The sequence below is a fragment of the Rhodanobacter sp. FW510-R10 genome (assembly GCF_058781105.1).
This window is the reverse complement of record NZ_JBYSWL010000001.1, coordinates 1,150,998-1,208,668: the sequence shown is the minus strand read 5'-3', so window position 1 is coordinate 1,208,668 and position 57,671 is coordinate 1,150,998. Positions and strand designations below refer to the sequence as shown.

General features: G+C 62.8%; 45 protein-coding genes and 3 pseudogenes (2 of these 48 cut by a window edge). 22 read left to right on the top strand and 26 right to left on the bottom strand.

Annotated elements, in window-relative coordinates:
• The 7 genes from AC3WJB_RS05050 to AC3WJB_RS05020 all read left to right on the top strand — a co-directional run.
• Positions 1-734 carry the 3' end of a hypothetical protein gene (locus AC3WJB_RS05050; protein WP_492679330.1) on the top strand. The gene continues 1,573 nt to the left of window position 1, outside the view, so only the last 734 of its 2,307 coding nucleotides appear in the window; its start codon lies beyond the left edge, outside the window; it ends in the stop codon at positions 732-734.
• A gap of 457 nt (positions 735-1,191) precedes the next feature.
• The gene (locus AC3WJB_RS05045) at positions 1,192-2,292 is read left to right on the top strand and encodes a DegT/DnrJ/EryC1/StrS family aminotransferase (protein WP_492679328.1); all 1,101 of its coding nucleotides are present in this window, start codon (positions 1,192-1,194) and stop codon (positions 2,290-2,292) included.
• The gene (locus AC3WJB_RS05040; protein ID WP_492679326.1) at positions 2,277-3,260 is read left to right on the top strand and encodes a glycosyltransferase family 2 protein; all 984 of its coding nucleotides are present in this window, start codon (positions 2,277-2,279) and stop codon (positions 3,258-3,260) included. Before AC3WJB_RS05045 ends, AC3WJB_RS05040 begins: the two co-directional genes overlap by 16 nt.
• Positions 3,241-4,062, top strand: coding sequence for a WxcM-like domain-containing protein (locus AC3WJB_RS05035; protein ID WP_492679324.1), 822 nt, complete (start codon positions 3,241-3,243; stop codon positions 4,060-4,062). Before AC3WJB_RS05040 ends, AC3WJB_RS05035 begins: the two co-directional genes overlap by 20 nt.
• The gene (locus AC3WJB_RS05030; protein WP_492679322.1) at positions 4,059-5,039 is read left to right on the top strand and encodes a hypothetical protein; all 981 of its coding nucleotides are present in this window, start codon (positions 4,059-4,061) and stop codon (positions 5,037-5,039) included. Before AC3WJB_RS05035 ends, AC3WJB_RS05030 begins: the two co-directional genes overlap by 4 nt.
• Positions 5,040-5,051: 12 nt before the next feature.
• A complete protein-coding gene (locus AC3WJB_RS05025; protein WP_492679320.1) occupies positions 5,052-5,732 on the top strand; it encodes a MaoC/PaaZ C-terminal domain-containing protein in 681 nt (226 codons plus the stop codon).
• Positions 5,733-5,736: 4 nt separating this feature from the next.
• Entirely contained in the window at positions 5,737-6,147 is a 411-nt protein-coding gene (locus AC3WJB_RS05020; protein WP_492679318.1) for a GtrA family protein, read from the top strand.
• A 133-nt stretch (positions 6,148-6,280) separates the two neighbouring features.
• Here the strand turns inward: AC3WJB_RS05020 and AC3WJB_RS05015 are convergent, their stop codons facing one another.
• Positions 6,281-9,019, bottom strand: coding sequence for a YfhO family protein (locus AC3WJB_RS05015; RefSeq protein WP_492679316.1), 2,739 nt, complete (start codon positions 9,017-9,019; stop codon positions 6,281-6,283).
• 534 nt (positions 9,020-9,553) lie between these two features.
• Between AC3WJB_RS05015 and AC3WJB_RS05010 the strand changes: the two genes are divergently transcribed.
• The 3 genes and pseudogenes from AC3WJB_RS05010 to AC3WJB_RS05000 form a co-directional block, all read left to right on the top strand.
• A protein-coding gene (locus tag AC3WJB_RS05010) for an IS3 family transposase (RefSeq protein ID WP_492679314.1) occupies positions 9,554-10,641 on the top strand; the annotation gives its coding sequence in 2 pieces (ribosomal slippage) (positions 9,554-9,806 and positions 9,806-10,641; 1,089 coding nt in all).
• A gap of 150 nt (positions 10,642-10,791) precedes the next feature.
• Positions 10,792-10,932 (top strand): hypothetical protein, encoded by a 141-nt coding sequence (locus tag AC3WJB_RS05005; RefSeq protein WP_492679312.1) that lies wholly within the window; start codon positions 10,792-10,794, stop codon positions 10,930-10,932.
• Positions 10,933-11,263: 331 nt separating this feature from the next.
• Positions 11,264-11,392: pseudogene (locus AC3WJB_RS05000) on the top strand (IS3 family transposase); the annotation flags it as partial.
• A gap of 352 nt (positions 11,393-11,744) precedes the next feature.
• Here the strand turns inward: AC3WJB_RS05000 and AC3WJB_RS04995 are convergent.
• A pseudogene (locus tag AC3WJB_RS04995) lies at positions 11,745-12,347 on the bottom strand (class I SAM-dependent methyltransferase); the annotation flags it as partial.
• 902 nt (positions 12,348-13,249) lie between these two features.
• On the opposite strand from AC3WJB_RS04995, the gene AC3WJB_RS04990 reads away from it, so the two are divergent.
• Positions 13,250-13,843, top strand: a complete 594-nt coding sequence (locus AC3WJB_RS04990; RefSeq protein WP_492679310.1) for a glycosyltransferase — start codon at positions 13,250-13,252, stop codon at positions 13,841-13,843.
• A 119-nt stretch (positions 13,844-13,962) separates the two neighbouring features.
• Here AC3WJB_RS04990 and AC3WJB_RS04985 read toward each other — a convergent pair whose 3' ends face one another.
• The 10 genes from AC3WJB_RS04985 to AC3WJB_RS04940 form a co-directional block, all read right to left on the bottom strand.
• Entirely contained in the window at positions 13,963-15,306 is a 1,344-nt protein-coding gene (locus AC3WJB_RS04985; RefSeq protein ID WP_492679308.1) for a phosphohexomutase domain-containing protein, read from the bottom strand.
• 134 nt (positions 15,307-15,440) lie between these two features.
• Positions 15,441-17,819: a glycosyltransferase family 4 protein gene (locus AC3WJB_RS04980; protein WP_492679306.1), complete on the bottom strand. Its 2,379-nt coding sequence runs from the start codon at positions 17,817-17,819 to the stop codon at positions 15,441-15,443.
• Between the two features lie 16 nt (positions 17,820-17,835).
• A complete protein-coding gene (locus tag AC3WJB_RS04975; protein WP_492679304.1) occupies positions 17,836-18,855 on the bottom strand; it encodes a glycosyltransferase family 4 protein in 1,020 nt (339 codons plus the stop codon).
• Complete coding sequence (gmd, locus tag AC3WJB_RS04970) at positions 18,852-19,829, bottom strand: GDP-mannose 4,6-dehydratase (RefSeq protein ID WP_492679302.1); 978 nt, start codon at positions 19,827-19,829, stop codon at positions 18,852-18,854. The genes AC3WJB_RS04975 and gmd overlap by 4 nt, the downstream gene beginning before the upstream one ends.
• Positions 19,826-20,740, bottom strand: a complete 915-nt coding sequence (locus AC3WJB_RS04965) for a GDP-mannose 4,6-dehydratase (RefSeq protein WP_492679300.1) — start codon at positions 20,738-20,740, stop codon at positions 19,826-19,828. Before AC3WJB_RS04965 ends, gmd begins: the two co-directional genes overlap by 4 nt.
• Before the next feature lie 4 nt (positions 20,741-20,744).
• Complete coding sequence (locus AC3WJB_RS04960; RefSeq protein WP_492679298.1) at positions 20,745-22,706, bottom strand: class I SAM-dependent methyltransferase; 1,962 nt, start codon at positions 22,704-22,706, stop codon at positions 20,745-20,747.
• A 375-nt stretch (positions 22,707-23,081) separates the two neighbouring features.
• Positions 23,082-24,380 (bottom strand): ABC transporter ATP-binding protein, encoded by a 1,299-nt coding sequence (locus tag AC3WJB_RS04955; protein WP_492683074.1) that lies wholly within the window; start codon positions 24,378-24,380, stop codon positions 23,082-23,084.
• The gene (locus tag AC3WJB_RS04950; RefSeq protein WP_492679296.1) at positions 24,377-25,171 is read right to left on the bottom strand and encodes an ABC transporter permease; all 795 of its coding nucleotides are present in this window, start codon (positions 25,169-25,171) and stop codon (positions 24,377-24,379) included. Before AC3WJB_RS04950 ends, AC3WJB_RS04955 begins: the two co-directional genes overlap by 4 nt.
• The gene (locus AC3WJB_RS04945; RefSeq protein WP_492679294.1) at positions 25,168-26,574 is read right to left on the bottom strand and encodes a glycosyltransferase family 4 protein; all 1,407 of its coding nucleotides are present in this window, start codon (positions 26,572-26,574) and stop codon (positions 25,168-25,170) included. Before AC3WJB_RS04945 ends, AC3WJB_RS04950 begins: the two co-directional genes overlap by 4 nt.
• A 76-nt stretch (positions 26,575-26,650) precedes the next feature.
• Positions 26,651-27,835 (bottom strand): trans-sulfuration enzyme family protein, encoded by a 1,185-nt coding sequence (locus tag AC3WJB_RS04940; RefSeq protein ID WP_492679292.1) that lies wholly within the window; start codon positions 27,833-27,835, stop codon positions 26,651-26,653.
• Between the two features lie 213 nt (positions 27,836-28,048).
• Between AC3WJB_RS04940 and rfbB the strand changes: the two genes are divergently transcribed.
• The 5 genes from rfbB to AC3WJB_RS04915 all read left to right on the top strand — a co-directional run bounded on the left by rfbB (position 28,049) and on the right by AC3WJB_RS04915 (position 33,795).
• Positions 28,049-29,119 (top strand): dTDP-glucose 4,6-dehydratase, encoded by a 1,071-nt coding sequence (rfbB, locus tag AC3WJB_RS04935; protein WP_492679290.1) that lies wholly within the window; start codon positions 28,049-28,051, stop codon positions 29,117-29,119.
• Positions 29,116-30,006, top strand: coding sequence for a glucose-1-phosphate thymidylyltransferase RfbA (rfbA, locus tag AC3WJB_RS04930; protein WP_492679288.1), 891 nt, complete (start codon positions 29,116-29,118; stop codon positions 30,004-30,006). Before rfbB ends, rfbA begins: the two co-directional genes overlap by 4 nt.
• The gene (gene rfbC, locus AC3WJB_RS04925) at positions 30,003-30,563 is read left to right on the top strand and encodes a dTDP-4-dehydrorhamnose 3,5-epimerase (RefSeq protein WP_492679286.1); all 561 of its coding nucleotides are present in this window, start codon (positions 30,003-30,005) and stop codon (positions 30,561-30,563) included. The genes rfbA and rfbC overlap by 4 nt, the downstream gene beginning before the upstream one ends.
• A 582-nt stretch (positions 30,564-31,145) precedes the next feature.
• Positions 31,146-32,087, top strand: a complete 942-nt coding sequence (rfbD, locus tag AC3WJB_RS04920) for a dTDP-4-dehydrorhamnose reductase (RefSeq protein ID WP_492679284.1) — start codon at positions 31,146-31,148, stop codon at positions 32,085-32,087.
• A gap of 295 nt (positions 32,088-32,382) precedes the next feature.
• Positions 32,383-33,795, top strand: a complete 1,413-nt coding sequence (locus AC3WJB_RS04915) for a mannose-1-phosphate guanylyltransferase/mannose-6-phosphate isomerase (RefSeq protein ID WP_492679282.1) — start codon at positions 32,383-32,385, stop codon at positions 33,793-33,795.
• A gap of 63 nt (positions 33,796-33,858) precedes the next feature.
• On the opposite strand, the pseudogene AC3WJB_RS04910 reads toward AC3WJB_RS04915, so the two are convergent.
• From AC3WJB_RS04910 to AC3WJB_RS04890, 5 genes and pseudogenes are all read right to left on the bottom strand, one after another.
• Positions 33,859-34,005: pseudogene (locus AC3WJB_RS04910) on the bottom strand (pirin-like C-terminal cupin domain-containing protein); the annotation flags it as partial.
• Positions 34,006-34,177: 172 nt separating this feature from the next.
• A complete protein-coding gene (locus AC3WJB_RS04905) occupies positions 34,178-35,422 on the bottom strand; it encodes a lanthionine synthetase LanC family protein (protein WP_492679280.1) in 1,245 nt (414 codons plus the stop codon).
• A complete protein-coding gene (locus AC3WJB_RS04900; RefSeq protein ID WP_492679278.1) occupies positions 35,419-36,318 on the bottom strand; it encodes a T3SS effector HopA1 family protein in 900 nt (299 codons plus the stop codon). The genes AC3WJB_RS04905 and AC3WJB_RS04900 overlap by 4 nt, the downstream gene beginning before the upstream one ends.
• Complete coding sequence (locus AC3WJB_RS04895) at positions 36,306-37,337, bottom strand: phosphotransferase family protein (protein ID WP_492679276.1); 1,032 nt, start codon at positions 37,335-37,337, stop codon at positions 36,306-36,308. Before AC3WJB_RS04895 ends, AC3WJB_RS04900 begins: the two co-directional genes overlap by 13 nt.
• Positions 37,334-38,728, bottom strand: a complete 1,395-nt coding sequence (locus AC3WJB_RS04890) for a chymotrypsin family serine protease (RefSeq protein ID WP_492679274.1) — start codon at positions 38,726-38,728, stop codon at positions 37,334-37,336. Before AC3WJB_RS04890 ends, AC3WJB_RS04895 begins: the two co-directional genes overlap by 4 nt.
• A gap of 433 nt (positions 38,729-39,161) precedes the next feature.
• On the opposite strand from AC3WJB_RS04890, the gene AC3WJB_RS04885 reads away from it, so the two are divergent.
• Positions 39,162-40,391 carry a winged helix-turn-helix domain-containing protein gene (locus AC3WJB_RS04885; RefSeq protein ID WP_492679272.1) on the top strand — a complete coding sequence of 410 codons (1,230 nt, stop codon included), beginning with the start codon at positions 39,162-39,164 and terminating at the stop codon, positions 40,389-40,391.
• On the opposite strand, the gene AC3WJB_RS04880 is transcribed toward AC3WJB_RS04885, so the two are convergent.
• From AC3WJB_RS04880 to AC3WJB_RS04865, 4 genes are all read right to left on the bottom strand, one after another.
• On the bottom strand, positions 40,285-41,619 hold the full coding sequence (locus AC3WJB_RS04880; protein WP_492679270.1) for an arsenic transporter: 1,335 nt from the start codon (positions 41,617-41,619) through the stop codon (positions 40,285-40,287). The two genes, AC3WJB_RS04885 and AC3WJB_RS04880, sit on opposite strands and share 107 nt — an antisense overlap.
• Positions 41,620-42,049: 430 nt before the next feature.
• Entirely contained in the window at positions 42,050-44,440 is a 2,391-nt protein-coding gene (locus AC3WJB_RS04875; RefSeq protein ID WP_492679268.1) for a TonB-dependent receptor, read from the bottom strand.
• 293 nt (positions 44,441-44,733) lie between these two features.
• Positions 44,734-45,495, bottom strand: coding sequence for an SDR family NAD(P)-dependent oxidoreductase (locus tag AC3WJB_RS04870; protein WP_492679266.1), 762 nt, complete (start codon positions 45,493-45,495; stop codon positions 44,734-44,736).
• Positions 45,496-45,500: 5 nt separating this feature from the next.
• A complete protein-coding gene (locus AC3WJB_RS04865; protein WP_492679264.1) occupies positions 45,501-46,406 on the bottom strand; it encodes an SMP-30/gluconolactonase/LRE family protein in 906 nt (301 codons plus the stop codon).
• 128 nt (positions 46,407-46,534) lie between these two features.
• On the opposite strand from AC3WJB_RS04865, the gene AC3WJB_RS04860 reads away from it, so the two are divergent.
• Both AC3WJB_RS04860 and AC3WJB_RS04855 read left to right on the top strand, forming a co-directional pair.
• Entirely contained in the window at positions 46,535-48,271 is a 1,737-nt protein-coding gene (locus AC3WJB_RS04860; protein WP_492679262.1) for an IlvD/Edd family dehydratase, read from the top strand.
• An 11-nt stretch (positions 48,272-48,282) separates the two neighbouring features.
• Positions 48,283-49,056 (top strand): HpcH/HpaI aldolase family protein, encoded by a 774-nt coding sequence (locus AC3WJB_RS04855; protein ID WP_492679260.1) that lies wholly within the window; start codon positions 48,283-48,285, stop codon positions 49,054-49,056.
• A 28-nt stretch (positions 49,057-49,084) separates the two neighbouring features.
• On the opposite strand, the gene glpK is transcribed toward AC3WJB_RS04855, so the two are convergent.
• Genes glpK through AC3WJB_RS04830 form a run of 5 tightly spaced genes read right to left on the bottom strand, consistent with a single transcriptional unit; the run spans position 49,085 to position 54,014 of the window.
• The gene (glpK, locus tag AC3WJB_RS04850) at positions 49,085-50,557 is read right to left on the bottom strand and encodes a glycerol kinase GlpK (protein ID WP_492679258.1); all 1,473 of its coding nucleotides are present in this window, start codon (positions 50,555-50,557) and stop codon (positions 49,085-49,087) included.
• Between the two features lie 4 nt (positions 50,558-50,561).
• Positions 50,562-51,485, bottom strand: a complete 924-nt coding sequence (locus AC3WJB_RS04845; protein WP_492679256.1) for a hydroxyacid dehydrogenase — start codon at positions 51,483-51,485, stop codon at positions 50,562-50,564.
• An 11-nt stretch (positions 51,486-51,496) separates the two neighbouring features.
• Complete coding sequence (locus tag AC3WJB_RS04840) at positions 51,497-52,555, bottom strand: Ldh family oxidoreductase (protein ID WP_492679254.1); 1,059 nt, start codon at positions 52,553-52,555, stop codon at positions 51,497-51,499.
• A complete protein-coding gene (locus AC3WJB_RS04835) occupies positions 52,548-53,714 on the bottom strand; it encodes a UxaA family hydrolase (RefSeq protein ID WP_492679252.1) in 1,167 nt (388 codons plus the stop codon). Before AC3WJB_RS04835 ends, AC3WJB_RS04840 begins: the two co-directional genes overlap by 8 nt.
• Before the next feature lie 12 nt (positions 53,715-53,726).
• Positions 53,727-54,014, bottom strand: a complete 288-nt coding sequence (locus tag AC3WJB_RS04830) for a flagellar biosynthesis protein FlgA (protein ID WP_492679250.1) — start codon at positions 54,012-54,014, stop codon at positions 53,727-53,729.
• Positions 54,015-54,305: 291 nt separating this feature from the next.
• Between AC3WJB_RS04830 and AC3WJB_RS04825 the strand changes: the two genes are divergently transcribed.
• From AC3WJB_RS04825 to AC3WJB_RS04815, 3 genes are all read left to right on the top strand, one after another.
• Positions 54,306-55,031 carry a GntR family transcriptional regulator gene (locus tag AC3WJB_RS04825; RefSeq protein WP_492679248.1) on the top strand — a complete coding sequence of 242 codons (726 nt, stop codon included), beginning with the start codon at positions 54,306-54,308 and terminating at the stop codon, positions 55,029-55,031.
• Between the two features lie 83 nt (positions 55,032-55,114).
• Complete coding sequence (locus AC3WJB_RS04820; RefSeq protein WP_492679246.1) at positions 55,115-56,563, top strand: NAD-dependent succinate-semialdehyde dehydrogenase; 1,449 nt, start codon at positions 55,115-55,117, stop codon at positions 56,561-56,563.
• Between the two features lie 11 nt (positions 56,564-56,574).
• Positions 56,575-57,671, top strand: the 5' portion of a protein-coding gene (locus AC3WJB_RS04815) for a TIM-barrel domain-containing protein (RefSeq protein ID WP_492679244.1). 1,006 nt of this gene lie beyond the right edge of the window; 1,097 of the gene's 2,103 nt are visible here — the first part of the coding sequence; it begins with the start codon at positions 56,575-56,577; the stop codon falls past the right edge of the window.

Below are 57,671 nucleotides of genomic sequence, written 5' to 3'. Positions count from 1 at the left end.
TGCCGCGCTACGTGCTGCTTGGCGGACTGCTCCTGTTCTGGACCGCGCTCACCGGGGTGACGGCCTATGCCTGGAGCAGCCCGCTGCTGCTGGCCGAGGACCTGGCCCAGCGCGCACCCGACTCGCCACGCGCGCAGTACGAGCTTGGCCGCACCTACATCATCTACTCGCACTACGACCCGGCTTCGCCGTTCACGCGCCTGGCCTACGCGCCGCTCGAACGCTCCGCCAGGCTGCCGGACTCCTCGATCCTTCCCGAGCAGGCGCTGATCTTCATGAACGCGCGCATGCACCTGCCGCTCAAGGACGCCTGGTGGGACAGCATGATTGCCAAGCTCAAGGCGCACCCGCCGGGCGTGCAGGACGAAAGCTCGCTCAGTGCACTCACCCAGTGCGCGCGCGACGGCGGCTGCGACCTGCCCAAGGCGCGCATGATGTATGCCTTCATGGCCGCGCTCTCGCATCCGCACCCCGGGGCGCGACTGCTGGCGACCTATGGCGACTACGCCTGGAACGTGCTGGATGACCACGCGCTGGGCCTGCGCATGACCGAGGACGCCGTCAAGACCAGTCCCGACGAGCCGGCTTATCAAATCACCTTGATCCGCATGCTGGTGGTGGAAGGACAGATCGAGGACGCGCGCCAGGCCCTGCAACGCCTCACCACGCTGAACATCGGCGGCCGCCTCAACGGCAGCCTGGATGAGCTGCGCAAGCTGATCGAGCAGCGGTAAACCTTGCGGTGAGTGAAAGCCCCGACCAAACAGCAACTGGCGCATCCTGGGCGCGACCGGAAGTGTTGCGTCCAATGCTGCGCGTACATCTCGACGAAGTTGCGTTCGAGACCGAGAACGGCCAAGTCGACGACATCCTCGCTCATAGCATGGGGCGGATATCAATGCAGGCGCTCGCATCCGCCGGTACCAATTGGACAACAGCGTCGACACATGGGGGCAGACGCCAAAGTTGGCGCCTTAGAATTGCCTATTCGCCAAGTGCAGTCACTGACTACGGCATCCGACGCAGCAATGCAGGCAATACGGGGACGACGACGGACTAGAATACGCGTCGACATGACAACCCAAGCGTCATCGGGTGCATGGCGAAAGGTCCGCGATTAAGACTGCGGTCAGGCCCTGATTCGCCGTCCGCGGAGGCAAGAATCCACGCCCACCTATTTCAGGGAAGTCCATGCAAGTCATCCCCGTCAACGCGCTCAGCCGCCACATTGGGCCCCTCGCCGAAGAGCTGAATCGCGCCAGCGCCACAATCATCGCCAGCGGCTACTACGTGCTTGGCCCCAGCGTGAAAGCATTCGAAAAGGAATTCGCCGCGTACTGCGACGTTTCTGACTGCGTAGGGGTGGCCAACGGCACCGAGGCGCTGGAGTTGGGCCTACGCAGCATTGGCATCACCCAAGGCAAACGCGTTGCCTTGGTCGCCAATGCCGCCATGTATGGCACCACCGCCGTGCTCGCCTGTGGCGCCGACCCCGTCTTCGTGGATATCGATCCGGCGACCCACACACTCTCCCCTGCCTCCCTCGAGGCCTCGATCGCCGCCGGCCCCATCGATGCCGTCATCGTCACCCACCTCTACGGCAGGCTGGCCGACATGGATGCGATCCTGGCACTGGCCGACAAGCACGGCATCGCTGTGTTCGAGGATTGCGCACAAGCCCATGGCGCGCGTGACAACTCCGGCCGGCGTGCGGGCAGTTTCGGCAAGGCCGCCAGCTTCAGCTTCTATCCGACGAAGAACCTTGGCGCCATCGGCGATGGCGGCGCCGTCGTCACCAGCGATCCGCAGGTCGCCGACACCATGCGCAAGCTGCGCCAATATGGATGGACGGCCAAATACCGCAACGAATTGCCGGGCGGGCGCAACAGCCGTCTGGACGAACTGCAAGCGGCGTTCCTGCGCATCATGCTGCCGCACCTGGACAACTGGAACGCACGCCGGCGGGACATCGCCAACCGTTACTCACGGGAAATCCGCAACGATCGTATTCGGGTTCCTCCACACAGCGGCGAGGAATACGTTGCCCACCTCTACGTTATCGAAGCTTCGGATCGAGCCGCTCTCCAACACCACCTGACAGGTGCAGGCGTGGGTAGCGATGTGCATTATCCCGTAGGCGACCATCATCAACCACTTTTTGACAACCGGTATGCTGCAGCCTCTCTGCCGGCTACCGAAGCAGCATGCGAAAGCGTCTTAACGCTGCCATGCTTCCCCGAGTTGACTGACGACGAGGTAACCCGAGTGATCCAGGCATGCAACAGCTTTTGAATCCGCGCTACTCCCTCGTCATTCCCGTGTACCGCAACGCGGAATCGATCGACGCATTACTTGCAGCGGTACGTCATCTTCAAGATCAGCTCGACCATCGCCTCGAAACCTTGTTCGTGGTCGACGGCAGCCCAGACGACTGCCACTGGCAGCTGCAAACCAAGTTGCCAGCCAGTGGCTTGCGGGCGAAGTTGATCCTGTTATCACGTAATTTCGGCGCGTTTTCCGCCATCCGAGAAGGCCTCCTGCACGCGCGTGGAAGCTATGCAGCTGTGATGGCCGCCGATTTGCAGGAACCACCGGAACTCATACTCGAATTCTTCCGACGACTGGATCAGGGCGAAGGCGACATCGCATTTGGAGTACGCGAAGCCAGGCATGACCCATGGTTGTCACGATTGATGGCCGGCGCTTTTTGGCGGATCTACCGGCGCTTTGTGCAGCGGGACGTACCGGTGGGCGGCGTGGATGTGTTCGCTGTCAACCGCCAGTTCCTCGACCGCGTGGCTGCATTCAGCGAAGCGAACGGTAGCCTCCTTGGCCTGCTGTTCTGGATGGGGGGCCGCAGGGTTTTTGTGCCATACACGCGTCGAGAGCGTGCCCACGGCAAGAGTGCCTGGACCTTCCGCAAAAAGCTCAACTACCTGCTCGACAGCGTGTTCGCCTTCACCGACGCACCTATCCGGCTGCTACTTGCCTGTGGCATCGCCGGCATTAGCCTTTCTGTCATTTTGGGCATGGCAGTTCTTGTCGGTCGCCTACTTGGCTTGGTGCTGGTACCCGGCTACGCAGGCACCATGCTTGCCGTGTTGTTCTTCGGCGGGTTGAACGCGCTTGGACTTGGCCTGGTCGGCAACTATGCTTGGCGGGCCTACGAGAACACCAAGCACAGGCCCCTCAGCATCCCTATGCTCATCGAAGAATTCGAACCTCATTCGGCACCTTCTAGTGAAACAACCAAAGCCTGACCCCGCGGCGCGCGCCTGGATCTCTCCGCTGGCCGTGCTCGGCACAAATATCGAAATCAGCGCCGGTGCGGTCATCAATGGCAACTGCAAGATAGGCGACAACTGCATCATCGGCCCCGGCGCCGTCCTTGACCCTGGCGCCGACGGTGTACAGATCGTCATCGAAGCGGGCGCACGCATCATGGCTTCTGCAACCATCGCAGGACCCGTGCATATCGCGCGCGGTGCCTTGGTGCAAGCCGGCGCGGTGGTCATGCGGGACGTGCCACCTCATGCCGTGGTATCCGGAAATCCGGCACAGATCACCGGCTACACGACAACCGGCGTTGACTCGGCACACATCCCTGGTGCGCAGCGCCCGGAAGTCCCTGGCACTGCAACCACGTTGGTTCGAGGTGTAACCCTTCATCGTTTGCCCAAGGTGCTCGATCTTCGAGGAAACCTCACCGTCGGCGAATTCGGGCGCACGCTGCCCTTTGAGGCAAAGCGCTACTTCATGGTGTTCGATGTTCCCAATGCGGAGGTACGCGGCGAGCACGCTCACCGCACCTGTCAACAATTCCTGATTTGCGTGCACGGCAGTTGCAGCGTCGTTGCTGATGACGGCCACGTCAGGAGCGAATTCGAACTGGACGATCCCTCAATAGGCCTGTACCTGCCTCCCCTTACGTGGGGTGTCCAATACAAGTATTCGCACGATGCTGTCCTTCTGGTATTCGCCTCCGAGTTCTACGATGCCGCCGAATACATTCGAAGCTACGGCGAATTTGTGGACCTGATCTTCCAAGGGGCGGCTCCATGAGTACTAAAGCCGTCACGCCACTTCTGCAAAGCCACTCTGAACGTGACCTGCGCACCGGGATTACGGGCGCTGGCATTACAGCGCCACATGCATTCATCCGCGGGCTCAACGCCAAATACGATCATGAGATCATGCTCGATCAATGGCTGCGCACTCTGGACGAATCCGACGATCTTCGCCTCTCTTTCACACATGACGACGGCACCGAGCATTGGGTGTTGATGGAACGTCTGCCATGGGATTCCGAGTTCTTCGGCCGAGGGATGGCACGTCTCAACGCCGTTATCCGACCTGGTACGCACACGCCTTTGCGCTCGGATATGAGCCACGATATCGAGGCCGTTCATACAGCGTTGAAACATGCGCGGACTCGAGGGATCGACTATGTCTTTTGTCCCGTCAGCCCCAGCGACCTGCCGACCATACGGACCCTGAGCACCTGCGGTTTCGACCTGATCGAGACTCGCTGTTATTACCATCGGCCTCTCGTAGCCGCCCCGCAGCAGCGCTATTCCACCCGCCTTGCTGGATCTGCCGACATCCCATCGCTGGCGCGGGCTGCAAAGATCATGGTAAATCCCTTCGACCGGTTCCACGCGGACCCGGCCATATCGGAGGAAGGCGCCGACCGGTTAATGGAGCGTTGGGTGGAAGCTTCCATCGTGGGCGGTTTCGCGGATGCCACGATTGTTCCCGACGTCGATGCTCCCGAAGCGTTCTGCACTGCGAAATACCACCGCAAATACTGGGAAGGATGGGGACTCAAGCTCGCGCAGCCGGTGCTTAGCGCGGTAGCGCCTCGTCACAAGGGCTGGTACGTGAAGATCATTTCCGAGCTGGACGAACATTTGCGCAGCATTGGTGCCGAGCATTCCTTCCTTGTCACGCAGATCACCAACAACGCCGTTCTCCGCAGTTGGGAGAAGTTGGGATATGGATTCGGCAAGGGTGAACACATATTCCGCAAGCTGCTTTGACCAGGAACCGACATGGGTGCCGGCAATAAACTCCTCACCGCAAGCTGGAATCTCAGTCAAGGCACATCGCGGGAGCTGCTTTCGACCATCCTGTCGGAACGGCTCGACGAGGTATTGGTCGAAGCCGACGACATCGAGCAACTTCGGCAGGTTGAGCGACTTGGCTTTCCACTGGAGCCGGCCGACGCCGGATGCTGCGGCGACAGCACCACGGCCACTGCCGGGCACGATTCGCTGCAAGCCGTCGCGTCGACCCACATCCTCCATCGATGCCTGTTGCTCCCTCACCTGTCCGCTTCGAAGCTCCCGGTTCAACATCACGATTTCTCGGTAAGCACCGAAGACGTGCAGCGCTACGGTGAACAGAGCGGCGATCTCAATCCGCTGCACTTCGATGACGAGTTCGCACGCAAGCATGGATTCACCGGCCGCATATCCCACGGGATGCTGTTCAACGGGTGGTTCACGCGCCTGCTCGGTACCGAGTTCCCAGGCGCCGGCACGATCTATCTGCGCAGCACCTGCGTCTATCTAGCACCGATGTATCCTGACAAGCCGTACACGGTGAGGGTTTCGACGCCGCGCCACGACCCGGCACGCGGTACCTACCGCATCCTGGCGCAGCTCTTTTCCGCCGCGGGAACCCACGCCAGCATCGCCTATGCCGATGTCTTGAAACGTGCTCCCCATTAGGCACGTGTCGCTCGCACGCGTCCTGTCGCACAGGCACATTTCCGCCGAAGCGCTGCGGTTCCTGATCGGCGGCGGCTTCAACACCCTGCTGTCGTATGCCATCTACTGGCTGCTGCTGCCATGGCTCAGCTATCCCTTCGCCTACACTGTCAGCTACGCCGCAGCCATCCTGACCGGATTCACCATCAACACGCGGTTCGTCTTTCGCGCCACCTGGTCATGGCGCAAGCTGGCTGCGTTTCCACTCGTGCAGTTGCTCAATTACCTCATGGGTCTGGGTACCGTCGCCTTCTGTATCCGCTACCTGGGTATTGATGCGCGCATAGCACCGGTGCTGGCCACGGTGGTCGTCCTTCCCGCCAACTTCTTGCTGACACGCGGCTTGATGCGGTACAGGCACAAGCCGCAGACGTAGAGCTCGCTGCCCTTCCGCATGTACCCAAGAGTGGTCGGGGGGCACAACCCCCCTCAACTTCGCGCAACGACGGTAATTGTTCAGACCTTCCTTGGCCACCCATCGACGCGGAGCTACCGACACACCTTAGAAATCAATGCCTCTTAACCATCCTTCGAACCACTCCGCGTTCATACCAAACCACATATCCCACCATACCAAGCAACGCCAATAAGCAGAGCCACAACCCGAGACGTAAGCCTCGAGGATGGAACTGAACGACAACATCGCTTACCCCTGGCCCGACCGCTACGCCAAGTACCGCCCCATCTGCCGCTATAACCTTGACAGGCATCCCGTTCACGTGGGCCGTCCAGCCAGGATCGTAATGCTGGCTAAAGACCAAGACTGAATAACCATCTCCACTCGCCCGAACACGAATTTTTCCAGGCTGTTTGGCCAGCACCTTGACAGACGGAGGTTGACGGCAAGTAGGCCTAATCGAGAAGGCAGGGTCCCCTATGAGCACCTCCGCAAATGGATCAAACCTGCTACCACCACCTATATCACCGCTTCGAACCGCCTTGAGAAGTGCATCATTATCAACAACCTTCAACCCGCAAACACCCCATACCAGACCCCTGTAATTCGGTCGTTCGGCAATCCGAACACCATCAAGCACCTTTCCGGAGTCCACCAATAACTTGTTATATCTCCCAAAATATTCAAGACGAAGAGGCAGCGTTTGACCAGACTCCGTCAGCACGTCAATACCCAGGACATTCAGGGGTGGCCCGCCATCTGACATTTCCAAGTCCACCATTCGGGCATCCGCTCCGTTACTCACCGGCCATTCTGAAATAAACCACAGTCCATCCCTATTTCCAGGTGAAAAGCCGAAAGTGGAAAATACCTTCGCTCGACTGTGGCGGATATTCGCTGAGATTTTCGGCTTATCATATGACCACTCTGCGGTATCCTTTCCGAGCAAGACATCGAATCGTTGAATTGGCCGAAGAGATGGATCTAACGTACCCAATCTCGCCACCACGGTGCCTGACGATAAATCTACAGAACAGGATGTACTCGAGATCAGCCTCACGGCGCGAACACGTACCCCTTTAGGTACGCTGGCCCGAATATCTCTTATCTTGCCAATTTCCCCACAACCATTCGCTAGTACATGAACTGCAAGTCGGTCGTTTTCGTACGCGATCCAGCGGACGCCCAAGATGTCCAGGCTGGGGGAGTTCAGTCCATAAAATGACATCGCCCCATAGTTCTGCGCCTCGAAAAGCGCGCCTAAGTCTTTCGGCATGGTGGAAACATAACCAACGACCAGTGGCAGGCCATAGATCATATTCACATTCGGGCGCAATGGCCCTTCGGGGACGGCCGGAGAGTCAATCGGGAAGATGCGGCCACCCTGCTTCATAAACGCTGTACGCTCGTTGGCATCAGCATCAGGGTGCGCTGCTGCGGTACCCACACCAGCGTAACGCCACTCATAAAACCAACCGAAGCTTCCAAGATCAATAATAATCAAAGCGATAAAGGAAAGACATATCAATTTGGCATTTGTAAACGAAACAAGCCACTGAACCAGGAGAAACGTAACAGCGGCGATTATGATCGGATATAGGACTCCTCGGAAACTCGCGTCTGGGAATTTAATGCCGGTGTTCGCGACAGCAAGGGTGATTGCCACACCGAACGTTACCAAAAAGATAGTTACGGCGATCGTGAGCCTTTTCCGGGATATCTCAGATTCCTCGATAGCTCTAATAGCGGTTGCACTAATTATTGCAAAGCATATTGCGGTTATAATTCCGAAGCGTGCCTGTGCGCGAAACTTTCCCAAGCCTGGCAAGTGATACACGAAATCGCCAAACGGCGTACTTGTACCTAATACATACACCACGCTAAGCACCAGGCAGGCCAACCAGAAGGCAATAAGCTTGAACCTGCGAAGGGGCAGCGATAGTAAAAGTATCCAGGGTAGCAGACCGACATAGATGGCGATCTCCGTAAGATTCCCAGGGCCGGAGTACACCCCGTACGGGCCACCAGCGGCAGCACCATATAGGTCCGGCGCGAATAACAAGATTAAAGTTTTGAAGGAATGGGAGAAACTCGCGAAATCAGCAATCGACCAATCCGCTCTTGCACCATCTCCAACGGACAAAGCAAAAGGCAACCAAGATGGAGCTGAAAGTGCAAGCGCGAGGGCAAACATTATTGCTGTTTTGCCAATAACTACCGCTCCGCTACGCAAATTATGATGATATGCCGTGAATGTCGCCAGATATGCGGCGAAGAGTCCAGCGACGAGATATCCATAGACCGCAATCTGCGGGTGCCCTGCCATTATAGATAACGCAGCGAACAAAGCGCCGAGACATATCCATCTAACGGAACGTTGGGAGGGTAATTTGTATACAGCCAAGAGAAGCCAAGGTATCCATGCTGCAGAATGGATGATTGTAAGATGTCCAAGATGGGCAATCATGAACCCACTTGATGACACGAGAAAACCCGCAAATACACCACCGATTATCGAACCCGAAATGGTACGGGCCAGATAATACGAACCTAGGGCTGAAATTACAAAGGAGCTTATAACAAGCACGTTGTATGTTGGGCTCAGAAGACGTGGCAGATAGAACAATTGTGCTTGAATCTCGCCGGCTAGTGAGTAGCCCCCGAGGAGAAGGTCCGTCCATAATCTGTTATCACCCGCAGTAAAGAAAGGAAGGTACGACAGCCTTCCATCACCCGGAGCAAGCAATAGGTTATTCAGTAAGGATGGTGAAAAATAAATGATGAAATATGCGGTATAAAGTAGCAGAACTGAGATAAATTCAAGTCTGACATTATTACGACTTAATTGCATTACACGTGCCCCGTAGTTGTCAGTTTTCGTATTATTCTTTTGAGTAGTAAATCTTGTGTTTATTTGATCTAAGTCACTGAGGTAAGGCAACTCAAGTATAATTAAAGGACCGGGATGACATGTCGCTGACCTTAAGGCACTGATGAATGATCGGCCCAAGCAAGTCTGCTCATGACCCGTCACGATATGCTCAACTCAAAGTGAGCCTGAATCTCTTAACGTACAGGATGTAAGGTTACCCGGTTCATCTATCAACGTCGATGCCGCTTTTGTAAAATAACGGGGCATCGCGCGATGAGTTGCGACTAAATTGAACCGCCGTGACGAGCACGGTGTAATGACCCAGCACTTCCTGCACAGGTTAGGCCGTGGGTTTCTATCCTGATTCCGTGGACACTTCCAAGTAAGCTCATCAGAGCAGGAGGAGTGTCATGGTGCAACGTCGGAAGTTCAGTGCGGAGGTCAGGTAATCCCCCCGCCGACTAGTTGACGCCAGAAGTGGAATTTTCTCGTAGTCTGACCCGAGGAGGTTCCATGAAGAAGTCCCGTTTCACCGACAGCCAGATCATCGCCGTGCTCAAGCAGGCCGAGACCGGCACGCCCGTGCCGGAACTGTGCCGCGAGCACGGCATCAGCTCGGCGACGTTCTACAAGTGGCGCAGCAAGTTCGGCGGCATGGAGGTGTCCATGGTCGCGCGGATGAAGGAGCTGGAGGATGAGAATCGGCGGTTGAAAAAGATGTACGCCGATGCCCAGCTCAGCGCCGACCTATTGAAGGAGGCGCTCGCAAAAAAATGGTGAGGCCATCTCAGCGCCGGGAGATGGCCAGGCAGGCGGTAGCAGGCGATCGCACAAGCATCCGGCATGCCTGCCGGACGTTCGATATCAGCGAGACGTGTTTTCGGTACCAGGCCAAGGGGAGCGAAGAGAATGCACGGATTGCCGATTGGCTGGTCCGACTCACAACGGCCTATCGTGACTGGGGGTTTGGCCTGTGTTTCCTGCACCTGCGCAACGTCAAAGGCTTTGGCTGGAACCACAAGCGTGTCTACCGTATCTACCGGGAGCTGGAGTTGAACCTGCGGATCAAGCCGAGGAAGCGCCTGGTGCGCGAGCGTCCCGAGCCCCTGGCCGTGCCGGCGGCAATCAACCAGGTCTGGTCCATGGACTTCATGCACGATCAACTCAGTGACGGTCGCAGCTTCCGCTTGTTCAACGTGCTGGATGACTTCAATCGCGAGGGGCTGGGGATCGAGGTTGACCTTTCGCTCCCCGCAGGTCGGGTGATCCGGGCGCTGGAGCAGATCATCGAATGGCGAGGGAAGCCACAAGCGATCCGCTGCGACAACGGCCCGGAGTACATCAGTGGTGAGCTGCTGGCCTGGGCTGAGCGCCACGGCATCCGGATCGACCACATCCAACCAGGCAAGCCGCAGCAGAACGCATACGTGGAGCGCTACAACCGAACTGTGCGCTACGCCTGGCTAGCCCGCATCCTCTTCGACTCGATCGAACAGGTGCAGGACCATGCCACTCGCTGGCTCTGGACGTACAACCACGAGCGCCCCAACATGGCGCTCGGTGGTATCACGCCGATGCAGAAGTTGGCGCTTGCCGCTTAGCCCCACTTTTGGCGTCTGCTAAAAATGGGGGGATTACCGTCAAGCGCGAGGCAGTCGATCTGACGCGGCGGCCGCAGGCATCGGTAGCCAAGTGGCGCAGGAGTGGGGCGTCAACGCCAACGTTCTGAGCCGCTGGCGGCGTGAGCGGGCATGCCTGGCAAGGCCTTCACGGGGTCTGGTGTACCGCGTGACGAGGAGCTGGCAGCGCTACGGCGCGAGTTGAGCCGGGTGAAGAAGGAAGGGGATTTTTTGCGCGATGCGGGGGCGTTCTTTGCCAAGGAATTGCCGTGAGGTACGCGGCGATCCGGCGACACCGCGACGAGTACCCGATCCAGCTGATGCGCCGGTGTTTGTGGGTGTCGCGTAGCGGCTACCACGCGTGGGCAGGCCGCGCACCCAGCGCTCGCATACATGACAACCAGCGCCTGCTGGAGCGCATACGTCAGATCCACACCAAAGGTGACGGCGTGATCGGCATGCCGTGCATGCACGAACGAACGGCTGGCGTTCGAGGGCGAACGGGCCAGCCACAACCGGGGAGCCCGGTTGATGGCGTCGGCTGGCCTGTACGGGGTGCCCCAGCGCCGCCGCTGGCAGCGCAAGCGGACCGGCGCGCGGCCGCAGCATGAGTGCAGTCGCCCACTGTGGCGACAACGCGGCGGCCGAGGGCTTCTTCGGATTGCTCAAACGCGAACACGTGAACCGCCGGCGCTACCGCACAGTCGGTGAAGCCAGGAGCGATGTGTTCGAGGTTTCTCAAGCACCCATGTCATACCTATGGTGGTGAGATCTTCGTTACTGTAACGTTCCAACAAACGTCGATACTCACGGGACTCGCCAGCTCCTGGAATGGTGAATCCACGTCTAACTCCGCGAAACTGTACGGTTAAGCCTGACGCATTCATTGCGTCGAAGTAGTACGACGGCTTATGCCCATTCAGGCTCGCCAAAATGTTATCTACTTCGTTGGGTACACCGCCAGCAGTAAGGATAGCCTGCTTGATTTCGTCAGGCGTCATTACCAATTGGGCCCATGGCCGGTTGAAACCCAGCGTCGAAGGCAGGTGCGAGCCGCAGTCGGAGTAGTAGAGCGGCTCATACTGGAGCAGCGCCCTCCCTCCCGCCCGGAGTACGCGAGAGATCTCCTTGAACGCTCGATCCGGATTCGGAACGTGCTCCATGACATTCAGTGAATAGACGAAGTCAAAGCTTTCGTCCGGGAAGGCCATTTCCTCAGCGCTCATGGTGAGGTGGGAAGTTCTTTCCATCACGCCTTTCAGACCCGTCGTGGTGGCCATGGATTCAAGTCGGGGGACGCCTCTCAATAGCGGCTTCTGCACCTCGAATTCACGCGTGAGGCGCTCACGCACAGTCGGAAATCCGGACTTTTCATACTCGATGATGTCGATACCCGTCACCGACACGCCTGAAAAGGCACTCATCAGGCACGCGAGATGGCCCTCACCCGAACCGACTTCAAGCAACCGGCTCCCTTCAGGGAAATGTTGCCTTGAAAGTGTTTCATAGAACTTTCCGCCACTTGAAGAGAACAGAGCTAGTTTCTCTCGAAGCGCAGCCCGACCTGGGAACTCGTCCTTCTCAACATCGATCAGTTTGATCTCATAGACGCAGACGCCGGCGTCATCGCGATACTCGTTGTCGACTAGTACGCGTAGTCGCACGTCGATGTCGTGGCCTGCCCTCATAGCCCTAGCAAGAGCCGGCAAGGGGAAATAATAGGTCCCGTAGGAGGGGATAGTCTGCGGTTCTAGCTCGATACCATCGAGCGATACTGCCAATCTCGTTCTTCCCTGATTCGGGAGCACCCGAACCAGCAGGTACGGGTCAATCGCTTCCACGCGCGACCTGTAGCGGCATGACGCCGTGCCAGTAATGCGGCGAAAGCGATCTGGCAAGTAGAGGGCTTCAAATCCCGATGCGGCAGGGGAACCGTCCACCCAGCATAAACCGTCCCCAAACAAGTCTCCTTCCAGAGACAACTGTCTCGCTGCCTTTCCCATGTCCATCATTTGTTCTCCCCTATTAAACAACGTGAAGCATCATTTGACTTCACATCCTTTAAGGATCATATCCTAGCGGTAGCCAGTCTCGCTCAATTCAGGATTACCCTCCACTTCATTGAGAAATCGGACGATCTGCTCCCCGCTAGACTTCACTCTCTTCACACAGAGCTCCTTCGGCGGGGGAACTCTACTTCCGACAGGATCGAGTCAACGAGGATACTTCGAGAGAGGCGACACAACGACGTGGCGCCAAGTTTCATTCGCGACGCCTGTTCAAAGCAAGGGACGATGTCAACGTCATTCCATTCAATGCTTCCTCAGCTTCCGGACAAGTCAACGCATTACACTTGACCGGTGCGAGCTCAGACTATCCTCGTCGTGCCGTGTGCCAGGCCCTACCGCTGAGCGGCGTCCACCGTTACGCAATATCGGCAAGGCACCGTCGGAACTGGCCGCGGCACGATTCAATAGCTACCTGGGCAAAGTCGACATCGTACGGCTTGCGAATGTCTAGGACCGCTCCTGATGTAACGCTGCACCAGCCACCAAACTTCATCCCAGTCACCATCGAACGAGGCTCCATCATGCACGCACATCGGATTCCCCTGACCTGTCTGGCCATCAGCATGGCGCTGATGCTGGCGGCCTGCGGTTCCGGCCAGGACCAGGCCGCATCCACGCAACCCGCAGCGAGCGACGCGACGACAGCAGCGCCCGCAGCGCCCGCGGCACCGGCAGATGCGCTGACTGCCGACCAGGTCAACGTACAGATGACTCTGCAAGGTGCGCCGACGCTCTCTGCCGATGGGCAGTCCATCGACGTCGCGGTGACCTTGGCCAATCACGGCAAGGTCGCACTCAGCTCGACCGGTCCTGACCCCGTCAACCTCGGCGCACACAGTGCGGACACCGCAGGCACGGTCATCGACAACGACCTCGCTCGTGCCAGCCTGCCCGAACTTGCCCCCGGCGGCCAGGCAACGGTGACCATCCACCTGCCCGTCGACAAGACGCTCGGCAAGAGTGCGCAAATCCTGCCGGTCCAGGAAAACGTCGCCTGGTTCGACACCTGGGGGACCAAGCCGTTGGTCGTGGGTCCCTTCAACAGCTGTGCCAGTGCCGAGGCGGGCAAGGTTTGCGGGGCTGACGGCAAGCCCTTGGCTTCATCGGTACAGTGAGAGTGCCCTGATCAAGCCTTTGTCGGTCATGCCTGCTCTTGCCGGGATGACGGCTTGTTCAGGCCCTCCCGGATACGGCAAGCCCCGCGGGATGGCGGCCATCGCCATCCCGTAGGATCTCAGGCCGTAATCAGTTCGCGAAGCTCGGCCGTCCTCGCGGCAAGCAATTGCGTATCGGCACGCGTTTCGACATTGAGCCGCAGCAGTGGCTCCGTGTTCGACGAACGCACATTGAACCGCCACGTAGCGAACTCAAGGCTCAACCCGTCCGTGTGATCCTCTCCGAGGGCGTCACCCGCGTAATGGTCACGCAGCCTCTGCACGACCGCTACCGCGTCCGCCACCTTGAAGTTGATCTCGCCGCTGCAGGGATAGGCAGCGATGCACTGCTCCACCATCTTCGCCAGCGGGATGCCTGTGGCGCTGATGCGCTCGGCGACCAACAACCACGGAACCATGCCGGTATCGCAGTAGGCGAAGTCGCGGAAATAATGGTGTGCACTCATCTCGCCGCCATAGATCGCATCCTCGACCCGCATCCGTTCCTTGATGAAGGCATGGCCGGTCTTGCTCATTACAGGCACACCGCCGGCGGCCGTCACCATGTCGACGGTGTTCCAGTACAGGCGCGGATCATGAACGATCTTGCCGCCGGGATGCTTTTCCAGCAGTTGCGCGGCGAGCAAGCCGACGAGGTAATAGCCCTCGATGAAACGACCATCGGCATCGAAGAAAAAGCAGCGGTCGAAATCGCCGTCCCACGCGAGGCCGAAGTCTGCTCCGCTGGTGCGCACGGCATCGGACGTGGCCGCCCGGTTCTCCGGCAGCAACGGGTTGGGGATGCCGTGCGGGAAACGGCCGTCGGGTTCGTGATGGATGCGGATGAACTCGAATGGCAGGTGCGGCGCAAGCTTATCAATCACCAGGCCGGCACTGCCGTTGCCGGGATTGACGACGATCCTCAGCGGCCGCAACGCAGCGCGATCCACGTAACCAAGCAGGTGCTCGATGTACGCCGACTTGTCCGCGTCCACGCGCTGCGTCGCAGGCCTGCCCGGCAATGGAAACTTGCCGGCCTCGACCAAGGCCTCGACGTCGCGCAGGCCGGTGTCGCCGCTGATCGGCCTTGCGTCCTGCCGCACCAGCTTCATGCCGTTGTAGTCCATCGGATTATGGCTGGCGGTCACCATGATGCCGCCGCCCACGCCACGGTGCGCGGTCTGGAAATACACCTCCTCGGTACCACACAGGCCGATGTCGATCGCCGCGGCGCCACCGTCGTTCAAGCCGCGCGCCACTGCTGCAGCCAAGGCCGGGCTGTCCAGCCGTACATCACGTCCTACCACCACTTCTGCCGGCTGCAGGATCTGCGCAAATGCGCGGCCGATCCGGTAGGCAACGTCCTCGTTCAACTCGTCAGGCACGCGCCCACGGATGTCATAAGCTTTGAAGCAACTGGACATAAAACGTCACCAACTTGAACGTGTAAATTTCCAAAGAATACATCCGTACCAAGTGATCCCGCTTTCGACTCGAAAACCGAATTCATCCGCACGTATCGACCGGGAGAGTTTGAGAGCTCATCTTCCCGTCCCCGTTACCGTTTACCAATTACGTTGCCACATTCACTTATAAACAGTTGTGCCGCACGAGTATATGAATTCGCCTCGACCCATGAGGAGGCGCGATTGCACAGTTCGGCGGCCATGACGGAATTCGTCAGTATTTGATCGAGGAGTTCGGCGTATGCCTCCGCGGTATGACGACTCGCGCTGCAGACCACTCCCGACACCGAACGAAAAATCGAGGACGGTGAAGTCACTATCGGCCTGCATGCAGCCAGCGCAAGGTTCGTGGCTGCGCTCGCGCCCTCTTCCGAGGGATCATAAGGCATGAGTACGGCGGAGACTGTGCGCAAGTTCGCCCGAACCTCACCGATGGGCAGAAATCGAGTATCGATGTCAATCAATCCTCGCACACCGAGTTGTTCCGCCTCCGCGAGACACCGGCGAAGATAGTCTTCGGATTTGTCTCCCGGATAGAGCGCATGCCATCCGCGATAACGCAGGGTGGGGTACTTGTGATGCAACAGGGCCAAGACCCTGATGGACATCAACAATCCCTTGTAAGGACGAAGAAACCCGAAGCCGCCGATAGACAGCACGTCGATCGTAGTGGCCGGCGGCACATCCTGTGCACCCCCGGTCAGGATCGGTAGAGGGCGGATGCGGGTCTGGGCCTCGAGCTCTGCCGACAAGCCGTTCAACTCATCTGCGTGATGCGCAATCAGCGAAGCTCCCGCGGCGCAAAGCTGCTTCTTTTGCTCTATGGGTACATTGCGTCCGTCGTGCATTTCGACAACGACACGTATGCCTTTGCCCCTTGCTTGCCTGACGGCGAGTTCAATATCGGCGAACGGCGCGTAGCCGGTATGATGCTGAATGATGAGCAAATCCGGGCAGGATAGATCCAATACGGAATTCAGCTTGCTTTCGTCTATGGCACTATCCCGCCAGGTCACATTATCCCATCGCCAGACCCGTGACACCGCGCGCCGGAGATCCCGCTCAAGCCCTAATGGCTGATGCCCGTCAAGGCTGTTGCCAAGCACAATAACCTTCGCACCCGTCGCTTCCAGTGCTTCAGTAAGATACGCGGAATGTTCACCTATGCCACAAGTGACATTCCATGTGGTCATTATTGCAATTCGTGCTTCCTGTGTGGCAGGCCTACCATGCAAGGCAAATGTTTCGCGCAACAGCACGCCAAGGGATTTTGATATGCGCTCCCAACTGAATCGACGACGAGCAGTGTCCCGAACGGCTTGGCGCATCGTCAAATCGATAGTGCCCCCACCGACCAGCTCGATACAACGGGAGGCAAATGACTCCAGTTGTTCCACGAAAATACCGACCGGAGCCGACGTTCGCGTACCTATTCCACGCGCACCGATTCCCGTGGTCAGTACGGGCAGACCTGCCGCCATATAGTCGAACATCTTGATATTGGTACCGGAACCGGCATTCATCGGATTCAACGCGACATCCGCTGCCAGCAACAGTTCGTCGCGGTACGCGTCATCGACGCGACCGGTCACCAACAGGTTGTCGGCGGCTGGTTCGTCCGCCAAGGCAGCACCAACGCCTCCAACAACCACAAAGAAAACGTCGGGACAGGCGGGCGCCAACTGTCGAGCAATAAAGCGGGCAGCCTCATTGTTGGGTTCATAAAAGCTGCCCAGGAAAACCGCCACCGGCCGCCTGGGCGGCAACTCCAGTTTTTCCCGCAGCGCCACCCGCTGGACGTTTCCCGGCTCCGGAAAGTTTTCGACGAAGGCCCCATTCGGCACTATCCGGAGCTTGGTGGGGTCGGTATCGAAAATCCGCTGGAAAAGGGCCGCATCTTCGTCTGAGCAAGCCAAGACGAGGTCGGCCCGTAAAAGCAATGCCTGTTCGTTGCGGATCACCGTTTCCAAGACTCCTTTCGCTGCATCCACATCACCCAGCAGCTCAGTACGGAGCAGGGCCTCCACATTGTGGGACTCATAGACCACCAGTTGGCGGGGATGCAACGCGTCCGCGAGCGGCGAGAAAGCCCACGGGTGGCTGAAAATGACAACGTCGGCATTGGCGATGTGATCGCCGGCCACGCGCAAGTAATCGGGAGACAGTTTTACTTGATCCGAAAAAGCACTGTCTATGACGGTGCGGCCTCCGATTCGCTGCGAGAGGGCTGCGGCGGCCGCGTGGTGTGCCTGTGACAGCGGCACCACAATTTCACGCAGGCCTGGCGTGAGCTGCTGATCGCGAAGGGACTCGCCCGGCCAGTCGTAGCTGCCGACATAGGTGCACGCGATATCCGGACCCAATGCATGGTACAAGCCCAGCAGCCGCTGTCGGCCCCCACCCACCGCCGGCATGATCGGTTGCATGTCGATAACCGTCACGCGCAACAGTTTCCCTGTCACTACATCCATCCCGCTAAATCCCCTGTCAACTGCCCGCCAAGTTGACCAGACGGTCTACGATAGTACGCCACGACAGGCCCCTCACCCAAGCATGGCCCGCCTGACCCAGCGCCCGGGTCCGCTCGCGATCCTGCCAGAGCATGTCGAAATGCTCGCCGAGCGCCTGCGGATCCGGCCGACAAACGTAACCGGCCATGCTTTCCTGCACGATGGCCGCCGCCTCGCCAGAGTCGCGGCAGGTGACGACCGGCTTGGCGCTGGCGAATGCCTCCAGCGTGACGTAGCCGTAATCCTCGCGCATGGGCGTGAAGGGAACCGCGTAGGCCCCGGCATACAGTTCGACCAGTTCGGCATCCGACACGCGGCCGCGAAACTCGATTCGTGGATCGCCGTTGGCCAAGGTGCGCAAATCCTGCTCCGCTTCACCGGTACCGGTGATCACCAAGCGCAACGGTGCGTGCACGTGGCGCATGGTGCGAATGACCAGATCCACCCGTTTCCACGGGTGCAACCGGCCGGGCAGCAAAAGATAATCGCCAAAAGCTCCCGGGTGGAAGGCGCCCCCCCATAGCGGTGGGTGCAAGACCTCGGCATCGAGCCCATTCCACTGCTGCAGGCGTCGCGAAACCTCGCTGCCGATCGAGAACACGCCGCGGCAGTGCGGCGGCGACAGCGCCTGCGTGTCGAGCTGGTGGATCAAGCCGCGCTGTGCCTTCTGTTCCGAACTCGCATTCGGAAAGACGCTGTCGAACATGTCATAGAACACGCGGATGGTGTGCACCAGGTAACAGACGTGGCGCGGGTGCCGCACCATCCAGGTGGGTGCCTTGGTCGATACCACCAGGTCGAATGCCGACAGGTCGAGGTCGTAGCAAGCAAGATAATTGCGCTTGATCTGCTCGAACGTCGATTCGTCGGCGGCGACAGGCACTTCCTGCGCCTCATGCCCGGCCCGGCAAAACGCCGCCACCAGCGCGTCATACAGACGCTCCGCTCCACCGGCCTCGCCGGAGGCGGAGCGCACGGTGACGATCGCGACCTTCACGCCGCCCGACCGTGCAGGCGGCGCATGTCCGCATCCACCATCATCGTGATCAGCTGTTCCAGCGAGGTCTTCGGCGCCCAACCCAGCTTCGCCTTGGCCTTGCCGGGGTTGCCCAGCAGCACGTCCACCTCCGCGGGGCGGAAGAATTTCTGGTCGATCACCACGTGATCCTCATAGTTGAGGCCCAGGTGATCGAAGGCGATCCTGCACATGTCGCGAACGGTGGTGGTGACGCCGGTGGCCACCACGTAGTCGTCGGCCTTGGACTGCTGCAGCATCAACCACATCGCTTCGACGTAATCGCCGGCGAACCCCCAGTCGCGCCGGGCATCGATATTGCCCAGGCGCAGTTCCTTCTGCAGGCCAAGCTTGATCGACGCCGCCGCGTGGGTGACCTTGCGGGTCACGAACTCGACGCCACGCAGCGGCGACTCGTGGTTGAAGAGAATGCCGCTCGACGCGTGCAGGTCAAAGCTCTCGCGATAGTTCACCGTGGCCCAGTGCGCCATCAGCTTGGCCACGCCATAGGGGCTGCGTGGATGGAACGGCGTCTTCTCGTCCTGGACTTGGGCCTGGATCAGCCCGAACATTTCGCTGGTGGAGGCCTGGTAAAAATGTGCTGCCGGATTGACGATGCGCACCGCCTCCAGCACGTTCATCGCACCCACGCCGGTCACCTGCGCGGTCAACACTGGCTGCTGCCACGACGTGCCCACGAAGCTTTGCGCACCGAGGTTGTAGACCTCTTCAGCCTTCGAAGTCTCCATGGCCCGCACCAACGACGACAGATCCATCAGGTCGCCATCGATGTAGTTCACCGCCTGTTCGACGCCTGCTTCGCGCAGCCGCCAGCGCATGTCCGATCCGCGACGGGCCACGAATCCGTGCACCTGATAGCCTTTTTCCAGCAGCAGTTTGGCGAGATAGGCGCCATCCTGTCCCGTGATGCCCGTGATGAGTGCGCTTTTGCTCATGGCGTGTGGTTCGTCCTGAATTGGTCAAGTATTTGTTGCAGTGAGGTTTCGAGGGGAATGGCCGGTTCCCAACCGGTGTCCGTGCGCAGGCGCTGGCAATCCGCGACCATGCGCCGCTGTTCGCTGGGGCGCAGTCGCGCACTGTCCTGCACTATGGCCGGATCCACCCGGGCCAACGTGCAAAGCGTGTGCAGAATGGAGCGGATTGTAACTTCCCGGCCCGAACATAAGTTGTATGTCTGCCCAGCCTGTCCGCGGCCAAGCGTCGCGGCATAAGCCCTGACCACATCGCGCACGTCGGAGAAGTCACGGGTCACGTCGATATCGCCCACCATCAATGTGGGTTCCTGCAGCCCAGCGGCAATCCGGGCCACCTGCCGCGCCAACGCCGGCACGACAAAGCGCTCGCTCTGGCCGGGGCCGATATGGTTGAAAGGCCGCACGACCATCACATCCAACTGCTCGCTGCGATGCCACTGCAGACACAAGGTTTCGGCCGCCATCTTGCTTGCCGCATAGGGGTTGCGCGGTTCTGGCCAACGCGATTCGTCCACCGGCAACGCCGATTCGGGCACCGCACCGTAGACGTCGCCCGAGCTCACGTACAGCAGACGGCCGGAGAATTTCATCTCCCGCAATGCGCACAACAGGTTGAGCGTGCCGAACAGGTTGACGTCCAGCGTCTCGCGTGGATTGGCGAAGGAATCCGGCACGAAGCTGAGGGCGGCAAGGTGGATCACCCAATCCGGGCGCACCGCAGCCAGCGAAGCCTGAAGCGCCTTGCCGTCGCGGATGTCGAGATGATCGGGTGTCGCGTGCAGCGTGCAGGCACCAAAACCGCCATCAGCGACCATACGCGCAATGTGTTGGCCGACGAAGCCGCTGCCACCCGTGATGTAAAGCTTCTTCATCCAGTCACGCCCCTTGCCCGTGGGTGATTTCGGGGCCTGGCTTGCGCGCCACGATGGCGTAATCCGGCGCGGCGGTCAGCAGGCCGACGATCTTGTTGATCTGGTTCGCGGCGGCGACCTCCTCGCCCACCGGCTGGATATCGAATACGGCGCGATTCTGGGTCAGCCTGTCGATGGCGGCATGCTCGAAGCCGCGGGCTTCGACGATCCACTGGAGCAGCGGTGGCGGAATCGGGTTGCGATGGGTCGGATCCATGTAGAACCAATAAGAACCGACCGTCAGGTTCTCGGGATTGGGCGTTTCCAGGATCAATACGCCACCAGGCCGTAGCACCCGCAACGCCTCATCCACCATCCGGATCAGGACCTCGTACGGCAGGTGTTCGACCAGGTGCATCGAGGTGATCGCCGCGACGGAGTCGCTGTCGAGACCGCGCAAATGCGCCACTGCGTCCTGCTCGGCGACGTCGAAACCCAGGGTACGCGCTTCGCGAACCATGACGGCGTTCAGGTCCACGCCGCGGCAGACATGGCCATGCTCGGACATCACCTCCAGCCATTCGCCGCGCCCGCAGCCGAGGTCGATCACCAGCCCTTCGCCCGGCACGATCCCGGCTTCGGCAAACTTCCCCAGATAGTGCGAGGCACGGGTCTTGATGTCCTCACGGTCACCACGGAAGGTGTCCTCGAACGACACGTAATGCGCGTCCAAGGGCCCGCAGCTCGCGCGACCTTCGCCCGGTATGGCGGGCGCGGGCGCGGCCACGTCGGCCGACTGCCCGCCCGCGCGATCGGCCCAGGCGGCGAATTGCCGCTCGACGGACTGCACGGTGCGCCGATTCCCATCCGCAAGCACCTGTACCGCCGCCAGCCGTTCGGCAAGCGTCATCAGCCGGGCGCCCAGGTCGTGCATGGACTGGCGATCCGCATTCGCAACGTTTACGGCCGCGGACAATTCAGCCTTGAGGCGATGTTCCAGGCCTGCATACTGCGTCAGCACAGAAGTCTGCTGGTGCTGATAGGCCTGCATCGCCTGGCGGTCCGCGTCGGCAGCGGTTGCCGCTGCCGACAAGTCGGCCTTGAGCCGCTGCTCGAGGCTTGCATACGCGTCGGCCTGGTTGGCCCACGCTGATTCGAAGCGCGCGTTACACGCCGCCTCGAGCTGGTCGAGCTGCTCCAACCGCGACTCGATCTGCACCAGCATCGACGCCTGTTGGCGCTGGGAGGCCTGCATCGCCTGGCGATCCGCGTCCGCAGCACTTGCCGCCGCCGACAATTCAGCCTTGACCCGATGTTCGAGGCTTGCGTATGCGCGGAACCGATCCGCCTGTGCGGATTCGAAGCGCGCGGTGAACGCTGCTTCTAGCTGATCGAGCTCCTTCAGTCGGGCCTCGATCTGCGCCGTCATCGCTGCCTGTACCACGAACTGCCGCTGCAACGCGTCGATGCCCTGGGAAAGCACCGGCATCTCATCCGACAGCCTTGCCCCCAGCCGGCGTTGCGATCTGCCAAGAACATCGAGTTGTTCGTCCAGCTGCGCCTGGCGCTTCTCCGCCGCATGGGCCAGTTCGTTGAGCGACCGTCCGAGCTCCTGGCTTTCCTGTGCGCCGACGGCCTCCAGCTTCTGCAGGTGCGCAAACAGCCGGGGAAGACGGAACAGGGCGATACCGGTGGCCAGGAACCATCCCAGTACCGGAATGCGTCGCCACTTGTGCAATTTGTAGGGAAGCAGCAGCCCGTCGACGTGGACCGCATGCCGCATTCCTTCGTCTGAAAACCTGATGGCGCCGAGGACCTCAACCTTGCCCATGACGTTGCCGCGCAACGCCTCCAGATAATGGGCTTTCTCGCTGGCGCTCGCCGGGCGCCGAAGCAGGATCCGGAAAGCATTGTCGACAAATTCGCCATCGGAGGAGCGCAGCATGTCGCCCAGCACATAGGCCTGTTGGATTGGAAGCGGGGCCACCGACGATCGCCAGCGTGGCAGGCAGCCTTCCCCGCGAACCGCGGCGGACGGCCCTGGTGCCGGACCCGGTGCATCACTACGCCGCCGCTTCAGCTCACGGCGGAGCCGCTCCATGATCTCCTCGACACTCAAGGTCGCGGCACTCGCTTTTCCCGCGCGTTCCAATGTACCTTCGTCTGTGGCCCGGGCAGTCTGCAGCGGATCGTGCGTACTGCCGATCAACTCGAGTCGAATGCCCGCCATCAAATTCTCGAGACTCGGCGCGTTTTGCGCTGGGGCGGGTTTATCACCGCGGTTGTCCGGATCGGTAGGGTTCATGGTGCTTCGACCTCAATCGTGGGGTGGGGCCGCGCCTGGCGCAGCAACCCGGGAAAATCAGTTCCGCCCTTCCAGCACATCGCGTTTTCGATGGGCATCTGCATGTGATGCAGCCGGAGCATCAGCGCGCCCAAGTGCAGAAATGGTGATCTCTGGATGTATCCAGGACATCCCTACGAATGCCGTGCGTTGCGTATTGACGACGGTGAATACCAGTGCCAGATCGCGCCACTCGTAGTTGTTCACCAGATGCGTCTCCGTACTCGACAGCGCCACGGAGACGGAGTAGCTGCCGACGCCGAGGTTCATCGGGAATCGCGCGCGAAACTCGAACATTTCACCTGCTTGCGCATCCTCGATGACCTGGTCCGTGTAGAACGAATTGGTGCCGAACACGGCTTGGCCGAGACGGTCGCGGATCATGTAGCCGATCACCAGTCGGGCGAGCGCCGCATCGGCGCGGGCCCGGATGACCAGATCCACCGGATCACCCACGCCGACGAATTCGACGCGCTTGCCCGCAGCATCTTCCAGCCAGATCGCCTCGACCACGGCTTCGCCGGTGCCAGACACCGTGACAGCCGTGCCGTCGTCCTGCCGGGTTTGCCGCACTGTGCTGTTTTCCTTTTCGGCGATGAGCGCATTGTAGAAATCCAACACCTCCTGCGGCAGGCCGTCCGCCACCAGACGGCCATGATCGATCATGACCGCGCGGTCGCACAAAGCCTGCACCGCCGATTTGTCATGGGAAACGATCAGCAGGGTCGTACCCTGGTCGCGGAACTCATGGATCCGCTTGAAACACTTGTGCACGAAATACGCATCGCCGACAGCGAGCGCTTCGTCGACGATGAGGACATCCGGCCTTGCAGCGGTCGCCAGGCTGAAGGCGACACGCATCTGCATGCCGCTCGAATACGTTCGAACCGGCTCGTCGAAATAGGCACCGACTTCGGCAAAAGCCTCGATCTGCGGCAGCAGCGCGCGTATTTCGACTCGCGAGAATCCCATCAGCCCCGCGACGTGTTCGCTGTTTTGCCGGCCAGTCAGATCCGGATCGAACCCCATGCCAAGCTCGAGGATCGCGGCCACGCGGCCACGCGCCCACACACTCCCTTCGGTGGCACCCAGCGTGCCGGTGATGATCTTGAGCAGGGTGCTCTTGCCCGCACCGTTCTGGCCGACGATGCCCAATGCCTCGCCCGCATGCACGGCAAAGCTGATGTTCCGCAGCACCCAATGCTCCTTGACCCGCGACGAGTGCATGCCGAACCAGCTGCCGAACCGGCGCCACTCGCTGCCGTACTCCCTGAAGGACTTGCCGACACCTGTGACTTGCAACACGACCGCACTCACAGCACGTCCACCATGTCGGGGGCGGCCTTGCGGAACAGCAGCAACGAACACCCAAGCAGGATCAGGGCCGCCACCGTGACCACAGCGAGGCCGTTGAGCTCCGGCGCGCGGCCGTACACCAAGGTTTCCTGGTAGGCGGCGACGATCCAGTACATGGGATTGAGGTGCATCGCCGTATGCAGCTTCTCCGGAATGATGGAGACCATGTAGACCACGGGCGTCAGCCAGAACCACAACTGCAACACCACCATCATGAACTGGGCGACGTCGCGGACGAACACGTTCAGCACGCCCATCAGCAGCCCCAGGCCCAGCGAGAACGCCGCGGTCACCAAGGTCAACACGGGCATCCACAACAGCGCGTAAAGCGGGAAGTGCCCTAGCAGTGCGAACACGATCATCATGACGACAAACAGCAGGATGTTGTTCACCAGCGCCGAACCCAGGACGACGATGGGCAGGCACACCCGCGGAAACACGATCTTCTTCAGCAGGCTGCCATTCTCGACGAAGACGGTCAGCGACCGCGTGACGACTTCACTGAACAGCGACCAGGCCTGCATGCCGGCGAGGAGGTAGATCGAGTATGCGTACGGGCTGTCGATACCGGGGAGTTTGGCGATCATGATGCGCGAGAGCACCAGGGAGTAGATCAAGACCTGGGCCAACGGTTGCAGGATCATCCACACCGCGCCCAGCTTGCTGCGGGCGAAGCGCGAGCGCAGGTCGTTCCTGATCGAGGAAACGATGAAGTGGCGATAGCTCCAGATCGCCATCAGCATGCCGTTCATGGCGCTCTCCCCTGCCGATCTACAGCACCGGAATGCGTTGCAGACGCGGGCGGGATACCGGGCCGCGAAGAGCGCGATTCGATTCGCCGGATGAGCTTCTGCGCCGCGACCTGCGGTGACAGGAGGCTGCGGATGTCTCGCGCAGCCCTGCTGCCGATGCCGGCCGCAAACGCGGGATCGTCCACCAGGCGTCGCATCAGCCCAGCCGCATGGTCGACATTGGCCTCAGCCCAATACTGGCCAACATGGTACGGATACTGACCCTCGCCCACGGGCACCAGTTGGTAATCGACCAGGCAGCTGTTGTCGGCTGTCATGAACTCCATGTTTCCCGACCATGCGGTGGCGATCACTGGCTTGCCCAGGCGCATGCATTCGGCCAGCCCAAGGCCGAATCCCTCCGCGCGATGCAGCGACACGTACACATCGACGCAACGCTGCAAGGCGGCGAGGTCCTCGCGGTCGAGGAGCTCGTCGCGGAGGATGATTCGCCCATCGGCGCCCGCGGTGTTGAGCAATCCGCGCAACGCCTCCGGGTGACGGTGACCGTTGCTGGATTTGACCAGCAACTTGACGTTTGGCCGTCGGTCGGCGAACGCGCGCCGGAACGCCTCGATCGCCGCAAATGGATTTTTGCGCGCCAAAAACGAGTTGAAATCGAAGCTGCACAGGAAGATGAAGTCATCGTCTTCCAGCCCAAAATCGGCACGGGTCAGCCCACTGTCCACCGGCTCTCCGACCGGCAACGGAACGATCCACACCGGTTTGTCGGTGACCGCGGCCACCGCACGGCGGACGAACGCGGTCGAGACCATCACTTCGTCCACGCGGTCCAACGCATGCCGCCATGCGTCGGGAAATTTCTCCAGCTCCCAGAACCAGCATGCGATGGTATGCCGGTTACCCAGCCGCTCGCGCCCGATACTGGCCATCGCCTGATCCAGATAATCGGGATTGACGAAAACCAGGTTGACCGCATACGGCGCCTCACTACCGACATATGGATCGAGGCTGCGGTCGTCCATGCCATGCGGCACGTCGATGTCGATGTCGATGATCGCCACCGGATAGCCTTCCGTCAGCAGGGCGCGTGCGTACTGCCGCGCCCCTTCGGCGAGTCCGAACTGGCCGCGGACGTAGGCGAAGATGTTTACGCCAGATGCAGCGGCATGCGCGCTCCTGGCGGTTTCCGCAACTGGCTCGGCCGGCCGCTGCGCGGGATTCCACCCGGCAGTTCGCCTGAACTTGAGTTGCTGATTGGCGCGCGCAGCCAACGCCTCCGACATACGGTTGCGCAACGTTGCAGGGAAGCGGCGATAGAGAACCTTGAGCCAAGGTTGCCGGCGTATCCAGGCCGAGAGGTTCAAGAGCTGGATGCCGATGGCCCTCCTTTGCTTGCGCACGGCGCTCACCTGCTGTGGTCTGTTCGGGGTAGGCTTCGGCCAGCCTCCGCATCGGACGCGAGGTACATCGAAACGTCTAGCGGCCCAAGGCATCAGTGAGTTCGGCCCGCAGGTCCGCAATGTCCTCCACGCCGACTGACAGGCGGATCAGCCCGTCGCTGATGCCAAGGCGACGGCGGTTGGCGGCCGGCACGGACGCATGGGTCATGATGGCAGGCAGCTCGATCAGGCTTTCCACGCCGCCCAGGGATTCGGCCAGGGAGAACAGCCTGCAACGCTCAAGCACGGTGCGCGCGCGCTTCAACCCGCCCTTCACCTCGATGGTGATCAGGCCGCCAAAACCATGCATCTGGCGCTTCGCCAGTGCATGCTGCGGATGGCTCTTGAGGCCGGGGTAGATCACGCGCTGCAGCGTGTCGTTGCGCTCCAGCCATTGCGCGAGGGCCAGCGCGTTGGCGCAGTGCGCCTGCATGCGCAGGTGCAGCGTCTTCAGGCCGCGCATGGCCAGGAACGCATCGAACGGACCGGCAATGCCGCCCACCGAATTCTGCAGGAAGGCCATGCGCTGGGCGAGATCGTCGTCGGCGACCACGACCACGCCGCCAACCATGTCCGAGTGGCCGTTGATGAACTTGGTGGCCGAATGCACCACGATGTCCGCGCCCAGCTCCAGCGGGCGCTGCACGATCGGCGAGGCAAACGTGTTGTCCACCGCCAGCAGCAGGTCGTGCTTGGCGGCAAACTTTGCGACCTTGGCCAGGTCGACCAGCTTGAGCAGCGGGTTGGTGGGCGTCTCGGCCCAGATCATGCGCGTGTTTGGCTTGAGCGCGGCCCTCAACGCCGCCGTGTCGTTCAAGTCGACGAAACTGAAATCCAGCCCCGCCGAACGCCGGCGCACGCGCTCGAACAGGCGGTAGCTGCCGCCGTAGAGATCGTCCATGGCGATCACGTGGCTGCCGCTGTCCAGGAGTTCCAGCACGGTGGCGATCGCCGCCATGCCGGAGCCGAACGCAAATCCGGCCGCCCCGCTTTCCAGGCTGGCCACGCAGCGCTCATAGGCCATGCGCGTGGGGTTCTGCGTGCGCGAATACTCGTAGCCCTTGTGCTTGCCCGGGCTTTCCTGCACGTAGGTGGAAGTCGCGTAGATCGGCGTCATGATGGCGCCGGTGGACGGATCGGGATGTTGCCCGGCATGGATGGCCCGCGTGCCGATACCCAGTGGCGCAGCAGCCTTGCTGACAGGTTTCGTCGTGTTCCTCATCGATATATATGCAACCCGCGCGGGCCGCCTCAGGAGATGGCAAGGACGCCATTCTAGCGGGCGGCCCATGATCGCGTCCGCACCCACGACACCGCCATTCATGCAATGGGCTGGATCATGGCGGCGCCGACCGCCAAAATAGCTGGCCTTGCACCGTGTCCGCTGACCGGACGATGTCCCGCGCGTCACCACTCCCAACTCGGACGATCCTCTGTGACCACTTCCGCCCTCAAGACCCCGACCCTGCTGGTCACCGGCGGCGCTGGCTTCATCGGGGCCAATTTCGTGTTGCAGGCGGTTGCGGACGGCCTGCGCGTGATCAACCTGGACAAGCTGACTTACGCCGGCAACCTGGACACGCTGGCGACCCTGGCCGGCAACGAGCGCCATGTCTTTGTCCATGGCGACATCGGCGACCATACGTTGGTGGCCAGGACCTTGGCCGAACACAGGCCTGACGCCATCGTCAATTTCGCAGCCGAGTCGCATGTGGACCGCTCCATCGATGGTCCGGCCGAGTTTGTCCAGACCAATGTGGTCGGCACGCTGGGTCTGCTCGAATGCGCGCGCGACTACTGGCGCAGCCTGGAAGGTGCAGCCCACGACAGCTTCCGCTTCCTGCATGTGTCGACCGACGAGGTCTACGGCTCGCTGGGCGCCGAGGGCAAGTTCACCGAGACGACACCGTATGCGCCGAACTCGCCGTATTCGGCGTCCAAGGCCGCTTCGGACCATCTGGTGCGGGCATTCCACCACACCTACGGCTTGCCGGTATTGACCACCAACTGCTCGAACAACTACGGGCCGTTCCAGTTTCCCGAGAAACTCATTCCGTTGACCATCGAGAAGGCCCTGGCCGGCGAGCCGCTGCCGGTCTACGGCGATGGCCGCAATATCCGCGACTGGCTGTTCGTCGGCGACCACTGCAGCGCAATCCGCCGCGTGCTCGAAGCCGGCCGGGTCGGCGAAACCTACAACGTGGGCGGCAACGCCGAGCGTGAGAACATCACCGTGGTGAAAACGATCTGTGCACTGCTCGACGCCCGTCGGCCATTGGCCGACGGCCAGCCGCGTGAATCGCTGATCAGCTACGTGAAGGACCGCCCCGGCCACGACCGCCGCTATGCGATCGACGCCAGCAAGCTGCAAGGCGAGCTGGGCTGGCAGCCCACCCATACCTTCGAGAGCGGCATCGCGCAGACCGTGGACTGGTACCTCGACCATCAGCCGTGGGTGCGGCGCGTGCTTGACGGCAGCTACCGCATGGAGCGCCTCGGTTCATGAGCACGACCCAGAAAGGCATCATCCTCGCCGGTGGCTCCGGCACCCGGCTGCATCCGATCACCCGTGCCATCAGCAAGCAGTTGTTGCCGGTGTACGACAAGCCGATGATCTACTACCCGCTGGCCACCTTGATGCTGGCCGGCATCCGCGAGGTCCTGGTGATCAACACGCCGCACGAGCAGGCGATGTTCCAGCGCCTGCTGGGCGACGGCTCGCAGTGGGGCCTGGACATCCGCTACGCCGTGCAGCCCTCGCCGGACGGCCTGGCCCAGGCGTTCACGATCGGCCACGATTTCGTCGACGGCAAGCCCAGTTGCCTGGTGCTGGGTGACAACATCTTCTATGGGCACGGCTTCACCGAACGACTCAAGCGCGCCGCCGCACGCGAGCGCGGCGCCACCGTGTTCGGCTACTGGGTGAAGGATCCGGAACGCTATGGCGTGGCCGAGTTCGATGCCACCGGCAGGGTGATCGGGTTGGAGGAGAAGCCCGCCGCGCCGAAGTCGCACTACGCGGTGACCGGCTTGTATTTCTACGACGGGCGAGTCTGCGATTACGCGGCGGAGCTGAAGCCGTCACCCCGTGGCGAGCTGGAAATCACCGATCTCAACCGCTGCTATCTCGACGACGGCTCGCTGCAGTTGGAGCAGCTCGGCCGCGGCTTCGCCTGGCTCGATACCGGCACGCACGAGTCGCTGATGGAAGCCGGCAACTACATCGAGACGATCGAGAACCGGCAGGGCCTGAAGGTCTGCTGCCCCGAGGAGATCGCCTATGCCAACCACTGGATCGACGACGAGCAGTTGCTGCGCCTGGCGGAGCCGCTGGCCAAGACGGGCTATGGGAAGTACCTGCAGGAACTGGTTCGCGGAGGCCTCTCCCGATGAAAGTGATCAACACCTCCTTGCCAGGCGCGCTGATCCTCGAACCCCAGGTGTTCGGTGATGCCCGTGGCTTTTTCTACGAGAGTTTCAACGAGCGGAAGTTCCGGGAGGCAGGGCTCGAGCTCGATCACTTCGTCCAGTCGAACGTGTCGCGCTCGGCCCGCGGCGTGTTGCGCGGCCTGCACTACCAGTGGCCAAACCCGCAGCGCAAGCTGGTCAACGTGGTGGAAGGCGAGGTCTACGACGTCGCGGTCGACATCCGCCGCGGGTCGCCCACGTTCGGGCAATCGGTCGGCGTGATGCTCACCGCCACCAATCATCGCCACTTCTGGATACCGGAAGGCTTTGCCCACGGCTTCTGTGTGGTATCGGAGTTCGCCACCTTCACCTACCAATGCACCACCCTGTATGACCCCCAGGCCGATGCCGGCATCCGCTGGAACGACGCGGCGCTGGGCATCGACTGGCCGGTCAGTGATCCGCTGCTGTCGGACAAGGACCGCCAGACACCCTTGCTCGCGGACGTGCCGTCCGAACGGCTGCCGGTGTATGAGGCATGAGTACATTTTGCCAAGCTACTTCCTCGGCATCCCCACGAACGCGCTTTCCAGCGGCCGAAGGGCCGGTCAAGCGGGAATCCACCGCTTTGGCCTCGGGCCACCTGAAAGCACTGGATCCCCGCTTTCGCGCACTGCTGTCCGGAACGTTTTCGGAACCGCCTTTGCTTCATCTACGGTATCGTGCCAGGACGCCGAAACCTTACCTGGCGTCATTCCCGCGAAAGCGGGAATCCAGTGCTTTGGCCTTTGCAGACACCTAAAAGCACTGGATCCCCGCTTTCGCGGGGATGACGATGGAGGTTCGGGATTCTGGATAAGACAACGGGGTGACCATCTTTTTTTGAGTCCAGGTTGCGCGTGACAGTCATCCAACCTTGCGTCGCCACGTCTTCGGTGTCGCGGCACGAATTTATTCCGGACAGCAGTGCGCGAAGGCGGGGATCCAGTGACTTCCATGCATACCGACACCGAGACACTGGATGACTCGAGGTGGCCGCCCCTTCGGGGCCGCACTTCATGCGTCCTGCGCGCTTCGCGCTTGTCCCGCTTGCGCGGGAATGACGGTGGCTTTTCGAGGTGTCCATGAAGATCTTGCTGCTTGGCGCCAATGGCCAGTTGGGTCGCACCTTTCTTGAGCAGGGCGGCCTGGCCACTCGCGGCGAACTGGTCAGCGCCAGCCGCGACGGTGTACTGGCTGTTGGTGGACGAGGCGAAATCGCTGACCTGTCGGCGCCCGAGTCGCTGCGCGCCTTGCTCGACCGGGTGCGGCCGACCCTGGTGGTGAATGCCGCGGCCTACACCGCCGTCGATCGCGCCGAGCAGGAAGAGGCGCTGGCTACCCGTGTCAATGGCGAGGCGGTCGGCGTGATCGGGCGCTGGGCCGCAGACCATGGCGCTTTGGTTATCCACTACTCCACCGATTACGTCTTCGACGGGCGCCAGCCGTGGCCCTACAAGGTGGATGCGCCGACCGCGCCATTGGGGGCGTACGGCCGCAGCAAGCTGGCCGGCGAACAGGCACTGCGAGGCAGTGGCGCCGACCACCTCATCTTCCGCACGGCCTGGGTCTATGCCGCGCACGGCCACAATTTCATGCGCACCATGCTGCGCGCGGGCGCCGAGCGCGACGAGCTGCGCGTCGTGGTCGACCAGCACGGCACGCCCACCGACACTGGCCTGATCGTGGCCGCCAGTCTCGCCGCGCTTGATTGCTGGCAGCGGGCGGGCTCGCCGCAACGCAAGCAGCTCGGTGGCACGCACCACCTGGTCGCCAGCGGCGCCACCACCTGGTATGGCTTTGCCAACGCGATCTTCGCCGAGGCGCAGGCCCTGGGCCTGGTCACGCGCGCGCCGCGCGTGCTGCCCATCGCCAGCGCCGACTACCCCACGCCAGCCCAACGCCCGGCCTGGTCGCTGCTCGACAACCGCGGCTTCCAGCAGCGCTTTGCCTACCCGCTGCCTGACTGGCGACAACGCCTGCCTACGGTGCTGCGCGCCCTTCGCGATACCATGGACGCATCATGAACATGCAGAACACCTTGACCGTGCAGCAGCGAAACCGTCATTCCCGCGAAAGCGGGAATCCAGTGCTTGTGAGGCTGGCAACGAACATGCAAAAGCATCTGGATTCCCGCTTTCGCGGGAATGACGAGGCGTGGGATGCCGAGTGGCCGGATGCACCAGATGGCCGGCTTCGCTGTCTTGAGGCGCCTCCCGCTTTCGCGGGAATGACGGATGAGAAGGCTTCCCCAGGATTCCCGGGCCCGCGACATGCACACGCCCGCCCGCGGTGCATCCACCCCACCAGGAGTGTCATTTCATGCTGATCCCCTTGATCCTGAGTGGCGGCAGCGGCACGCGGCTTTGGCCAGTATCGCGCAAGGACTTTCCCAAGCAATTCCTGCCCCTGGCCGGCGAGGAGACGTTGTTCCAGCAGACCCTCGCGCGTACCCGGCAGTTGCCGGACGTCGCCGCACCCATCGTGGTGGCCAGCGAGAATCACCGGTTCCTCGCTGCCGACCAGTTGCTTCGGGCTGGCATCGAGGGCGCGGCGATCATGCTCGAGCCGTTTGCGCGCAATACGGCCCCAGCCATCGCGCTGGGTGCCTTGCAGGCCTTGCAGCGTGATCCCGAAGCGCTGTTGCTGGTGCTGCCGGCCGACCACTTGATCGGTGACACCAGGGCATTCGTCGAGGCGGTGACTCGAGCGATATCGCTTGCCGCAAACGACTGGCTGGTCACCTTCGGCATCCGCCCGGATCGGCCAGACACCGGCTTCGGCTACATCCGGCGTGCCGAGGCAATCGACGATCACGGCTATCGGGTCGGCCAGTTTGTCGAGAAACCAGACCTGGCCACGGCCCAGTCGTATCTTGCCGACGGTGGCTACGACTGGAACTCGGGCATGTTCCTGTTCAAGGCCTCCACTTATCTGGATGAGCTCGACGCGCACGCACCGCAGATGCTGGCCGCGGCGCGCACGGCCTTTGCGAAGGCCAGCGCCGACCTGGACTTCGTGCGCATCGACCGGGAGGCCTTCGCGCAGGCCCCCGACAAGTCCATCGACTATGCGGTGATGGAAAAGACCCGACGCGCCGCCGTGATCCCGGTGGGCTGCGGGTGGAGCGACATTGGTTCATGGTCGGCGCTGTGGTTCGCCGGCGACAAGGACGCCGAGGGCAATCGACGGGAAGGCGACACCTTGGCGGTGGACACGCGCAACTCACTGCTGCGCTCGCACGACCGCCATCTGCTCGCAACCGTCGGCGTCGACGACCTGATCGTGGTGACCACGCCGGATGCCACCCTGGTCGCGCATCGCGATGCCGCGCAGGACGTGAAGAAGATCGTCGAGCAACTGAAGGCCGCCGGGCGCAGCGAGTACGAGCTGCACCGCCTGGTGCACCGGCCCTGGGGCACCTACGACTCGCTGGAGCAGGGTCCGCGCTTCCAGGTCAAGCGCATCGTGGTCAAGCCCGGCGCCGTGCTCAGCCTGCAGAAGCACCACCATCGCGCCGAGCACTGGATCGTGGTTTCCGGCACCGCCGAGGTCACCTGCGACGACAAGGTTTTCCTGCTGCCGGAGAACCAGAGCACCTATATCCCACTGGGCAGCCGGCACCGTCTGCGCAACCCCGGCAAGCTGCCGCTGGAGCTCATCGAGGTGCAGTCCGGCAGCTATCTCGGCGAAGACGACATCGTCCGCTACGACGACGCCTACGGCCGCGCCTGAGCCCGCCCCGGCGCGCGGCAGCGAAACGCATCGCCCGAGCGGCAACCTGCGCCGCAGGCTCCGTCAGCCGATGGTGGCCTGGCGCGTGATTTCGCCCATGCGGCCGGAGCGGTAATCCTCGAAGGCCTGGCGCAGCTCGGCCTCGTTGCTCATCACGAACGGACCATGGCGCACCACCGGTTCGTTGAGCGGCTAGCCAGCCAGCAGCAAGGCCCGTGCGGGACCGCTGCCGAGAGTTCAAGAGCCTGGATTCCCGCTTGACCAGCCTTCGGCTGTTGAAGAGCGCCTCGCGGGAATGACGACGGAGAGGAGGAATGACGCCGGAGGGGGCATGGCCGCCTGCCCACGCGCCGGGCGGCTGGAGGTCCCGACAAGCTGCCGGTCAGGCTGGCCCCTGGTCACCGAGCACGGCCAGCGGGTCGGCCTCACCGGACTCGGCAACGCGCGACAATACGTACATCGCACCGGCGAGCCCAGTCATCAGGCCGGCGCTGAAGCCGCCATTGGGGACGCCGCAGGGCCACGTCCACGGGTCCGATCCAAGCCGATCGAGCGCTTGCGCCGCCAGCCAACGTGCCGCTTCGAGATGGCTGGCCTCCCCCAGGGCGTGATGCGCGGCGGCCAACAACAGCAAGCTGCCGCCGAGGCCGTGACATAGGGTCAGGCCTGCCGCCGGATAGTCGTCCAGCTCCTGGGACACCGCACTGGTTGCCGCCTGCAGCGCCGACGTGGCTTCGGCAATGAGCGCCGGGTGCGGGTCCAGCCGGAACAACGCCAGCCGGGAAATGCCGATCCCGGTCGCGCCGTGGCACCAGAATGCCGGACAGGTGAGGGCTGCCCCGGACGCCGCTTGCGTGGTTACCCGCAGATCCGGCCAATTATTCTCCAGGCGCTGAAACCAGCTGCGTTCATAGCGACGCGCGCCATCGGCGGCCGCCAGGAAACGGGCGTCGCCGGTGGCGGCGGCGAGCGCCCCCATGGACCAGGCGATACCTGCCGCGCCATGGGCGAGGCCGCACAGTTCGCCGCCGTCAAAGGCCGCAAGCGGCCAACCCCAACCCCAGGGATGACGATTGGCGGTGGCGAGCAAGTGCTCGCCATGCGTGCGTGCCGCCGTTCGCCAGCGCTCGGCGCCCGTCAGTTCGGCCACGCGCAACAGGGCCAGGATGATGCCCGCGCTCCCGCCAATCAGGTCGACCTCCGTTGGCGGGGCGGCAGCGACTTGCCCGAGGACGTCCAGCCCACCGGCACATAATTTCCGGTCACCTGCGCGCGTGCCCACCTCGAATGCCGCCAGGCCAATGCCGGCCAAGCCATCGAACAGTCCCATGGCCGCCGACGCGTCACGGCTGGCGAGAGCATGGCGTGCGGCGCCGAGGGCTACGTTAGCCAGATCATCGCGACCCAGCGCGCAGGCGACCGACCATGCCGCCATCGCGATGCCGGCACTGCCGTCGTACAGCGTGACCTGTCCCGTCGAGTAGATGGCGTTGTCACTCTCGTCGGTGCTGCCGGCAGCGACTCCCAGCCACGTCGATGTCCCGCCAACCACCATCGCCGTCTCCACCAGCACGTCGGCCGCACGCCCGGCACACGCGCGCAACGGCGTCGTATCGATGGCGTTCACGCGCTTTCCCATGGCAGCAGCCGGTCCATTTCCCGCGCCCATGGCCGTTCCAGGCTGATCCCGTCGGCCGCGAATCTGGCGCGGACGCCCTGCACGCCACCATCCGCCCCCTCCGCCACCAACCGGCAACGATGCGTACCAAAACTTTCATCGCCTCCCGGATCGACAGCCGCGGCCAATCCCCGCACCACGGGCAACGTCAGCGACGGCACGTCGCCCAACTCGCCATCGCTGCAGGATTCCATCAACGCGACGATCTGCGTTCCATGGCGCTTGAGCGCGCCGGGCACCAGGTACGCGATGACGGCATCGGCACGAGCGTACTGCGCCGGGTCCGTGGCGCACTTCAGCATCCATGGCGATGTCTCGTTTGCGAGCATGCCGGTGAGAGCCCCGACCAGGTCAGGAAGAACGCTGATGCCGGCGGCGAAATACAGGCGGACGGTGCCACGTGGCGCGCGCGCCCAGGACCACGCGGGCCCGGCCGCGCGCCACCATCCGTCGCGTGGCTCGACGCGGTCCCGCCGTGTCACTGCCGACACCACGTCGCCAGGCCGCGGGAGCAAACCGCGTCGCGTGGCCGGGGCATAATCGCTGAGCTCCAGCAGGCACACGTTGCTGCCACGACGCACGATGGCCTGCCCGCGCGAGCCGACGTGCTCTACCCGCCACCCGTCCTCCCAGACCCGATAACCGGCGTGTGCCGTACGCAACATCTCCACCAGGTCCGGTGGACATCCGGGCGGCACGGTAAAGCCGGGGCGTGCCCGGACGTACCAGTGCGCGTACAGCACTTCGGCGCGCGAGACGGGGTCGCTGCAACCACTGGCCGACAGCAGTTCAAGCGCATCCTCGACCGACGCGGTGACGTCGGCGCTGGCCGCTACAGCGCACACGCGGCCGCCGGCGCCGGCAGGGATGCGAGCCGACCGGCGAGCTCGACCGCCTTCGCGAGCACGCGGGGCGCGCCGGCCGCCGCATCAGGGGAATCATGGCCCATGGCGGCCAGTTGCGTCGCCGTCTGCGCCAGGCGCGCCGCCGTCGCCGCCGCAAGCTCCGGCAGTGACGGGCTGAATTCGGCCCCGGCAGCGGCGCGGTGCGCTGCCAGCGCTGGCTCGGCCAATTGCGCGACGTACGCCGCATCCACCATTTCGCAATCGCCCTGGATGCACGCGGGAACCAACAAACCGTCGACGATCCCGGCCAGATCCCAGGCCGGCGGTCCCAGGCCCGCCAGTTCCCAGTCCACGAAAAGCATGCGATCGGGAGCCACCAGGATGTTGTCGAACTTGATGTCGCCATGGATCATCGCGCGTGGCACCCAGGTTGCGTCCACGCTCGCGATCGTCGCGAGCAGCTGGGGGCATTGCCGGAGTGTGTCGACCAGCCGACTCGCCGGGGCATTGTCGAGGGCGATGACCGGTACGCGGCCCGCAGGGACGTCCAGGACCCACGGCCGCCGGGTCGCCAGCCGCTGCAGTCCATGACGGGCCCGGTGCAGGACCCCCAACATGCGCCCGACCTCGGCAATCAGGCCCTCGCCCGCGTTTGCATCCGCTGCAAGCGCAGCGTGCAGCGACACGGCGCCGGGCAACCACTGACTGACGACCGCCGAGTCGCCAGCCACCGCCAGCAGTGGCGCGGGGGCCAGGCGCGCCGTCTCGGCTGACATGCCCAGCCATTCGTAGGCGGCAAGTTCAGCCGGGACGGGATCCACGCCGTCGCGGGCAATCGTACCGCCCTTGACCACGATCTCCGGACAACCATCGAGGCATACCAGACCCACCGGGTTCGAGCGCGACAAATCGGTGACCGTGATCCGCCCATCGCGCGCCGCGTCCGCGTCGATCACGCCCTCATCCACCAGGCGGCGCACCAGCTTGGCGAGCTGGGCGCCGCGCAAGGCGCAGTTCATTCTTCCTCAGGCTGCTCGGCGCGATCGAGCGCATCCAGGGCGGTGTAGTAACCCAGCCAAAACGCCTCATCGGTCGGGTCCACTCCGGGGCTGCCATACAGCTGGTCCAGCGCGCCGGCACCGCCCTCGCCCGCCGACGAGGGCCCGAGTGGCCCCGGTCCAGTGCCGGGACCCCGCCCCGGCCCGCATGCCAGGGACACGGGCGGGCAAGCGCGGGTCGGCACCGGGCACACCTTCGTCTTGATCAGGCATATGGCGGGCGTCGTCAGGATGCGGCAGATCTCGGGTCTGGTGGCAATCTGGCAAATCACGGTGTTGGTCCTGACCATGCAGACGATCGGCTTGGTGACGATCGGCTCGCAAATGATCGGCCTGGTCACCCACTTGAGCGTCTTCACGCACAGATCCACGTTCAACTCGTCGAGTGCAAATTGAATGGGATTGGCATAGGTCGCCACATTGCTGCCGCCGAACAAAAGCCCGACGACTTTGTTGGCGCCATCCACCACGACCGAGCCCGAGTCACCATGGTCGCTGAACATGGCGCTCTGGGACGTGTCCGGCGTGATACGGATCTGGTTTTTGAGCGTGTGGTTGCCGAGGCCGTCGCCGTAATTGATCGTCACGCTGGCGTCGACCGAGTTGACCGTTCCATAGGTCAATCCGGTGGTCCGACCGCGTTTGCGCACCGCCGAGTTGAGCACCGCCGCGGCCTGGCCCTTCACGGCGCCGATTTCCTCGATCGAGCAGTCGGTGGTCCGTCCGGACTGCAGTGTCACCACGGCGCCGTCGACGTGGGTGCTCAGGGTCGCCCGGGTCAAGGTGCCGAAGGTGTCCCCTGGACAGGACCCCCCATCCACCCGGCTCGGCTGGCATTGGGCGTTGCCCACTGCCCAGGTACTGTCGACGCAGGCCACGTGAAAGTTGGTCAGCGCCATTTGTGCCTTGGTGGTCCGGTCGGTGACCAATGCCCCGAGGGTACCGGCGAAGATGTAGTCACCCGGGCTGGGAACATCGGGTGGATCCAGGTGCACCGAGCGGCACGGCCCCATGCTGATGCCGCCATGCAACGTGGCGTATTTGGTGGCATCGACCAGCGGGGTCACCTCGGCCAGTGCGACCCTTGCCGCCGCCTGCAATTCGATCTTTTCTTCCTTGACGTCAGTCGGGATGCCTTCGATCGTGGCCGGAATCATTTCACCGGCGCGCAGCTTGCCCTTGGGCTTCTTCTCTTTGACATACACCACGATGGACAGCTCGCCCGTCGGCTTGCCGTCGGACACCTTCTCGTTGATGTCCACGCCCACGACTCCAGGGCGTGCCAGCAATTCGTCCTCGATACGTTGCTTAACCGGCCGGATCTCGGCGTGCGTCAGCTTCTTGGCAGGCATGATGGTCGATCCTCTTCAGTGGTGGCCCGTTCGGGCCTGAAGTTCCTGCGGATGCGTCCTGGCCGATTGCCGCCCCGTGCATGGGCACGGCGCGGCATCCGCGACCAGCCAAGGGACCGGTTCGCGGCGTGTTGGCGCGGCGATGCTGCATCCGCGTTTTCGGTGATGGTCACGTGCCGGCGCGCGCCACCGGGGTCGGTGAAAATACGCGCCGTCTCCGCCAAGGTCACGTCACGAAGCGTGACGCATCGTTACGCCGCGTCGCGGCCCGACGCAGCGCTTTGCCGAACGGGTCGGGACACCGCACCCAACCACTCCAGGCACTGCCGTCATTGCGCCCGCAACGCCGTTCTTCACGCCGTCATGAAGCGCGCCGTGGCATCATTCCAGCCAGCCCAAGGCCGAGGCCACTACGGTGGGATGGGCGACGGACATGACGCGACCGGCGACCACATGCCGGTTCGGCAAGTTCACTCTGGAGCGGTCGAAACGTCGGCTGCTGTGCGACGGCGTGCCGGTGGAATTGGAAGATCGGGTCCTCGACCTGATCCTGGTACTGCTGGACAACCGCGAGCGCGCGATGGATCGGCGGGAGATCGTCGATGCCTTGTGGGGCAAGCGGCCCGTCGGCGATACCACGCTGCGTCAACTGCTGTACAAGGCACGCCGTGTGCTCGGTGATGATGGGGCACAGCAAACCATCATCCGTACCCTGCATGGGCGCGGCGTACAGTGGGTGGCGCCAGTCGCGCCGCCGCCTGACTTCTGGGTGGCATCCACGGTGCCCGGGAGTACCGCGCCGGAAGCAGAACGGACGCTGACCTCGGGCTTGGGGGCCACGCTCTCGGTCGTCTGGCAGACGCAGAAAATCACCCTCGGCGAGCGTGCGCCCACGCCGATTTGTGCGGCCACGGCACCGACCACAGGCGTGAAACCGCCAGTGCCCGCGCGGTATCACACAACGTGGGGCATGACCGTGGCGTTGCTGGTGCTCGCGTCGCTCACGACGTTCGGCGTGCTGTGGTTGCGACCGGTGGCGTTTGCCCCAACGAGCGCGAGATCCCCAGGATCCCTCACCGCCCTTGGAACCACCGAACCAGTCGTGCTGGTGGTGCTGCCATTTGCCAACCTGGGCCCGGAACCGGATACGCGTGACCTGGGCGATGGCCTGAGCGACGAACTGATCAATCGCCTTGGCGCCTATCCCGGAATGCACGTCGCCGCGCGAACCTCAACCCTGGTATTCCGCGAGCAACCGCTGGACCTGCGCGCGGCAGCCGGCAAGCTTGGTGCAACCAGCATCCTCGAAGGCAGCGTGCAACGCGCCGGCGATTGCTGGCGGGTGCGCATCGCGCTGATCGATGCAAGGGATGGATACGTGGTTTGGAGCGCCAAATATGCTCCACCACACGACAACCTGATGACGCTCGAAGACGCCATCGCGGACGACGTCGTCAACCAGTTGCTGCCGCGCTTGCATCCCCGTGTGGCCATGGCGCCGCCAACGCGCACCCGGGCGAGTCAGGCTGCGGGCATGTTCGAATCGGGGTCCGCCCTCATGGCGTCGACAGCAGTTGCAGCCACTGGTACAGCGCGAGCAGCGTCACCAGCAATACCGGCGGGGTCAGCAACAGGCCAAGCCTCATGTACTGGCCCCAACTGATGCGGTAGCCCTTGCCAGCCAGCACGTGCAGCCAGAGCAGGGTGGCCAGGCTGCCGATCGGGGTGAGCTTGGGGCCGAGGTCGTTGCCGATCACGCTGGCATACAGCATCAGCTCGCGCGTCGCGGCCGGCACTTGGGCGTGACCGATCGCCAGCGCCGAGACCAGGGTGGATGGCAGGTTGTTCATCACTGATGCGAGGGCCGCGGCGAGGAAGCCCGTACCGACCGTGGCCACCAGCGCACCGCGCGCCGCCAACCACTCCAAGGCACCGGCGGCCAGCCCGGTCAGCCCCGCGTTGCCCAGCCCGTAGACCACCACGTACATGCCCAGCGAAAACAGCACGATCTGCCACGGCGCCTGGCGCAGGACCCGCGCCACCGGCACCACCGCCCCGCGGCCGCGCCGCCACCAGCGCCCGGCAATCGCCAGGAGCACGGCAGCCGCCGCGCCGGTCAGCAGGGCCACCGGCACCCCGAGCGGCGCAGTGACGAAATAGGCCACGAGCAGGGTCGCCAGCAGGGGAAAGGCCGCACGAAACACCAGGACGTCCTTGATCGCGGCGTGCGGCGCATCGAGCCGGGCCACTTCGTAACGCCGGGGAATGCAGTGATGGAACGCCAGCCATAGGACGACCAGCGTCGCCGCCAAGGCCACCAGGTCGACCGGCAGCATCACTGCCGCATAGCGGCCAAAGCCCACGGCGAAATAATTGGCCGTGACCAGGTTGACCAGGTTGGAGACCACCAGCGGCAGGCTGGTGGCGTCAGCCACGAAACCAGTGGCAACGATGAAGGCCAGCGCCGCCGCCGGCGGGAACTCCAGCCGCGCAAGCAGGGCGATCACGATCGGGGTGAGCAGCAAGGCTGCGCCGTCGTTGGCAAAAAACGCCGCCACCACCGCGCCCAGCACCACCACCAGCGGAAACAACGCCTGCCCGCGGCCACCGCCCCAGCGCCCCACGTGCAAGGCTGCCCAGGCGAAGAAGCCGGCTTCGTCCAGGATCACCGAGATGACGATGAGCGCGACAAAGGTGAATGTGGCGTCCCACACGATGTGCCACACCACGCCGACATCGGCCCAGCTCACCACCCCGACCGCGAGCGCCACGGCCGCGCCAGCCAGCGCGCTCCAGCCAATGCCGAGGCCCCGCGGCTGCCAGACCACCAGGATCAGCGTCCCCACCAGGATGGCCAGCGCCGGCCACATCGCGCCGGGTTCAACGAGCATGGGTCGCTTCCAGGCGCCGCGCCACGGCAGCGTCCGCGGCATGCCCCGCACCGCGCCGACGACGTCCATCCTTCGACCCATACGCAGCGCGGCAGTTCATACGAATCACTCGATGTGCTGAGTAATTTTACCCAATGAACCGGGCCATCTGCACCGGACGACGCCGACCGCCACCAGGACCGGGCCATCGAGCCATCGAGCCACTTGCGCAGCGCTGCGCCTGGCCGGGCATCACGACGCTCGGAGCAAGCGCGCGTCCAAACCGAGTGCTGGGCCGCTGATCACAGCAGCACGATTACCAATGACAGCCTCGACGGGCTCATGCCCGTCGAGTTCCGCGTCCACAACACTCAACGACCCTTGGTTCAGCCTGGCACTGCAGGAAGGAACCTGCGCCGCATCCATGGGAGCCGCCAAGCAGGCGCTCCAATCAGAAGTTGATTCGACCAACGATACCCACGACGCGCCGGGAATCTTGCGTCGACTGGATACGCACGAAAGTGGTGGCTGGCACAACAACTCCATTGACGACGCCCATCGCACTATCCGGCACCAGCGCCGTGGCATAGAACTTGTCCAGGATGTTCTGCAGCACAAGGGTCACCGAATACGTGTCGTTGTCGTTGGCGAACTTGATGCCCACGTTCCAGATGCCATAAGCCGGCTGGATCGTATACGGCGATTGCCCAATGTCCATTTGTTGCTTGGACTGCCAAGAGTAATTGGTGTTCATGCTAACGACGAATGGCAAAGACGTCGGCAGCTCGTAACTCGCATTGACCACCGCCTTGTACTTTGGCGCATAAGGTAACGGCCTACCATCCGGATACGAGCAGGTGAGAGGTGCCCCGACCGGGCACAGGAACTTGTCGATCTTGGCGTCGGTGTAGGCGACACCGCCGCTGAGCATCAATCCGGCGGCCGGGGTGGCCCTGAAATCGGCCTGCACGCCGCGCGTACTCACCTTGCCGGCGTTGATCAGGTTGGTGATGATGACCCCGTTGACGTGGACGAAGCTGTTGGTCTGAAAGCCCCGGTACTTGGAGTAGAACGCGTTCAAGTTCAAGGCGAGGTGGTTGTCGAACAGGTTCGACTTCAAACCAAGCTCATAATTGTTGGACTTCTCCGGATCCAAACGCGCGGTATTGTTCGCCGACATGTTGAAGAAGACGTTGTAGGCGGGCCCCTTGTAGCCTTGGCTGAAGGTCAAGTAAGTCATGTTGTTTGGCGTCAGGTCGAATTGCAGGCCGAGCTTGCCGGATACGTTATTTTCGGTGGTGCTGTCGCTGTTGGCAAAACTCCCACCAATGCCGGCGTACCCGGTCCTGTCGGTGACCCGGGCGAGTGAATAGCTCAGCTTGTCGAAGCTATAACGCGCGCCAAATATTCCACGGAAGGTGTCGGTGAACGAATAGGTCCCCTGCCCGAACACGGCGTAGTTGTCACGCTTGACTTGGTCGTGCTCGACGCCGATGGCCGATGAATACGTGGAGGTCGTATCGCACGGAATGATGCCATTGGCCAACGGCGCCAGCGTGGAGGAGTCGCAGCGATTGTCCCGACGCGAGAAGAAATCGTGGATATTGGCGTGAAAAAGGAACGCTCCGAGCACGTACTTGAATGGCTGATCCGTCGACGATGCCAGGCGCAACTCCTGCGAATACTGTTTCAGGGAAATCGTGCCATTGTCGATCAGTTGCGTATTGCCACCGGGCACCGATGAATTCACGAATGCAGGTGCATTGGGCATGAAATCGCCGTCCCGACGCTGTCGATTGAACCAGTCCCGAAAGGCGGTGATCGAGGTCAACGTCGAATCGTTTGGAAGGGTCCAATCAAACTGTGCAGAAACGCCGTAACTGGTGTCCTGGGTCAGCGGCAGGGTGTCGTTATTGATGTTGATGTTGTGCGACGACGGAACCACGGGGGCCAGGCTCGGCGCCCTGACGACGTCGTTGGCGGGGGTGCTCCGGACAATATTGATGGCGTCGCCACAACAGTTGTTGTTGGCGCGACTGTAGTCGAGGATAAAGGTGCCTGTCACCTTGTCACTGGGCTTCCACAACAACTTGCCGCGGACCCCACCATTTTGGAACCCATTGGTTTTTTCACCGTTGAAGTAGTTTTTTGCATTGCCTTCGAAGTTGCCATACTCATAGCTGAGTTGGCCGTTCCAGGTCGAGCTTAGCGGCCCGGAAAGCATGCCTCGCGTGCGGAACTGGTTGTTGTTGTATACGCCAGCCTCGACGTAGCCCTGCCTCTGGTTGGTCGGGCTGGTGGTGACGATGTTCATTACACCGCCAGACGCGTTGATGCCGAACAACGTACCTTGGGGTCCCTGCAATACCTCAACGCGCTCGGGATCGAGTAAATCGGTAAATGCCATCCCTGACTCCGCGTACACGACGCCGTCGATGACGGTGGAAACGCTGGGCTCGCTGCCGGGGCTGAATGACAACGTGCCGATGCCGCGGATGTTGAGTGACGAGTTGAGGTTGGTCGTGCCCTGCCGGAACGTCAGCGACGGTACGAGCTGGATCAGCGATGCGGTGTTGGGCGTATTCGCACGAGCCAGGGTGTCCAGGGTGATGACAGTCACTGCGGCTGGGACTTGGCGCAGGTCCTCCTTGCGCTTCTCAGCGGTAACGGTCACCGCCTGCAACTGTTGAACTCGGCCTTTGGTGGCCGGAGCCGCAGCATCCTGGTTTTCCTGGGGGGCCGGAGCCGACTGGTCGGCAGGCGCATCCACCGCCAAAGCAGCAAGCGGGGCTGAAGATATCAAGGCTGCCGCACACGCAAGTGCCAATACACGCTGGTTCATGTTCCCCTCCAATTCGGATGATGAATCGCTGACACAAGGTAGTCTTATACCTATAGCTTATATAAGACATAAGACGTGAAGTCAACTTGGTTTGTGCGGCCGATTCAATGCGGAAATAATGCTGCGGCGCACTATCCGCGACTCCCGCTTTTGATCCTGGCTGCGTTGGCGCCGGACAAGCACAGGCGCAGGCCGAACGGCGCCATACACAACCAACAAAGCGCCGTTCACGTGATTCCGATCGTGGCCGTCATCAAATCGCCGACGCACTCAACCCATCAGTCACGCCAGGGTCAGACGATGCCGCCGTCGACTAGGAAGTCCTGGCCGCTGCAGGCACGCGCATCATCCGAGGCGAGGAACAGCACCATGGCAGCCACGTCATCGGGTTCAAGCCTGAACTTGAGTGCCTGCTCGTCGATGAAGCTTTGCTCCAACTTTGGATCGACCCAAAGCCGCATCTGCCGTGCCGTCTTGATCGCACCAGGCACAATCGAATTGACGCGGATGCCGCACGTGCCGAGCTCCTGTGCCATGGTGCGCGTTAGCGCGTGGATGCCGCCCTTGGCCGTGGTGTAGCCGGTAAAGCCGGTACGCCGCCGGCGCCAACTGACCGAACCCATGTTGATGATCGATGCTCCGGAAGGCATCAGGGAAACGGCGGCCTGCATGGCGAAAAAGTGCGGACGCAGGTTGACTTCCTGGCTGGCGTCCCAGGACTCGGGCGTCACCTCGCCGAACGGCACGCGACTGTCGTTGGCTGCGTTGTTGATCAGCACGTCCAATTGCCCGTCGTGAACCGCCGCAAAGTCGCGGATGGCCCGCTGCAAGCCGCCAATGTCGCGCACATCCACCTGGCGCATCCAGGGAGCGGCATGACCTCCGGCTGTCAACGTCCGCACAAGTTCCTTCGCGGACTCGGCATCGAGATCAATGAAGCCGATCAGCGCATCCTGTTCGGCCAGCCGCCGCACCAGGCAAGCCCCAATGCCCGACGCGCCCCCGGTGATGAATACCCTCTTGCCAGCAAGACTGGGATAGCGATTCCGCAACATTGTGATCAACCCGCAAAGGATGATTCGGGCAGGCCGGGTACCTTAACCCGGAAGCTGAAAATGCCGCCGCTGCACGGATGACGAGCGAGCTCCCCGGTGCCGAGTTGCTGCCGCGCCGTGGTGACGTACGCGGTACGCAGGTCGTCGCTACCAAATGTAATCATGGTGACGTGGCGCGAAGGTATGGCAACCTCTTCGAGAAGTCGTCCGTCGGGTGCGAAACGTGCCACCCGCTCGCCATCGTACAGTGCCGACCAGTAACAGCCGTCCGCGTCCACGCTGGCGCCATCCGGACGTCCATTACCCGGCTCGAATTCCGCGAACGTGCGCGCATCGCCGATGGCGCCGCTGGCCACGTGGTAGTCCCAGCAACGAACGATGTGGTTGCGCGTGTCCGACCAATACATCGTGTTGCCGTTTGGGCTGAAAGCAAGGCCGTTGGCACTGCGCACACCGTCGACCAGACATGTCACCGCGCCCCTAGCGTCGACCCGGTAGAGCGCACCACCGGACTCGTCAAAATCGATCGTGCCGGCCAGGAAGCGCCCATTGGCGTCGCAGCGACCATCGTTGAAGCGCCCGCCGGCAGGCACCTCCACCGGCTCGCCCAGCCAGCACAATGGCGCTTCGAACCGATCGATCAAGGCGAAGCGATTGCGCATCGCCAGCACGAAGCCGCCCTTGCGGCGTTCGGCGAAGCAGGACACGGGCTCGTCGAACACCCGACTGCGGTTCTCCCCACTGGCTGGATCGAAGCGGTTGAGGGAACAAGCGGCGATGTCGACCCAATACAACACCTGCTCGCGAACCGACCAGCGAGGGCACTCGCCCAACCCGGCGCGGGCGTCGATCGTGAGCCGCAACATGCCGGGGCCCTCGCTGGTGCCTGGGGTTGCCGCAGACGTCGTCATCGCACCCTCCACGTGTCCTTATAGACTATATGATATATTACACATGACTTGTGATTCGCAGCGCCGTGACTGTGCAATCGTGTCGCCTCATCGCACACTGTGGGTCCTAGGATCCCGACCGTCATCAGATGAACCAGCCAAGCCGCCCTCGCAAACCAGCCACGGAACTACGCAGCCAGCGTTGGTTCGGTGCCGCGGGCATGCGGGCATTCGCCCATCACCAGCGCATGTTCCAGACCGGTGTACGCCGGGAAGACTACGCCGACAAGCCCATCATCGGCATCATCAATACCTGGAGTGACCTGAGCACGTGCCACGGCCACCTGCGCGATCGCGCACGCTCGGTGAAGGATGGGGTGCTGGAAGCGGGTGGGTTCCCGGTTGAACTGCCGGCACTCTCGCTGGGTGAGGTGATGGTTAAGCCGACCACGATGCTCTATCGCAACCTGCTGGCGATGGAAACCGAGGAGCTGATCCGCAGTCATCCGCTGGATGCCGTAGTGTTGCTTGGCGGCTGCGACAAAACGACGCCGGGCCTGATCATGGGGGCAACCAGCGCCGGCCTGCCGGCGCTGTACCTGCCCGCCGGCGCAACCCTGAGCACGCGCTGGCGCGGCCAGACGATCGGCACCGGCACGCATACGCGCGCCTACTGGGATCAACTGCGCGCGGGGCAGATCAGTGAAGCGGACTGGCGCGAGCTGGCCACCGTGTCGGTACGTTCATGCGGCACCTGCAACACCATGGGCACCGCCTCCACGATGGCCCTGCTGGCCGAGGTCCTGGGCTGGACTCTGCCTGGCGCCGCCACCATCCCCGCCGTCGATTCGGCCCATCCGCGCATGGCGCGAGCGGTAGGCGAACGCGCAGTGGCGATGGCGTGGGAGGACTGGACACCGCAGCGCTGGCTCAGCGCCGCCAGCTTTTCAAACGCTATCGCGGTGCAGCTGGCGATCGGCGGTTCCACCAACGCCGTGATCCATCTGATCGCGATGGCCGGGCGCGCGGGCATTGCGCTGAGCCTGGACGACTTCGCCCGCCGCGCCGGCAGCGTGCCGCTGATCGCCGACCTGATGCCGGCCGGCCGGTACCTGATGGAGGACCTGTACTTCGCCGGTGGCAGCCGCGCGCTGTTCGCCGAGCTGGGCGACCTGCTCGACACCGATTGCCTCGGTGTCACCGGCACCAGCCTGGCCGAGAATATCAAAGGTGCCAAGGTCTGGAATCACGAGGTTATCCGCCCCCTCGACCACCCAGTCACCGACGCACCGGCCTTGGCCGTGCTGCGGGGCAACCTGGCGCCGCAGGGCGCGGTGATCAAACCCAGCGCGGCCACTCCGGGATTGCTGCGGCACCGTGGCCGCGCGGTGGTCTTCGAGAACGCCGCGGACATGCAACAGCGCATCGACGACCCGGCACTCGAGGTCGACGCGGACAGCGTGCTGGTGCTGAAGAACGCCGGCCCGGTGGGCGCCGGCATGCCTGAATGGGGCGGCCTGCCGATACCACAGAAACTGCTGCGCGCAGGCGTGCGCGACATGGTGCGCATTTCCGATGCACGCATGAGCGGCACGCATTTCGGCACGTGCGTGCTGCACGTGGCACCGGAGTCGGCGATCGGCGGCAACTTGGCCCTCGTTGAAAACGGCGACGAGATCGAGCTGGATGTGCCTGCCGGACGGATCGAGCTGCTGGTCGACGACGCAACGCTGGAGGCCCGGCGCACGCGTTGGCAACGGCCGCCATCGATCTACCCGCGCGGTTTCGGAGCCTTGCATGTCGCCCACGTTGGCCAGGCGCCGCAGGGTTGCGACTTCGATTTCCTTGCCGGCACGGCGCCCATTCCCGAACCGGACATCTACTAGGAGCGATCCACATGGCGACACGCAACCCTATCAAGGCCGCACTGGCTGCTGGCCAATCGCTTCAGGGCGTTTGGTCGATGTCGGGCTCGCCCACCGTGGTCGAGGCGCTGGGCCACGTCGGTGCCGACTACGTGGTACTCGACCTGGAGCATTCGCCCACTTCGATCCACGGCATGCTGCCGTTGCTGCGGTCATGCAAAGCGGCCGGCGTACCGGCCGCCGTGCGCATGCCCGACCACAACATGACGTCGATCAAGCATGCGCTGGACCTTGGCGCCACGACGGTGATGTTCCCGTTCGTACAAGAGGCGCGCGAAGCCGAGGCCGTCGTCGCCGCAAGCCACTACCCGCCGCGCGGCAAGCGCGGCTATGCCTTGATGACACGCGCCTCGAATTACCTGGCAGACGACGAATACCTGGCGCGGATCGCAGACGACCTGTTGTTGATCATGCAGATCGAGACGGTGCATGCGGTCGCCAACGTGGAGACAATCGCCCGCGTTCCAGGCGTCGGCGCGATCTTTGTCGGGCCGGGCGACCTGTCCGCATCCATGGGCCACATCGGACAATCCGGCCACGCCGATGTCAGGGCGCTGATGGCCGATTGCGCCAAGCGGGTCAATGTGCTGGGCTTGGCCTGCGGCACCGTGATGGGCGACGCTGAGCAGGCCGCTTGGGCGTTCAGTGTCGGCTATCGCTTCGTCGCGATCGGCACCGACATGGCCCTGCTCTGCGGCAGCGCGCGCAAGGCGCAAAAGGAAGTCCGGAACCGTCGCCGGGCTTGAGGCCGACAACGCAGGCCGACGTCCCGACTCAAGCCTTGTCCAACGCCTTGCGCCAGCCATCCAGCAAGCGCCGCCGCACGGCGTGCTCCAGCTGTGGCTCGAACCGCGCATCGCGCTGCCACAAGCCGGCAAACTCGCCGAAGTCGCCATAGATGCCGCTCTGGCGCCCCGCCAGGTAGGCCGCCCCCAGCGCGGTGGTCTCCATCACGCGCGGGCGGTCCACCGGCAAGTCGAGCACATCGGCGAGGAACTGCAGCAACCAGTCATTCCCCACCATGCCGCCATCCACGCGCAGCGCGGTGGCACCGACGCCGTCCTCGGCCATGGCAGCGAGCAGATCCGAAGTCTGGTACGCCGTGGCTTCCAATGCGGCACGCACGATGTGTGCGCGACCGCTGCCCCGGGTCAAACCGCTCAGCACCGCACGGGCGTCGCTGCGCCAATGCGGGGCGCCAAGTCCGGTGAAGGCAGGCACCAGGTAGACCCCGCCCGTATCCTCGACGCTGCGCGCGATGGCCTCGCTTTCCCCGGCGCTGGCGATCAATCCCAGTTCGTCGCGCAACCACTGCAAGGCGGCGCCAGCGACGAAGATCGAGCCTTCCAGCGCGTAGGTCACGGCACCGTCCAGGCGGTATCCCACCGTCGTCAGCAAACGGTGCCGCGAGACAGCCGCCTGCGCGCCGGTGTTCATCACCACGAAGCAGCCGGTGCCGTAGGTACTCTTGATGCTGCCAGGACTGAAACAGGCCTGGCCGATCAGTGCCGCCTGCTGGTCACCAGCCATGCCGCGGATCGGCAGCGCGTGCCCGAACAACGACGGATCCGTGGCGCCAAACTCAGCCGCGCAGTCGCGCACCTCGGGCAACAGGGCCGACGGAATCCGAAACAGTGCCAACAAGTCCGCGTCCCATTGCTGGCGATGGATGTCGAACAGGCAGGTGCGACTGGCATTGGTGGCGTCGGTCAGATGGCTGCGACCACCGGTGAGCCGCCAGAGCAAAAAGCTGTCGACCGTGCCGAAGGCCAGTTCACCGGCCTCGGCACGCGCCCGCGCACCCGGCACATGATCGAGCAGCCACGCAATCTTGCTGGACGAAAAATACGGATCGAGCAGGAGTCCGGTACGCGCGTTGACCAGGGCATCATGGCCCTCGGCGCCCAGTGCCGCGCACGACGCTGCCGTGCGTCGATCCTGCCACACGATCGCGTTGTGCAATGGCCGACCCGTGCGACGATCCCACAACAGGGTGGTTTCGCGTTGATTGGTGATGCCGATCGCCACCACCCGGTGACCCTGTCCTTCGGCCGCGGCGAAGGCCTCGCGCGCAACCGCCAGCGTGCTCTGCCAGATCGCGGCCGGATCATGCTCGACCTGGGCATCCCCCGGATAGATCTGCGGAAACTCGCGCTGGGCCATGCTGACCACCGCGGCCTGCGCATCGAACACGATGGCACGGCTGCTGGTCGTGCCCTGGTCCAGTGCCAGCACGGCATCGCCCATGGCGTCAGTCCAGGTAGTTCAGCACGTTTTGCGCCGTGACCTCGCTCACGCGCACATTGGATTGCTCGGTGACGCCCGCGATATGCGGGGTCAGGATCAGGTTGTCCAACCCGTCAAACATTGCGCCGGACGTGGCATCCAGTGGTTCGTGTTCGAACACGTCCAGCGCCGCGCCGCCCAACCGGCGTTCGCGCAGCGCCGCCGCCAGCGCCGGCTCGTCCACCACGCCGCCACGCGCAGCATTGATCAGCACCGCACGCGGCTGCATCGCGCGCAGGGCCGCCGCGCCGATCAAATGGCGCGTCTCGCCGGTCAATGGTACGTGCAGGCTCAACACGTCGGATTGCGCAAGCGTTTGCTGCAAGCTGCACTGCTGGACGGACTGCCACACTGCATGATCGGACGGCAGGTAAGGATCGTATGCAACTACGCGCATGCCCAGGGCCTGCGCACGCGTCGCGGCCGCCCGGGCGATCGCGCCGAGGCCGACCAGTCCCATGCATGTGTCGCTCAGTTCGCGACCGATCAGGGCCATGCGCGGCCATGCACCCGCGATCATGCGGGGACTGGCGGCGTAAGCGCCGCGCAGCAGCAGTAGGGCACAGGTGATCACGTATTCGGCGACAGCGAGGTCGTTGGCGCCCCTGGCCGGATGGACGGCCACGCCGCGGGCTTTGCAGGCGGCGAGGTCGATGTTGTCCAGCCCCACGCCGAGACGTCCGACCACCTTGAGCCTGGGGGCGGCATCGAGCAGCGGCGCCCGCACCTGGGTGCGGTTGCGCACGACGACGGCACGCGCATCGGCCAGGGCCGCATGCAACGCTTCGGGGTGATCGACCAGGGTCGGGTCGTACAGCGCGTCGCGGCCGGCAAAGGCCTTGTCGACCACCGCCTCGTCCATGAACTCGCAGATCACGATGTCAGCCATGCGCGGAATACCTAACCCGAAAAAGGAGTGTTCGCCAACTGATCGATCTCCGCCAGCAGCTTGGAGGTGAGCGTAATGCCATCACGTTGCGCCGCCACGCGCCGCTCCAAACGCGATGTGCCCGGCAGGCGCGCTCCCGGTTCCTCGCCAAACGCCTGCAGCAGCGCGGCTGCGCGCTGCAGGAATGTTCCATCGGATACGCGCTGCGCATCGATCGCGATGATGGTCTGGCCCAGGTTGGGCGCGGCGCCTCGATCATCCAGCACGGAGCTCGCCTCCCAGCCGAAGTGGGACCCGGTGATGCCTGCCGCGAGCAATTCGACCATCAGCGCCAGCGCGGCGCCTTTGGGGCCGGCAATGGGCAGCATCGAGCCCCGCAGCGCGGCCACCGGGTCGGTCGTGGGCTGGCCATGTTCGTCCAGCGCCCAGCCTTCGGGTATCGGCTGCCCCTGCTTCGACGCCGCGACAACCTTGCCACGCGCCACGGTCGACAAGGCCAGGTCGATGATCAACGGCGCACCGTTGGGCAATGGGCAGCCGAATGCGATCGGATTGGTCCCCAGCCGTGACGCGCTGCTACCCCAGAACGCCATCGCCTTGGGCGAATTGCCAAACATCAGCGCGAGCATGCCGCCCTCGGCAAGCTGCTCAACCACTCGGCCGGCCTGTCCGAAATGATGCGAACGACGAATCGTCGCGATGGCAATCCCTTCGCTGCGCGCCAGCACCGGCAGGGCTGCAACGGCCATTTCCAGCGCAGGGAACGCGAAACCATGTGCCGCGTCGACGCAGATAGCGGCCGGCGCAACCTGCCGCAACTGCGGTGTGGCAAACCCGTCGACCTTGCCGGCGCGCGCCTGCGCCGCATAGCTGGACACGCGCGCCAAACCGTGGCCGACCTGGCCGTCGATCTGCGCAGCCACGAGTGCGCGTGCCACGATCCCCGCATTGACCGGACTGCATCGACTGGCCGTCAGCGCGTCTTCCACGCGCCGATGGGCCTCCGGGATGCCCAGGTGAATCAACGCCTTGGTCGATGAGTCCGTATTCGCTGCTACAGGCTCAGGCACTGCGATACAGCTTCGTCATGATGAACTCACGGTGGCCAAGCGCCTCGGCCGCTGTCAGGCGACCGTTGGCGGTCTCGACGATGCAGTCGATCAGCCGATCTCCCGCCTGGTCAAACGTCATCTTGCCCTTGACGATGTCGCATACGTCCACGTCGATGTGCTCGGACATCAGGCGCAACGTACGCGGATTCCCCGTGATCTTGATCACCGGCATGATCGGATTGCCGACAATATTGCCCTGCCCCGTCGGGAAACAGTGCACCACATAGCCGGCGGCGGCCATCAGGGTGACGACTTCGGCCGCAGCGGACGAGGTATCCATGAAGTACAGGCCTGGGCCGCCAGTAGGAATCTCAGCTGGCTCAAGCACATCCACATAGGTGCATTTCTTGCCGATTTTTTCCAGGTTGCCCAGCGCCTTCTCTTCGATCGTGCTGAGTCCGCCCTCGATGTTGCCGCGCGTAGGCTGGCTTTCGGACAGATCGTTTGTCTTGTGCCGCTCGACAACGTCCTGGTAGGCACTCCATACGCGCATGAATTTCTCACCGATCTCGGGGCTGGCCGCGCGCGCCTTGCACAGGTGCTCGGAGCCGGTAATCTCCGTGGTTTCCCCGAACAGCCCATGAATCCCCTTGGGTATCAGCTTGTCGTACATATTGCCGACCGTGGGGTTCGCCGCCAACCCGCTGGTGGTGTCGGACTCACCGCACTTGGTTGCCACCCACAAGTCGGAGATATCGCACTCGGTGCGTAACAAGCCCGAAGTGGCATGCACGAAGGCCTTTGCCTGGCGCGAAGCCTCGGCGATGGTGGTGATGTCGCCATGGCGTTCGATCGAGAAGCCGGCCACCGGCTTGCCGGTCTTCGCAATGCCATCGACGATGCGCTTGGTCCAACCCGGCTCGATACCGATCACCACGCAGGCCGCCACGTTGGGATTGGACCCGGTGCCGATCATGGTGCGGAAGTGCAGGTCCAGATCCTCACCGAACTGCAGCCGACCGTACGCATGTGGCAGCGCGACGGTACCCGTGATGTTGTTGGCGACCGCCTCGCACGCGGCATTGGAAATGTCGTCGACGGGAAGGATCGCCACATAGTTGCGCACACCGACCCGACCGTTTTCGCGCCGATAACCCCAGAAAGTTTGATTGGTCATGAAATCCCGTCCTTACCAGCGCTTGGTCTTGAGATTGTGCACATGCACGTGATCACCCTTCTTCACCGTCGCGACGATGCGACCGATGTCCTGGCCGTACTCGATCGCGGTGGATTCGCTCGCGAAATCCGTCAACGCAATCTTGTGGCCGATAGGTACATCGTGATTGGAGAGCAGGTGGAAATCGGAGCCATCCTCAAGCACCACACCGAGCAGATCGGCGCCGGCACGGACGCCCTCGACTACGACGACACCCACATTGTCGTTCTTGTTATGCACCAGCAATTGCGGTTCAGACACGGCTATACCTCCTCGGGCTTTCCTGTTCGAGCGGCTGATAACGAACAAGTTCTGCGTGCGTCACCGCTACTTTCGGTGACGTTATCTTCTATAAGATATAAGATAAGATAGAACTACCAACATTACAATAGGGTGGCACCCCGAGGAGCGATAGGGGCACCGATCTTCCTGCTTCGAGCAACGGACGGCGCGGTTGCCCGCCAAGTGACACACGGTCGATTATCCGCCGCACTATCAAGTTAAGATGCCCCAGGAGAGCAGCTCCCGCGCCGCGCGGGTTGGGAAGGGACCATGGAATCAAAATTTACCCCCGGAGTGCGTCCACTGTACCGACAGGTATACGACTATCTGATCGAGCAGGTGGCTGCCGGTGCGTGGAAGCCCGGCACCGCGCTGCCCAGCGAACAGGCGCTGGGGCAGCAACTGGGGGTAAGTCAAGGCACCGTCCGCAAAGCACTGGACGAGCTCGCTGCCAACGGCGTAATGGAACGTCACCAAGGCAAGGGCACCTTTGTTGCCGCCAACAGCGAAGAGCGTTCACTGTTCCGCTACTTCCGCCTGTGCACGCCCGATGGCTTGCGGGCTACGCCCAGCGCCACCGGGGAGGAAGTGACGCGGCGCACCACCACCGCGGCGGATGCGGCGCGACTGGGCTTGTCAGGCAGGGCCAAGGTCACAGAAATTAAGCGGGTGAGGTTGATCGACCAGAAACCGCTGATCTTCGAAACCATCATCGTGCCGTCGGCCATGCTGCCCGGCCTGGACACGCGCAAGACGCTGCCTAATTCGCTCTACTCCCTCTATCACTCCGTGTACGGGATCAATATCGGTTCGGTGAAGGAACAACTCAGCGCCGTCCGCGCCGGGGTGGAGGATCGGGAACGCCTCGGCGTGGCGGTCGGCAGCCCGTTGTTGCACATCGACCGCGTGGCTTTCGGCATCGACGGCACACGGGTGGAATGGCGGATCAGCCGCTGCAACACGGCAAACCACATCTACTCAGTCGAGTTGTCCTGACCACCGTCGCCCTACAAACTTTGCAATCGACCCATTGTCTTATATCTTACATATCTCAAAACGGATAGCTTGGGCCGAACGGGATGGATCAGATTGAACTGCTGCGACAGGCGTGCCATGTCGGTGGCCATTGGATCGCTGCCGACGATGGTGCAACCCGCGACGTAGTTGACCCGGCTACCGGCGAGAAGGTCGGCAGCGTGCCGCATTGCCGCGGCGCGGAGACGGTGCGCGCGATCGACGCGGCGGCGGCGGCGTTTCCTGGCTGGCGCGACACCACTGCAGCGCGGCGCGGCGAGCTGATGCAACGTCTTGCCGACCTGATGATGGAGCACCGCGAGCCACTGGCGAGATTGCTTACGCGCGAGATGGGCAAACCCGTGGCTGAATCGCGCGGTGAAATCGCCGGCGGCGTGGGCTACCTGCGCTGGTTCGCGGAGGAAGGCAAGCGCATCTACGGCGACACGATCCCGTCGCCGTGGCCCGAGCGTCGGCTGCTGGTAATCAAGCAGCCCGTCGGCGTGGTCGGCGCCATCACGCCGTGGAATTTTCCTAGCAGCATGATCGCGCGCAAGCTCGGCGCGGCCTTGGCGGCTGGCTGCACGATGGTGCTCAAGCCGGCTCCGCAGACGCCGTTCTCGGCACTGGCGATCGCCGTGCTGGCCGAACAAGCGGGGTTGCCACCAGGCGTGTTCAACGTGATCACCGGCGAGGCCACCGAGATCGGCGCGGCGATGATCGAACATCCGAAGCTGCGCAAGATCACCTTCACCGGGTCGACCGCGGTCGGCAAGAAGCTTGCCTCCGCGGCGACCGCCAACATGAAGCGTGTTTCGATGGAGCTTGGTGGCAACGCGCCCTTCATCGTATTCGACGACGCGGATCTGGATGCCGCCGTGGAAGGCGCGATGATCTCCAAGTTCCGCAACACCGGGCAGACGTGTGTATGCGCCAACCGCCTGCTGGTGCAGGACGGCGTCTACGACGCGTTCGCGCAGAAGCTGGCCTCGGCTGTAGGCGCGCTCAAGGTCGGCAACGGCTTCGAGGACGGCGTGACACAGGGACCGCTGGTAAGCCGCGCCGCATTGGACAAGGTGCGGACGCATGTTGCCGATGTCCGTGCCCGTGGCGGCTCCGTGCTGCTGGGTGGCAAGTCGCATGCGCTCGGTGGGCTGTTCTATGAGCCAACCGTGCTCACCGGCGTCCCGCCCGATGCGCTGCTGATGCACGAGGAAACTTTTGGCCCGGTGGCTCCACTGCTGCGGTTTCATGATGAAGCGGAGGCGATCGTACTGGCGAACGCCACCGAGTACGGGCTGGCGAGTTATTTCTACTCGCGGGACTTGGGCCGCGTGTTCCGCGTGATGGAACGCCTCGAGTACGGGCTGGTCGGCGTCAACACCGGCATGTTGACGACCGAGGCCGCACCGTTCGGCGGCGTCAAGTCGAGCGGCATGGGCCGCGAAGGGTCGAAGTACGGCGTCGACGACTACCTAGATATCAAATACGCCTGCATCGACCTGGGACACTGAAGCTCGATCGCGTGGGTTCCTTCAATGACATCCTGCAACACTGGCCCGCGCCGTCATGGCACGACGTCGCTCCGCTGGCGGTGATCGGCGAGATCACGCTTTCCGCACCCGATAGCGTGGCGATCCCGACCAGTGCCGGTGAGTTGCACCTTGCCCTGCACGCCGATGGCCTCCGTCTGGACAACGGCCCGCGCGCCATCGGCGACTACGGCATGCTGGCACGGGAACCGGAGACGCTGGCGTTGCAGCTGGAGCACGGGGACGCCTGCAGCGTCGTGCGCGGAGGCGATTTCGAGCTGGTACTCGAACACGCTCCACTGGCTTTCGTGTTGCGTCGGCATGGCAGGATCGTGCAATCGTCACCACGCGACAGCCATTTCGAGCGGCGCTTTCGCGTGCCGCCGTTTGCCCGGATCGCCGGCGGCTGGCTAATTGCACTGGATCTCGAATCCAGCGAACCGGTTTACGGCCTGGGTGAAAAATGGGGCAAGCTGGACAAACGCGGGCAATGGCTGCGTTCATTCAATGAGGACGCGCTCGGCGTCAATGCGGAGCGCTCGTACAAGAACACACCCTTTGCGTGGTCTCCGCGCGGCTGGGGATCCTTGGTGCATACACCTTCGCCGGTGGGCCACGCCGTTGGGTTCGCACCGTTTTCGCAACGCGCTTACGTCATCGCCATCGAAGACGACGCGCTGGATTTCTTTCTGTTCGCTGGTGCCAATGGCGCCGAGATACTTGCCAGCTACACCGCCCTCACCGGCCGCGCCCCGGTACCACCGCTGTGGAGCCTGGGGCTGATCCTATCCAAGGCCTATTACCACACCCCCGCGGAAGTACTCGAGGTGGCGCGCGAGGTGCGCCGCCGCGGCATGCCGTGCGACACGATTACCTTCGATGGCCGCGCCTGGCAGGATACCGATACACGTTTTGCATTCGAATGGGACCCCAAGCGCTTTACCGACCCAGGCGCGGTGCTGGCTGAATTGAAAGCGATGGATTTCCACGTTTGCGTGTGGGAATACCCGTTGATCTCGAGTCGCCATCCGTGGTTCGAGGAACTGGAACGCAAGGGTTGGCTGCTCACTGACGCCACGACCGGCAACGC

Coding starts and splice junctions, on each gene's coding strand:
- AC3WJB_RS05045 (WP_492679328.1), top strand. CDS start 1,192: ATGCAAGTCATCCCCGTCAACGCGCTCAGCCGCCACATTGGGCCCCTC.
- AC3WJB_RS05040 (WP_492679326.1), top strand. CDS start 2,277: ATGCAACAGCTTTTGAATCCGCGCTACTCCCTCGTCATTCCCGTGTAC.
- AC3WJB_RS05030 (WP_492679322.1), top strand. CDS start 4,059: ATGAGTACTAAAGCCGTCACGCCACTTCTGCAAAGCCACTCTGAACGT.
- AC3WJB_RS05025 (WP_492679320.1), top strand. CDS start 5,052: ATGGGTGCCGGCAATAAACTCCTCACCGCAAGCTGGAATCTCAGTCAA.
- AC3WJB_RS05015 (WP_492679316.1), bottom strand. CDS start 9,019: ATGCAATTAAGTCGTAATAATGTCAGACTTGAATTTATCTCAGTTCTG.
- AC3WJB_RS05005 (WP_492679312.1), top strand. CDS start 10,792: ATGCCTGGCAAGGCCTTCACGGGGTCTGGTGTACCGCGTGACGAGGAG.
- AC3WJB_RS04990 (WP_492679310.1), top strand. CDS start 13,250: ATGCACGCACATCGGATTCCCCTGACCTGTCTGGCCATCAGCATGGCG.
- AC3WJB_RS04985 (WP_492679308.1), bottom strand. CDS start 15,306: ATGTCCAGTTGCTTCAAAGCTTATGACATCCGTGGGCGCGTGCCTGAC.
- AC3WJB_RS04980 (WP_492679306.1), bottom strand. CDS start 17,819: ATGGATGTAGTGACAGGGAAACTGTTGCGCGTGACGGTTATCGACATG.
- gmd (WP_492679302.1), bottom strand. CDS start 19,829: ATGAGCAAAAGCGCACTCATCACGGGCATCACGGGACAGGATGGCGCC.
- AC3WJB_RS04965 (WP_492679300.1), bottom strand. CDS start 20,740: ATGAAGAAGCTTTACATCACGGGTGGCAGCGGCTTCGTCGGCCAACAC.
- AC3WJB_RS04950 (WP_492679296.1), bottom strand. CDS start 25,171: ATGAACGGCATGCTGATGGCGATCTGGAGCTATCGCCACTTCATCGTT.
- AC3WJB_RS04940 (WP_492679292.1), bottom strand. CDS start 27,835: ATGAGGAACACGACGAAACCTGTCAGCAAGGCTGCTGCGCCACTGGGT.
- rfbA (WP_492679288.1), top strand. CDS start 29,116: ATGAGCACGACCCAGAAAGGCATCATCCTCGCCGGTGGCTCCGGCACC.
- rfbC (WP_492679286.1), top strand. CDS start 30,003: ATGAAAGTGATCAACACCTCCTTGCCAGGCGCGCTGATCCTCGAACCC.
- rfbD (WP_492679284.1), top strand. CDS start 31,146: ATGAAGATCTTGCTGCTTGGCGCCAATGGCCAGTTGGGTCGCACCTTT.
- AC3WJB_RS04915 (WP_492679282.1), top strand. CDS start 32,383: ATGCTGATCCCCTTGATCCTGAGTGGCGGCAGCGGCACGCGGCTTTGG.
- AC3WJB_RS04895 (WP_492679276.1), bottom strand. CDS start 37,337: ATGAACTGCGCCTTGCGCGGCGCCCAGCTCGCCAAGCTGGTGCGCCGC.
- AC3WJB_RS04890 (WP_492679274.1), bottom strand. CDS start 38,728: ATGCCTGCCAAGAAGCTGACGCACGCCGAGATCCGGCCGGTTAAGCAA.
- AC3WJB_RS04885 (WP_492679272.1), top strand. CDS start 39,162: ATGACGCGACCGGCGACCACATGCCGGTTCGGCAAGTTCACTCTGGAG.
- AC3WJB_RS04880 (WP_492679270.1), bottom strand. CDS start 41,619: ATGCTCGTTGAACCCGGCGCGATGTGGCCGGCGCTGGCCATCCTGGTG.
- AC3WJB_RS04875 (WP_492679268.1), bottom strand. CDS start 44,440: ATGAACCAGCGTGTATTGGCACTTGCGTGTGCGGCAGCCTTGATATCT.
- AC3WJB_RS04870 (WP_492679266.1), bottom strand. CDS start 45,495: ATGTTGCGGAATCGCTATCCCAGTCTTGCTGGCAAGAGGGTATTCATC.
- AC3WJB_RS04865 (WP_492679264.1), bottom strand. CDS start 46,406: ATGACGACGTCTGCGGCAACCCCAGGCACCAGCGAGGGCCCCGGCATG.
- AC3WJB_RS04860 (WP_492679262.1), top strand. CDS start 46,535: ATGAACCAGCCAAGCCGCCCTCGCAAACCAGCCACGGAACTACGCAGC.
- AC3WJB_RS04855 (WP_492679260.1), top strand. CDS start 48,283: ATGGCGACACGCAACCCTATCAAGGCCGCACTGGCTGCTGGCCAATCG.
- glpK (WP_492679258.1), bottom strand. CDS start 50,557: ATGGGCGATGCCGTGCTGGCACTGGACCAGGGCACGACCAGCAGCCGT.
- AC3WJB_RS04845 (WP_492679256.1), bottom strand. CDS start 51,485: ATGGCTGACATCGTGATCTGCGAGTTCATGGACGAGGCGGTGGTCGAC.
- AC3WJB_RS04835 (WP_492679252.1), bottom strand. CDS start 53,714: ATGACCAATCAAACTTTCTGGGGTTATCGGCGCGAAAACGGTCGGGTC.
- AC3WJB_RS04825 (WP_492679248.1), top strand. CDS start 54,306: ATGGAATCAAAATTTACCCCCGGAGTGCGTCCACTGTACCGACAGGTA.
- AC3WJB_RS04820 (WP_492679246.1), top strand. CDS start 55,115: ATGGATCAGATTGAACTGCTGCGACAGGCGTGCCATGTCGGTGGCCAT.